Genomic DNA, 45,167 nt, shown 5'->3' on the forward strand with positions numbered 1-45,167 from the left:
CACCACCGAGCAGTTCAGCTCAAAACGCTGACAAAGGTCAGGTTGCAGAAATGCGGCCTGACCTTTTCTCTTCGAGGGCAGCTCATCTATCGGCCGAGCCCGGTGTCTTGGAGACGCGGTGAACGGTGGAGAGTTCGTCGTCCAGATTCTGACCCGGATCGTCGTTTGATGAACTCGACGACGAGGAAGAGTCACCCATCGACACTTCCGACTGTCGACGGCGCGGACTCGAACGGGGAGAGTCCCCTGTGAACAATCGCTGTGCGGGCGATGACTGTGCTGATGTGTGCGGACTCGTGGCGACGGCACGGCGGGTCAATGTCATGTCCCTGACGGTCAAGTCTCGTTGCCGCCAATCTGACGGATTATGTCGGCCCCCATAGCATGGAGTGCCATGGAGGTAACACTGTCGACTGCGGGCATCCCTGACAGGGACCGTGACGAGTACTGGCGGCAGATCATCTGTCGGACGTTTGTCGAGTTGGAAGTCGACCACCAGCGGGGTCCTGCGTTCTGCGGGGCGGTGCGGACCAGGTCCTACGGTGATCTGCGCGCGACCCGAATCAGTTGCGATCCGATGATCGCCACGCGCAGCCGACGCTGCATATCCGACAGCGTCGATGATCGGTACCTCCTGGCTCTGCAGCTGCGAGGTCGTACGGTCGGCATCCAGGATGGCCGAGAGGTGGAACTCCGGCCCGGTGACTTCACCATCTTCGACACCGCGCGTAGCTACTCGGTGGACTTTCAGGGAGGCGGGTTCGACCACCTGGTCTTTCATATCCCGAGGTCGGCGCTGGCCGCCCGCGGCACGCTGGCCCCTGACGCCACTGCGCGTCGCGTCGATGGATCATCCCGGGGGATAGGGTGGGTGGTGTCGGGTTTTCTCGCCAACCTTGAGCGGGTCGGCGAGAACATCTCCGACCTTGAACGCGAGCAGCTGGGCGAGGCGGGTATCGATCTGTTGTCCTCTACTCTGCGGTGGGTCTCCCGGCCAGCTGATTGCCACCCCGTCGGCGCCCAGCCGTCGTCGACGAGTATCAAACAGTACGTGCGTACCCGACTCGACGATCCGGCGCTCGACCCTGGCAGCGTCGCTGCGGCCTTTGCGATTTCTGTACGACACGTGCATCGGCTGTTCTCTGATGAGGCGGAGAGCTTCTCGTCGTGGGTACGCAACGAACGGCTGACCCGATGCTTCGACAGGCTAGGTGATCCAGGGTATCGAGATGTCGGCATCCATGACATCCGTGAGCGCTATGGCTTCACCGACGCGGCCGTCTTCAGTCGAGCATTCAAAAGACGATACGGCATAACGCCCTCGGCACGTCGCGAACAGATTAGTGATCCGCCCTGATCGGTGGCCCGTCGCCTGTCACGCGTCGGCCGAGCACATCCACTCATGCTGTCAGCGGTCACCTAACTCCCCACGTTGATTGGGTTGTCCGTCACGCAGTTCCCCACCCTGGGGTGTCCCTCGGGATGGACGAGTCGGTGACCGTGGCGACCATTGCGCAACGGCTACGAGACGACCACGGTGTAGACGTGTGACAACCTCAAGACCGGAGTCGAGCGCCCGATCTCTACGACCCCACGATCAACCGGGCCTACGCCCGGTTCGCGGCGTTCTACGACGTCGTGATCGACCCGGCACGCGCCCGCAAGCCCAAGGACAAACCCCGGATTGAACGACCCGTGCCTACATCCGGGACTCGTTCTCCGCGGGGCCGCACCTTCACGTCGGTGCCGCAAATGCAAGACGCCGCAGTGGTGTGGTGCACCGAGGTGTACGGGTTCGTTCACATCGTGGAATCGATGGTATGCCTCCCATGGAGCTGTTCACCCAGATCGAACAGTCAACCCTGAAACCGTTGCCGCCACGACGATGTGAGCATGCTGTCTATCACGTCGGGAAGGTCGCTGCGGACTGTCACGTCACAGCGGGCATCGCTCTGTACTCGGTGCCGTGGCGGTTGATCGGGCAGCGCGTCACCGTCCGCATTGCCGGTGACGTCGTGCAAGTCTTCGACGGCGACGAGGTGGCAGCTACCCACGTCCTGCACATGACGGGCCGGTCGACGAACTTCGAGACCACCCACCCCACGAGGTCGCCCACACCCTGCAGACGGTGTCCTGGTGCCGTCGGCAAGCCGACGAGGTCGGCCCCGGCGCGGTAGCCGTCGTCACCGAGTTCTCTGAGCTCAACGCCTACACCGCTTACGGGCGATTCAAGGCATCGTCGGACTACGGAAGAACCATCCCGACCATCGGATCGATGCCACATGCCACCGCCCTGTGCAGGTCGACGATGTGCAGTACCGCACCATCAACGGAATCCTGGTTGCCGGCACCGAAAACTAGGGAGCGCCCGCACCGGCCACAACAGCGACCCCAGCGCTGCTCAGCGGCCCACACGCCTTCGATACCGCATCAGGCCAATGACAGTTTGTTCCCATTTACGGTGATAGACAGCGACTTTCAAATCTTCTCAACCAAGGAACGGCTGCTATGACCATCCATGATCCCAGCCTGCGCACGGCGCTGAACACTCTGAAACTGGGCGGCATGCTCGACACTCTCGATGCTCGGCCGGCGCAAACCCGCGACGGCGAGCTCGGGCACCTGGAGTTCCTCCAAGTGCTCTGCGAAGACGAAATCTCCCGCCGTCGACGGAGGGCTCGCATGGTCAAAGAGTTGTCGCTCGGAGTCAACTAATCATTACTGCCGCAACGGGATTCACCGTAGCGACACAGTATGAAACAGTTCTGAAACTTCTCGGTGTGAGCCTCGAGATCGAGCAAATGCTCAGTCCCCCAGCAACTACAGATGTTGCCTGGCGAAAGGTGTGGGGCGTCTGCCTCACTGTTCGACATAGGAGAAGATCAATGATCACCAGGCATATGCCCGACCTCGGTGCCCTCAACTACATTCCGGCGGAAGCCATGGCAGACCTCGGATTCAGCTCGGTGGTTGTCTCCGATGGTCTGGTTTTTGTCAGCGGTGTTGCACCGATTCAAGGACCCGAGTTCGCGATCGTCGGCGAGTCAGACCTCGGGGCCCAATGTGCGTATGTTCTCGATGTGCTTGCAAAATCACTTGAGTCCGTGGGTAGTTCACCCAAGAGTATCGTGGATCTCACCGTATATCTGACGGGTACGACCGAGATCGGGTCGAAGTACACCGAGATAGCGCCACAGCTTGCCAGGTTCGTCGGCAACGATCGGCCGACGGCAACTGCGGTTGGGGTTACCAGTTTGTTCTTGCCGGCACAGCAGATCGAGGTGCGTGCCGTTGCCAGGGTGTCGCGGTGACTGTTGCGGGATTGTTCGACCCGATCAACCTCGGCGGGCTCCGTCTGCCCAATAGGATTGTCATGTCACCGCTGACCAGAAACCGTGTGGTTCCTGGGATCGATGCGCCGAGAAGCATTGTCGCCGAGTACTACTCACGGCGGGCTGCGGCGGGATTGATCGTCGCGGAGGGGTTGGTGATCTCGCCGACTGCTCGTGGCTATATGTGGACTCCTGGAATCTACAGCGATGCCCAGGTTGATGCGTGGCGCAGCGTGGTCGATCGAGTTCACAACAGCGGTGGCCGCATCATGGCACAGTTGTGGCACGTGGGCAGGATGTCACATCCGGTCTTCCTTCCGGGGTACTCGGCCCCGGTTGGGCCGTCAGGAGTTCGAGCGGACGCAAAGGTCTACCTGCCTCACGGCTCCACCCCTCCGGGTTCGCCGCGCGAGCTTGAAGTCGATGAAATACGGGAAATAGTAAGAGATTTCGCCTCGGCTGCACGACGGGCGCGGATCGCCGGGTTTGATGGTGTGGAGATTCACGGGTCCAATGGCTACCTCGTCGATCAATTCCTCCGAGACGGAAGCAATCGGCGTACCGACGAGTACGGGGGTCCGCCAGAGAACCGAGTGCGGTTCGCGCTCGAAGTGGTGGATGCTGTGATCGGTGAATTCCCTTCGGAGAGAGTTGGAGTGAGGATATCTCCGGTCAGCACCCATAACGATATGTTCGACAGCTGTCCCCAGGAGTTGTTCGGCTTGCTGGCGACGGAGCTGGGACGTCGACAGGTCGGGTTCATTGACGTCATCGAGGGGCAGCTCGGCGGATCGCGTGACTTCGGTGAGTTCGACTATAGGACCCTGCGCTCGGGATTCAGTGGTGCCTACATATCCAGCAACGGACACACCAAGGAAACAGCTGCTGGCGCGTTGGCAGGCGGCGGCGCAGACCTCGTCTCCTTTGGGCGAGCATTCATTGCCAACCCCGATCTGGTTGAGCGGCTGCGGCGGGGCGACCGGATGAACGAACCCGACAGATCGACCTTCTATTTCGGCGGTGCGCGCGGCTACACAGATTATCTGAATGTTGATGACAGTGTTCTCAATAGCGATCAAGGATGACAATGAGAATTGAAGCAGGATCCGCATTTACCAGGGCTGCGGCTCGATTCGGTGACCGCACTGCGGTGATCGATACCTTGGGAAGCAGTCGGACATACCGAGAACTGCGAGAATGTGCGAATGCGCTGGGCTCGGGGTTGATCGCGTCAGGGGCGCATCGTGGTGACCGAGTAGGGGTGTTGTCGCACAATCGGGTCGAAGTGGTCGAGGCATGGTTTGGCCTTGAGCGGTTCGGGCTGGTACGGGTGGTTTTGCATTCCCACTTCGATATCGCCACGCATGTGCGGACGATCGGCGAGGTAGGGGTATCGACGCTGATCTTCCATGAGGCATTCACTGCCCAGTTGGAGTCCGTGCGAGACGAACTCACAGAGGTCGGAACCTTTGTGTGCATTGGTGATTCCTGTCCGGAGTGGGCGGTCTCCTATGAAGCGGTGATCGCACTGGGGAGCCAGGCCGACCCTTGTCTGGATGTCGAGGAGGACGAGCCGTGCTTTCTTCAGTTGACCACTGGGACAACGGGACACCCGAAGCCGTGGATTCACACGCACAGATCGTGGCGGGCGGTGATCGAGAACAACATCGAGCACCTCGACTCATTTGGACGAGGCTCGACTGCGGTCGACGGCGATGATGTCAATCTGCACTTTCATGCACTGCAGTGGGCGACCGGGTTCCAGACGCTGATGCCGTATCTACTCAGAGGTGCGCTGACGGTTGTCGCCGACGACTCGGCATTCGATCCGAACGTGCTGCTGGCGCAGATCATCGATTATCGGGTCACCGGAATGCTCATACCGGCGCCGATGCTTGCCCCGTTGCTCGACATCGTCGAGCGGGACGAGACGACTCTGCCGAACTTGCGTAAACTCGTCATCTTCTTTGCGACTGAAGAACTCTTGCAGCGAGTCTCGCGGATCCTCGGGGACTGCTGGTGCCACGGTTACGGCTCCTCCGAGCAGGGGGCGCCGGTGACGAGGCTGCTCTTCGACGACATCGACTCCGAAGATTCCTGGGCTAGTATCGGTCGGCCGTTGTCGTTCACCGAGATTCGGATCGTCACTGTCGACGGAGAACCCGTGGCACCCGGGGACGTGGGTGAAATCGTGATCCGGACCCCGATGGCCGCAGCCGGGTACTGGGGACTGCCAGAGAAGACCTCCGCGGCGTTCTTTCCGGGCGGATGGTTTCGCGCCGGCGATATTGGATCGATGGACGCAAGCGGGCGGGTGTACTACCTCGACCGTGCCAAAGACCTGATCGAGACCGCCGCCGGTGTCGTCTACCCGCATACGGTGGAAGCACGAATCCTCGCACATCGAACGGTGGCCAACTGCGGGGTGACAGGTGTCAAGACCGCCGCCGAGAGTGCCAAGCAGGTGGTGGCGGCGGTCGTGCTCAAGGACGGAGTCGACGATGCCGACGGGGCGCGAGCGGCAATCCTCGAGCTCGTTGCTGCCGCGCCAGAGCACGAGCGCCCCGTCGAGGTCGTCATCGTGGAGGAGCTACCCACAGTGCTTGGTGGGGCCAAGGTCCAGCGTGAGGTCTTGGCACACCGGCTGGTCGAACTCGGGGTAGGCGTGTCGGTGTGAGGCAACCTAGAGCGTGTCTCCTGGAGTGCTGTAGCCAGTTGACGATGGCGTCGAGGGTCACCCCTGCCCGGTAGGTGAGTTTGTCGTATCGGGTGGCCGGCCTTCGCCATTGCTGTGACCAGGAGAAGGATCGATCCACAACGTCGCGACCTGGGGTTGACCCCATTTGCCGGACATCCTGATGGCCAGTGTGAGGCTGGTCAGGGAGGACGGAGTGATGGGAGCAGAGCGCAGGAGTTACCGAGGTCGCGCGGGAGATCGGTGTGGGTGAGCAGTTGCTGGGCCGGTGGGTCGCGGTCGAGAGGGCCCGGATGGATGACCCCTGGCTGAACCAGGAGTATCCGGGCTCGACCCGCTCGGCTTGTCTGAGCTGTTCGAGCAGGCCGACAGCAGAGCCGGCACGATGAGTGGGGCGGCCAGCGCGTGGGGATACGACGCGTTGAGCAATTGTCATGAAGGTCTCCTGCGGGACAGAAGGTGCTTCACGAGAACGAATTCGACTGTTCGAGAGCGGCAGCGACCTCTCCGGCGGCTCGCTCCCCGGCGTGGATCGCTCCCTCGACGTAGCCGGGGTGCTCGGCGGCGGTCTCGGCGCCTGCCCAATGCAGAATGCCGGCCGGCTCGTGCGGATGGGGCATGATGCCGGCGGTGGTGCCGGGGTCGGGGACGACGACATATCCGCCCTCGACGTGCTCGTCCTGGTGCCACGCCTTCTCGTGCCACTCCACCGGGTCGGCGATGGGCTTGCCGAGGTGCGGGACCAACGGGTCGAGGAGCACCCGCCTGCGCTCATCGGGCTCGAGGTCTGCCAGGTTCCGTGCCTCCGGCCCGGACGCGAGCATGCAGAGGTGTCCGGGGCCACCGGGCGCCGTCGAGTCGGTGATCACGCGGCCGGGCTGGTCGAGTACGAGCAGCTCACCTCGGGCACGGTCTCGCCAGAAGGGCTGCTCGTAGACGGCGACGGCCTTGTAGACCGTCCCCATGTGGGTGTCACGCTCCAGGGTCGCACGCTGGGCCGGGAGCGGCGGATCGTGGTGGATGCGAGCTGCGACGGGCGGCGGGACGGCGACGATCACCCGGCGGGCACGGTAGGAACCGTCCACGGTGCGGACGGTCGCACCGGTTGCGTCCCGCTCGATGGCGGTGACCCGACTGTCGGTGTGGACACGGCTGCCGAGCTCCGCGGCCAGTCGCTCCGCGAGCGTCCAGATCCCCTCGACGAGAAGTGCCTCCTGGGCACCGTTCTTCGTCGCGAGGATGGTCGACATCCCGCCTTGCTCGCGCACCAGTCGGGTCATGGCGTTCACCGAGAAACGGTCCAGGTCCGCGGTCCAGGAGACCAGTGCGAGGACCTCGAGGAAACGGCGGGCGAGCCGCCCCGGAACCTTCTGCAGCCACCGGTCGAGCGTGGTGTCGTTCCAGCGGTCGGTGCGTCCGGTCCGGGCAAGGATGTCGACGGTCAGCAGCGCCGGGATGATCGGCAGAGTGGCCGGCGAGACCAGGGGGCGCCTGCGTCCCCGGTCGATGATGTCCGGCATGCCTTCTGTGTACATGTCGTACTTGGTGAGACCGAGCTCGGCGGCCAGCGCAGTCACGCGGTGGTGGCCCGCACCGATCCACTGCCCGCCGAGGTCCAGGTGTGAGCCGAGCGCCGTGGTCACGCCCATCACCCGGCCGCCGACGCGATCCGCCGATTCGAGGACGATGACGTCGACCCCGCGCCGGCGCAGATCGCGCGCGGCCACCAGTCCGGACATGCCGGCGCCGACGACGATCACGTCGGCCTCCGGCGACCCCGCCTCCGCAGGGCCGTCGAGGCCCTGGGGTTCGTTCTGCATGCTGTCTCCTCAGTAGACGATCTGATGGCGAGGCACTCCGCGGTCACCCAGCACCTCTCGCAGATCACAAAACTCGATCTAAAGTCGACATCGAATTTATGGCGTAGGTCACACCGTGTCAAGCAATCCCGGCGAGGCGATTCTGGGGCTTGAGAACAGCTCCCGGCGGACCGCGACCGACGGAGGGGCAGCAAACAACGCCGCAGGGCGCGCCGAGAAGTCGCCAGGCGTTGTCGGGGCGACAAGGCCCCCGGCGGGCGCGGACAGGCGCCGGTCAGCGCCGGCGGAGGGGAGCTACGTGCGGGCGGCGTAGGTCTCGAGGTAGGCCGTGACGAGCCGCTTCGTCTCGACGATCGTGCCCTCGTCACCCTGAGGGGAGAGTTCGAATGCGGTGTCGAAGAGCCGGTCAGCGGCCTCGCAGGCCACGCCGACGACTCGGGTCGGCATGTCTGCGCGCACGAGCTTCCGGCGGAGCAGGAAGGCAGCCAGTTCCTCGGCTCGCGAAGCGTCGTACGCACGCACGAAGTCCCTCACCGTCTTGGACATCGAGTTGCGCCCGACGTACCAGAGTTGAATGAGGCTGGGATTCTCCCGGAAGTAGGCAACCGACTCGTCGACGACCGTCTCGACGGCCTCGGGCAGCGTCTCGAGCGGGCTGGCATCGAGGGCAGCCTTGACGCGGTCGTCGAACGCTCGCACGTGGCGCTGGATCAGCTCGACGTCGATCTGGTGGCGATCGGCGAAGTAGTGGTAGATAGACGCCACCGGGATGCCGGTTCGCTCCGCGATCGCCTTGAGGGTGGCCGCCTCATATCCGTCGAGGAGCAGCTCGCTCGCCGCATCGAGGATCGCCTGCACGCGTTCGACGCCCCGCCGCTGGACCCCAGCAGAGCGCGCCGACCGAACTGCCGCCCCAGATCGACTCGACGGGACGGAGGTCCTCGCAGAGCGACGAGCCTTCTCGATCACGATTCGAGATCGTATCATTCCAGGACATCTGACCCGGAGCCACCGCGGCTCGTCAGCCGCATCAGCGGAGCAGCCGCCCGGCCCGGGTAACCACCACCTGTCGTCGGCGGCCGACGGTCGTGACAGTCACCAGGCCTCGCCAGCGTCGAGCGGCCCGCGGCCACGGCTTCGAGACCCGTTGCACGCCACGTGGTCAAGGGGATACCCAGTCATGGCCGGTGGACCGCGACCAGATTCGCGTGCCGGATGTCAGCCGGGGCGCTGTCCGGTCAACGCGCTCCGGGCGATGGCGGCTGCAACTGCGCCGAGGGTGACCGGATCGCGGGAAGACCTCGGCTCGGAGACGTTGACCAACAGGTTGTGCACCGGACCGTACAGGTTGTAGCTCCTGACCGGTTCGCCGCCGCCCACACGCCAGTCCAAGGCGGTCAGCAGCTCCGCGATCCGCTCGAGTGGCAGAACCCCGTCCTCGGACGTGGCCGCGAAGAACAGCAGCAGCATCGAGGAGTCGACGTCGAAGCCGGAGGCGTCGGTCGGGACGAGCCGCTCACCGAGATACTCGACGAGCCCGGCGGGATCGTTCATCAACGCGGTGCCGCGTCGGGTCCGAACGAGTCGTCCCTTGTACTTGCGCAGCAACCCCAGCTTCTGCAGCAGTTCCCGGAAGTTCTGCAGCGGAGCGCAATCGGATTCGCGTGTGCGCGCACCGATCCAGCCCTCCATCGAGGGCACCACCGCGCAGGCCGGTCCGACGTCGACGGGTTTGAGGTATCCGCTCGCGGTCAGCACGAAGCCGTCGTCGCCGGCATGGTCCAAGAACCAGAGAATCGGGTGGAGCCCCTCGGCGAGTGCGGCCGCAGCCATCGGTTCCGGCACGGCGAGCAGGCGTTCAGCCCGGGCAACGAGATCATCGGAGTCCGGCTGCGCCTGTAGCCGATAGAGCAGTCGATGCAGCCGTGGATCGATCCCCGCGGTGGCGATCCGGTTGATCGGATCGTCGAACACCGCGTTGACCTCGTCGACATCGAAATGGGCGGGATCGTCGAGCACCTCGGCGAGTTGGTCGGCATCGGTGAGATGCCCACAGTCCTCGGGAGGTGCGGCCCGGCGCCCGTCGACGCAGCGCACGGCCGGTGCGTCGGCGGGCAGCGGCAGCACCTCCTCGAGGCGGAGCGTGAGCTGCCAGTCGTCGCCGTAGTCGTACACATAGTGCAGGGTGTCGCCGGGCTCGTGCAGCGTCTCGTCGAGGCGGACGTCGGTGGCGGGGGTTCCCTCCTCGTCGCCCTCGTCGACGTCGAACGGGCACAGGAACAATTCGGTGTCGCGGCGAAAAGCAGCGCCGCCCAACGAGAACTGGTGTAGGTGGTAGTCGAGCCACGCGAACGACGTCTGGATCGCACGGTGCACGACGTCGAGCCGTACGTCGGATCGGATGTCGAGGCTCCGCCAGATCGCGGGTCGTGCGTCGTCGAGGTCGATACGAACACGAAGCAGCACCGGATGGGGGAGCGGAGGCTTGCGCAGATGCGGTCGCGGTGGACGTAGGGTGCGCGGACCTGGCCTGTCCACCATCGACCTGACGGCATCGGTCGTCGCGTCACGGTCGAGCCCTGCGATCAATGCCTCGAACTGTTGACGGATCTCGTCCTCGGACGGGGTGTCGGCCATGTGGCCAGGGTAGTCGTCCAGGCGAGAAGGAGGCGGTCCGGTTCGCGTGCCCACGGGAGCCGGACATCTCCCCCGAGCGAGATGGACTGGCACACTGGCCAGATGAGTGTGTGCGACGTGCCCGCCGAACCGGTGCTCCACCCGGCGATCCTGGGCCGGTACAGTCCGGTCCGGTTCGACCGTGATGCCGTGGTCGGGGACGCGGCGATCGACACGATCCTCGATGCCGCCAGGCTCGCCCCGTCGGCGGGAAACTCACAGCCGTGGTCGTTCATCGTCGGCCGGCGAGACGATCCGGTGCATGCGCGGATCGTTGCGCATCTGGCGGCGAGCTCATCGAGGTGGGCACCCGACGCCTCGGTCATCGTCGTCAACGTGGTGCGCGTCCTGGTCGAGGGGACAGACTGGGCGTACTCGGAGTTCGCGCACTATGACATGGGGCAGGCGGTTGCCCATATGACATTGCAGGCGATGGCGATCGGTCTCGATGCCCACCAGTTCCGGGCGTTCGATCGCGATGCGGTCGCCGCCGAGTTCGGCGTGCCCCGCGAGTGGGAGGTGACGTCGATGACGGCGTTCGGGGTCGGCGTGCAGGCGGACGGCGAGGGTCCGGGTGTGGCTCGTGGACGTCGGAGTCGGGACGACGTGACATGGGTTCGGGACCGGAGGCTGCCGGCGGGGTCGTGACCAAGCCGGGTACCCGCCGACTCCCCACATGTTCTGGGCCCGGTCTCACCTCACGCGTTCGCCACCTCGGCCACCGGCCTGGCCTTCCGGAGCGCGGCCGTGACGACGCCATGAGCGGGGCTGAACAGGTAGACGATCGCGAACACGATCCCCTGCGTGAGCACCACCATCCCGCCGGGTGAGGTGTCCTGATAGTAGGAGACGTAGAGGCCGATCACGCCGCTGATGATCGCCACCGCCGGCGCGATGAGCAGCATGCGGTGGAACCGGTCGGTGAGCAGGTGTGCGGTGGCCCCCGGGATGATCAGCATCGCGACGACGAGGACGATTCCGACCACCTGCAGGGCGGTCACCGCGGTGAGGGCGAGCAACCCGAGCAGCAGTGCGCCAAGGAGTTTGGGGTTGAGTCCGATGGCGTAGGCATGGGTGGGATCGAAGGCGTAGAGGGTGAGGTCGCGTCGTTTGGCGATGAGCACGAGGGCGACGACGGCGCCGAGTACCGCGATCTGGATCAGATCCGAGCGCGAGACGCCGAGCAGGTTGCCGAAAATGATGTGGTTGAGGTCGGTCTGGCTGGGGGTGACCGAGATCAGGACGAGACCGAGCGCGAACAGCGTGGTGAACACGATGCCGATGGCGGCGTCCTCCTTGATCCTGCCGGGGTTGCGGACGGCACCGATGAGTCCGACGGCGAGAAAGCCGAAGACGATGGCGCCCAACGCGAATGGCATGCCGAAGATGTAGGCGAGGACCACTCCGGGCAACACCGCATGTGAGACGGCGTCACCCATGAGCGACCAGCCGATCAGCACCAGCCAGCACGACAGCAGCGCACACACGGTGGAGGCGATCAGTGTCGCGGCCAGCGCGCGGGTCATGAAGGTGTAGTCGAACGGGTCGAGGAGGAGATCGACGATCGCGGTCATGGGTGTTCCTGGGGGGTGGCAGTGGGGGACGCGTCGAGGGGATCGATACCGAAGGCACGGATGAGGTTGTCGGGGGTGATCACCACATCGGGGGTGCCATGCACCAGGACCCGGCGCATCAGCAGCAAGGCCTGGTCGGCGAGTCGGGGCAGGGCGTGTAGGTCGTGGGTGGAGATGAGGATGGTGGCCCCGCCGTCGGCCAACTCCCGCAGCAGCGTGCTGATGGTGGCCTCGGTGCGTTTGTCGACGCCGGCGAAGGGTTCGTCGAGCAGCAGGATGGACGCCTGTTGGGCGATGCCGCGGGCGACGAAGGCACGCTTGCGTTGCCCGCCGGAGAGTCGGCCGATCTGGCGGTGCTGGTACTCGCCGAGTTCGACCCGTTCCAGCGCCTCGTCGACGGCGGCGTGGTCGGCGCGGCGCAGTCGGCGGGTCGGCCCCAGGTGTCCGTAGCGACCGGTCATCACGACCTCGCGCACCGAGATCGGGAACGACCAGTCGATGTCCTCGGACTGCGGGACGTAGCTGATCGCGCCGTTGCGGCGGGCGGCTGCCGGGGGCCTCCCACCGACGCGGACCGTGCCGGCATCGGGGCTGATCATCCCCATGATGGCCTTGAACAGCGTGGACTTGCCGGAACCGTTCATCCCGATCAGTCCGCAGACGGTGCCCGTCCCGAGGCGCAGGTCGGCGCAGTCGAGGGCCACGGTGTCGCCGTACCGGACGCTGAGGTCACGCACGTCGATCACCGGTTGCTGTGCGGTGGATTCGGTCATGATGCGGGGCTCGTTCCGGTCAGCCCGGCGACGATGGTGTCGACGTCGTGGCGGATCAGGTCGAGGTAGGTGGGGACGGGGCCGTCCGCCTCGGACAGGGAGTCGACGTAGAGGGTGCCGCCGAAGCGGGCATCGGTGGCCGAGACGACCTGCTGCATCGGCTTGTCGGGGACCGTGGACTCGCAGAACACGGCCGGCACCCGGTTGTCGCGGACGAAGTCGATGGCCGCCGCGACCTGCTGGGGGGTGGCCTGCTGCTCGGCGTTGATCGGCCAGATGTAGCGCTCGGTCAGCCCGGCGTCTCGGGCGAGGTAGGAGAACGCGCCCTCGCAGGTGACCAGCGCCCGTTCGTTGGCGGGCAGGGCGTCGAGCGAGGACACGAGGTCCTTCTGTACCGCCGCCAGCTCGTTCTTGTACGCGGCGGCGTTGGCGCGGTAGCCGTCGGCGCCGTCGGGATCGAGTTCGGCGAAGGCCTCGGCGAGGTTGTCGGCGTAGATCCCGACGTTGAGCGGGCTCATCCATGCGTGCGGATTCGGTTTGCCCGCATAGGCATCCGAGGTGATGTCGATCGGTGTGATGCCATCACTGACCACCACGTGCGGGACGTCGAGGTCGTCCATGAACTGGGCGAACCAGGCCTCCAGGTTCAACCCGTTGTCGACGATCAGCGATGCCTGCGCGGCGCGGCGGATGTCGGCCGGGGTGGGCTCGTAGCCGTGGATCTCGGCACCCGGTTTGGTGATCGACTCCACCTGCAGCCGGTCCCCGGCGACGTTGGCGGCGATGTCGGCCAAGACGGTGAACGTCGTCAGCACCACCGGCTTGTCACCGTCGTCCGGCGACGTGGTCGAGCACGCCACCGCGGTCCAGGCGACCAGCAGTGAGGCCATCAGTGTCGCGAGAAACCGAGCCCTGTGTTTTGGCATGCCGATACTATAAGTTCGGCCACCCTGATTTGCGCAAGTGGCAGATCTCGGACAACGGGCGGGTCGGCGGTTCGTGGTCTGGGGGGTTCGTGGTCTGGGAGGGGCGTGGTGCCGACGCGACGCAGTCCCCACCCTCGGCTACAGGTACTGCCCCTGCGCGGGGGGTCGGCGCGATAGCGGCCCGAGCCGATCTCGGCCAGCAACGCCCGGGTCGTCAGAGCTCCGTCACTGCCGCCGAGGACCGCGCGGCGCACGATCTCCCGCAGGTCACTGCCGCTCGTCCGTTCCGGCAGCCGGGCGGCGACCGCTGCGCAGTCCACCTCCCCGGGCATGTTCTCGACCAGTGCGGCGAGGATCCGTGCGGCCGCGGCGGTGTCGGGGTAGCCGACCTCCACGATGCTGTCGAACCGTCCGGTCCGGACCGCAGCGGCGTCGAGCGTGGCGGGGTCGTTCGTCGAGGCGAGGGTCAGGATGCGTGCATCGGAGGCGATGTCCATGGCCTGCAGCAACTCGCCGAGCCCGCCACCTCCTCCGCGGCGGTCCCGCACGAACAGGTCCACATCCTCGAGCACGATCACCACCGGCCCGCCCAGTCGCTGCGCCTCCTCGATCACCTTGGTCAGCAGGTACTTTCCGGCGTTGGCCTCCACATAGATCACAGTGAAGCCGGCCTCGACCGCCTCGGTGGCGACGACCGCAGACACCGCACTCTTGCCGGTCCCCGGCGGACCGGCCAGCAGAATTCCCCGGCGCGACGCGAGGCCGTGCGCGTTGAGGAACGCGTGGCGATCACGCACCGCAGCGATCCCGAGGTCGATGTCCCGCCACACACCGGCGTCGACCACCACCGTCTCGCGGCGCAGTGCCGCAGGCAGGCTCATCGCGGAGAACCTCAAGACCTCGCCCGCACCCGCGCGGACGATCCGCCCGCGGTACGGATGCAGCGCGTAGGCGCGCGCCATCAGCGTGTCCAGTACCTCGCGTGCCTCCACCTGATGCCCGCGCGTCACGAATGCGGTGATCTCGGGCTCGTGGTGGACACCGGTCCGAGCGTCGATACCGATCACCATCGGTGCACCGTGGAGCAGCGTGCCGGCCGGGAAGATAGCCCGCAGGAGCTTCGGGTGGTGGTACGCCGTCTCGCCGACCGTGGTCTGTGTGTAGGAGGGAGGAGTGGTGTAGTCCTCGGGACCGAGCTCGGCGTCATACCGCGAGATCAGCTCGCCGAGTGCGAGGGCGACGGACGTCGCCTGCACGCCGTTGAGATACGTACTCTCGTAGAGGATTCCGGACCAGCCGGCGACGCCGAGTCCACGAACCGTGAACATCTCCTCGGTCTCGTGGTCTGCGAGGTCCCGGGTGGTGCCGACGAGCAGGTCGCCGAGGGCGCGCAGGGCCTGCGCCGAATCGTCGGGCAGCGCATCGATCCATGCCGCGGCGTCGGTGATGGGGGCCTGTGCAGCTCTGGTCGTACCGGTTTCGGTCAGTGTCATGGGTATCCGTCGTGGCGGGCAGCCCCGCATCGCCGACACCATGGGTGGTGAAGGTTTCCGTTCTACACGCTCATCCCGGCGATGTCACGCAGACAAGCGGCCGTACCTGCGGACTGATGGTGTCGGTGCAACGATGCTCACCGAGAACACACGTTGTGACGCAACATGTTACGACATCTCGTTCCCCGTGCCGGCCGAGCGCGGGTCATCCCGGCATGCGGTCCACGCCGAGCGGTATCGACGTACGCGGTGCTTCCGGATGCAGTGCCGCTGCGGCAGCCAGCGCACTCGTGTCGAGGTCGAGGCACTGCATCCACTGCCCGGCCCCGGCGGTCACCGATCTGTGCAGACGTGCGTAGATGCGACGCGCCCCACCGATGTCAGTCATTCCGGAGAACCCGCCAATCCCCATGCACGGGCGAGTAGTTCGTGTGACTGGAGGCGGTGGTCGAAGTCGTGGGTGACGCTCGTGATCACGAGTTCGTCGGCCCCGGTCACGCGGGCAAGGGTCCGTAGCCCGTCGACCACGGTGTCGGGGCCGCCGACGAACTGGGTGCGGATCCGATCGTCGACCAGCGCGCGGGCATCCGCGTCGAGCGGGGATGCGGTGCGGGGATCGGGGTACGGCTGCGCGCCCGCCCCGCTGCGGATGCCGTGCACCCAGTGCCCGTACGTCGAGGCGCGGTGCACCGCGGTCGCATCGTCGGGGGCCACCACCACATCCGCGGAGACCACCACATACGGTTCGGCGAGCACGGCCGACGGCCGGAACGCGCTGCGATAGGCCTCCACCGCCTCCAGCACGGTGGACGGGCTGACGTGATAGTTCGCGACGAACGGCAGTCCACGGGCCCCGGCGGTCTGTGCGCTCTGCCCCTTGCTGCTGCCGAAGATCCACACCGCCACGTCGGCGCCCTCACCCGGGACCGCCGACAACCCGATGTCGCCGTACCGGAATCGTCCGTCCAGCAGCGCCAGCACATCGCCGACGGCGTCGTCGAAATCCGGGGGAGTCGCACCGTCGAACTGGATCGCCTCGAACGCCGCCACGATCCGGGGTGCGCCGAGCAACGCCTCGACGGGGAACGGTGCCGGGATCAGCAGACCGTCGACGACCTGGTCGGGCTGGGGTGTCGATGCCACCACGGGCGGGATCGACCCGGCGAGTTCGGTGCGACGCTGCGCCGACCGCCCGAGTCCCAGATCCAGGCGCCCCGGGTAGAGCGCATCGATCGTGCCGAAGGCCTCGACGATCGACACCGGCGTGTGCAGGCCGCTCTGGATGGCCGCCGAGCCCACCCGGATGGTGTCGGTGGCGGCGGCCACCAGCCCGATCAGCGTCGACGTGGCCGAGCCGGCCACCGCGACCAGGTGATGTTCGGCCAGCCAGTACCGGCGATATCCGAGCTTCTCGACATGCCGGGCCAGCGCCACGGCCCGCCGGACGGCCGTGGCGGCGTCGCTGCCCTCGGTCACCGGGGCGAGGTCGAGCACCGACAGGGCGATGGCGGGCGCGGGGGCCGGGGGCGCACCGACTTCGGACATGTCGCTCCTCAACCGATCCCGACCACCGTGTGTACGGCCTGACCCCACCACCGAAGCGCCATCGCCGCGCGATCGACAGGGTTTGACCCACCCCGATTCGATCCCGCCGACCGCGGAATCCGGCTCGCCGGCCGATGGTTCGAGGCGAGGACGGCAATCTGACGATCCGACCGATGGAGGAAGTGATGGCCGACCACATTCACCTCGTAGTCGCGCTCGAGGGTGCGGGATCGCACCCGGGCGCCTGGCGGGCACCCGATGCCCAACCGCAGGCACTGACCCGCGCGGACTACTGGCAGGGTCTGATCGCCACTGCCGAGACCGGGCTGCTCGACTTCGTCACGATCCCCGATTCCTTTGCGCTGCACCGGGGCCACCCCCGCACCGACCGTGCCGTCGGGGGGCTCGACGCGGTCCTGCTGGCATCGCGGCTGGCCCCGACCACCGCCCGCATCGGGCTGATCCCCACGGCCACCGTCACCCACACCGAGCCGTTCCACGTGTCCAAGGCGATCGCCACCCTCGACCACATCAGCGGCGGACGTGCGGGTGTCGCCCTGCGCACCACCGCCGATCCCGGTGAGGCCGGCCTGTTCGGTCGCCGCAGCTTCCCCGACGACCCCTCCGTTCTTGCCGTTCTCGCCTCCGAGGCAACCGATTTCGCCACCGTCCTGGCCCGGCTGTGGGACTCGTGGGAGGACGACGCGGAGATCCGGGACGTGGCGACCGGACGCTTCGTCGACCGCGACAGACTCCACTACATCGACTTCGTCGGCGAGCACTTCGCCGTCCGCGGCCCCTCGATCACCCCACGGCCGCCGCAAGGCCGGCCGATCATCGCCGCCACCGGAGCCCACGCCACCGACCTGCAGCTCATCGGTGCCTCCGCCGACGTCGGCTTCATCACCCCCGGTGACGTCGACGACGCCGCTCGGGCGGTGGGGGCCATCGCCGCCGCCCGTACCGCCGCAGGCCGCGCCGGGGATGCACCGGTGCGGGTGCTCGTCGACCTGCCGGTGGTCCTCGGATCATCGAAAGACGATGCGGCCCAACGTCTCGAACAACTCGATGCCTGGGCGGGGGAGGGCTCCACCGCCGCCGCCGGACTCGTCGTCGGAACCGCGCAAGGGCTGGCCGACGAGATCGAACGCTGGACGTCGGTGGACGGGGTGGACGGCATCCGTCTGCGCCCGGCGGCATTGCCCCACGATCTGCAGGTCATCGTCGCCGATCTCGTCCCGGAACTGCAGCGCCGCGGCCTGTTTCGCACAGACCAGGCCGATGCCTCGCTTCGGGAACGCCTGGGACTCGCCCGCCCCCACAACCACTTCACCACACGGAAGACCGGTGTCGCATGACCAAACAGGTACATCTGGCCGCACATTTCCCGGGGGTCAACAACACCACGGTGTGGAGTGACCCCGCCTCGGGAAGCCAGATCGACTTCGCCTCCTTCGTCCATCTCGCACAGACCGCCGAGCGCGGCAGGTTCGACTTCTTCTTCCTCGCCGAGGGACTGCGGCTGCGGGAACAGAACGGCCTGATCTACGACCTCGACGTCGTCGGCCGTCCCGACACCTTCACCGTGCTGTCCGCCCTCGCCGCGGTCACCACACATCTCGGGCTCACCGGCACCATCAACTCCACCTTCAACGAACCCGTCGACGTCGCACGGCAATTCGCCACCCTCGACCATCTGTCCGACGGGCGTGCCGCATGGAACGTGGTGACCTCCTGGGACGAGTTCACCGGGGAGAACTTCCGCCGCGGCGGCTATCTCCCCGAGGACCAGCGGTACGCCCGGGCCAAGGAGTTCCTCGACGCCGCAGCCGTGCTGTGGGACTCCTGGCGTGACGACGACATCGTCGCCGACCCGGCCACCGGACGTTTCCTCGCCCGCGACGATGCCGGTGAATTCGAGTTCCACAGTTCACAATTCGACATCAGTGGGTACTTTCCCGCGCCCCGCCCGCCGCAGGGGCGACCGGTGATCTTCCAGGCCGGTGACTCCGACGAGGGCCGGGAGTTCGCCGCGGCCACCGCCGATGCGATCTTCTCCCGGCACGCCACCTATGACGCCGGGCGTGCCTTCCACGCCGACGTCAAAGGTCGCCTGGCGTCATACGGGCGTCGCGCCGAGGACCTGCTGGTGCTGCCGGCGGCGACCTTCGTTGTCGGCGACACCGACGCCCAGGCCGCCGAACTGGCCCACGAGGTGCGGTTGCAGCAGGTCAGCGGCCAGACGGCGATCAAGTTCCTCGAGCAACTGTGGAATCGGGACCTCTCCGATCACGACCCCGACGGCCCGCTGCCGCAAGTCGACCCGATCCCGGGGGAGAACACCGTCGCCAAGGGCCGGGCCGGCGTGCGCATGCACCGCGATCCGATCACGGTGGCCCGGCAGTGGCGGGACCTGGCCGAGGCCAAGAACCTGACCACGCGCGAACTCATCATCGAGGTCACCGGACGGCAGTCGTTCATCGGCTCCCCGGAGACCATCGCGCACACCATCAACCGCTTCGTGCAGGACGACGTCGCCGACGGCTTCATCCTGGTCCCGCACATCGTGCCCGGCGGACTCGACCGGTTCGTCGACGACGTGGTGCCGGTGCTGCAGGATCTCGGCGTCTACCGCAGCGAGTACGAGGGAACCACGCTGCGCGATCACCTCGGCCTGGCACGGCCGGAACTCAGTGCCGCGGATCGTCCGGTCGCGCGAACGCAATCCGGATGAGCTGCCGTAACACCTGCTCGTCGATCTGCTCGAGGCGTTTGACGTAGACGCAGCCGGCACCTTCGGTGTACTCACCGAGACGCGGCAGCAGGGCCGCACCCTCGGGGAGGTCCTTGAGCCCGTACAGCGAGATCGCCGACTTGCGCGGGGAGAACCCCACCTTCGGCCAGTCGCCCTCGGTGCGCGACGTCGTCGACGGCGACACATAGTGATAGGTGCCGTAGCCGACGATGGACGGTCCCCACATCACCGCGTCGACACCGGTCACCTCGCGCATGATCGCATCGAGCCGATGCCCCTCGTCGACGCGCCGCGCCGGGGTCGCGGCGTCCAGGAACTCGGGTACCGACGCATCGGTGGGTCGGGTCTTCGCCATACCGATGAAGGGTAGGCGCGGCAGCCGACAACCCGCGGATGGGGAGAAATACCCAGGTCCGCGGGTGCATCGATGGATGGACAAAACCCTTCCCGCGGGTCGGTGACGGGGTTACGTTTGCCTCGAATCCCCCAAAACCGATCTCCAGCACCCCCTGATCCGAGGCAGCCATGTCCTACTCCGACCCGCAGAACCGCCCGAACAACGCCGTGCCCGGTGGGACACCGCCGTGGCAGCCCCCGGCCCAGGTCGACCCGGCGGCACCGACGCAGGTCCACGGTGCGGCGTCGGCCGGAACCGCACAACCCGGATACGCCCAGCCGGGATATCCCCAGCCCGGGTCCGCCCAGCCCGGATCCGCCCCGCAGGCCCCGCCCCAGTTCGGTCATGGTGGCCCGCCGCCGGTACCCGATTTCGCACAGCCGCAGCACGCCTACGGCCAGCCCCAGCCGGGACAGGCCGTCCCGGGTCAGCCCGGCTACGGGCACCCGGCCGGGGCCACCCCGTACGGTGCGCCACCGGTCACCCCGGCCCCGGCGTCGGGCCCGATCTCCGGTGTGGTGTCCGTCGTCGCCGGTCTGATCGCATTCTCGGGTCTGATCCTGATCATCTCGGCATTCCTGCCGTGGGTCAGCGGCTTCGTCACCGTCAAGGGGCTCGGTGATTCCGACACCGGTGCCACCGACGGCGCCCTGACCCTGGTCATCGGTGTGGTGCTGCTGATCCTCGGCGGCGTCAGCGCGATCATCCGCAAACGGTCGGCGATCCACCTGATCGCCGGCATCGTCGCGGTCCTGGCCGGCGCGCTCACCGCGCTGATCGCGCTCGTCGACATCAGCGATGTGAACGATCTGTCGTTCCTCGACGTCCATGTGGGGATCGGGCTGTGGCTCACCCTGGTCTTCGGGATTCTCGCCGTGATCTTCGGGATCGTCGCGATCGTCAAGCGATCCTGACGCCGATCCCGAGGCGGCTACAGACCGACCTTGCCGGTCGCCCAGAACGGTTGTGTCCGGATCGCCTTGCGGGGAACCGAGTGCACCTCGCGGAGCACGGTGCGTTGCTGCTGGATCGACTGCCCGTGACCGGCGAGGTAGAACACCGACCCGTCGGTGAACGACGCGGCGGCGAGGTGGGTGAGGATCGCGGCACCGGGTGTGTCGCCGACGGCCTGCACGTCGGCACCGGGGACGAGTTCGGCGGTGGCGGCGACGTCGGCCGCCGGCACCTCCAGGATCGCGCGGAACCCGCGACCGGACGCCCCGATCCGATCCCGGAACGCCATGGCCAGCCCGATCACCGTCGCATCACCGATGACGACGATCGGTGCGGGTCCGTCGTCGAACACGAAGTTGCGGCGATTGGCCCACTTCATCATCGGGAGTTCGTCACCGACGGAGAGCCCCAGCACCACGTCCTCGCCGGGACCGTTGCCGTGCAGGCCGACGATCACCGTCAGCCGTCCGGTGCCACGGTCCAGGACGGCAGGGGTGTAGTGGCGGAAATCATTGCGCGAGAACATGATCGCAAAGGAATCACCGGGCGTGGTGGTGGCCGTGGTGAAGTCGGGCGACTCGAGTTCGAGGCGTAGGAGGTTGTCGCCGAGCCGGTCGCGGCCGGTCACCACGGGCGCGTAGCCCGCCGCGATGAATCTGTCGGCGATGAATCCGAGAGTCTTGGCCACGTGCCCACCCTTCCTCGAGTGAGGGCGACCTTACCGAGCCGGTGGTGCCGGTTCAATCACCGACCGACCGCGCGGGATCGCGACGCAGACTGAGACACTATTGTGCTTCTGTCTCAATGGTGAGATCGTCGTCACATGACGACGACCCCGGATCAGGGACGCTCGAAGCCCACACATGCCGATCGAGTCCGGCCTGATGGGTATGGGGCTGATGGATATGGGGCCGATGGATATGGGGCCGGGCGGCTGGGGGAGTCGCCATGGGACTCCCAGCACCACGAGTACGACTACGCGGTCACCGCCATCTCCGGCACCATCCCGGAGGCACTGCGCGGGGTCCTCTATCGGATCGGACCGGGCCGCCTCGACGTCGGCGGACATCCGCTCCACCACATCATCGACGGCGACGGGATGGTCACCTGCCTCGACATCGGCGCCGACGGGGTCCACGTCCGCAACCGCTACGTACGCACTCGTGCCTATGCCCGATCCGCCGAGACGTCGACACCGCCCAGGGGTTTCGGTACGCAACGGCTCGGTGGTGTCTGGGCCAACGCCCTGCGCTTCCCGGAGAACATGTCCAACACCAACGTGCTGGTGCACAACGAGGCGCTCTACACCCTGTGGGAGGGTGGCCGGCCGCATCGCCTGCACCCGGAGACCCTCGAGCCCGTCGGTCCCGAATCCTTCGGCGGCGCACTCAAACGCATCGGCGCGTTCTCCGCACATCCCAAGACCGACCCGGTCACCGGCGACGTCTACAACTTCGGTCTGGACTTCTATCCGCAACCGATGATTCGCTGCTACCGCCTCGACCGGAACGCCCGACTCCATCCGGCGGGCGGGTTCCCCATCCCCAAGCTGGGCTTCGTCCACGATTTCGCGCTCACCGCGCGGTATCTCGTCTTCGTCCTCGGCCCGCTGGTCGTCACCCGGCCGATTCCGGTGGCACTGGGGCTGCGGCCGTTCGACGACGCGCTGGAATACCGGCCCGACCTCTGCACCACCACCGTCCTGGTGCCCCGCGCCGGCGGCACCCCGATCCGGATCGACCATGATCCACTGTTCTACTTCCACGTGACCAACGCCTACGAGACCGACGATCAGGTGGTCGTCGAACTCGTCGCCCACGACCCCGGCCACGGCTGGGCGGAATGGAACGGTCACCTTCACGACTTCCGCACCGACTCGGGCCCCGCATTCGGCGGAACCCTCACCCGCCTGGCCATCACCCCGGCATCACGCACCGCCACCACCGAACCGCTGCACGACGCGGGATGTGAGTTCCCGCAGCTCGACCAGCGCTGCACCACCCGCCGCCACCGCTTCACCTACCTCGCCGAGGCATCGGCCCCTGGCGGCGACCCGGACTCCATCACCACCATCGACCACCGGACCGGTGCCCGCGACACGTTCCGCGCCGAGGGCGCCAACACCATCTGCGAGCCACTGTTCGCCGCGGATCCGGGAGCCGACGCCGAGGGAAAGGGCTGGCTGCTGACCCTGGAACATCAGCCGCAGCAGCGTAGTTCACGGATGATCGTGCTCGACGCGGAGCATCCCGGGGCGGGACCGATCGCGGCCGCCACCCTCGATCACCATGTGCCGATGACCTTCCACGGCACCTTCGTCCCTGCGGGGTGAGCGCCGTCAGCCTGCCTCTGGCAGGGTTGAGGCCATGCGCGCCGAGCACGTGCCCATCGCGGCCCACCCGGTCATCTACGAGATCAACACCTGGCCCTGGCTGGTCGGCCTGAGCTCCTCACTCGGACGTGCGGTGACGCTCGGATCGGTGCCGGAGGAGGTCTGGGACGAGGTCACCGCAACATCGGTCACAGCGACGTCGGGCGGTTCCGGTCCCATCGACGCGGTGTGGCTGATGGGGGTGTGGCAACGCAGCCCCGCCGGCGTCCGCATCGGGCTGGCCGACGGGCCCCTGGTCGACACCTTCGCCGACGCGCTGCCGGACTTCACCGACGCCGACGTGGTCGGCTCGCCGTATTCGATCCACGACTACATCGTCGACCCGCACCTCGGCGGACCAGAGGGCCTGGCCGCGGCCCGGCGCGCGCTCGCCGCGAGGGGCGTCGGCCTGATCCTCGACTTCGTCCCCAATCACGTCGCTACCGACCATCCGTGGGCCACGGCGTCTCCGCAGCGATTCGTCACCGGGACGGTCGCCGATCTCGCCGCCCATCCCACCGAGTTCGTCGAGGTGGCCGGCACGGTGATCGCCAACGGCCGCGACCCGTACTTCGCGCCCTGGCGTGATGTCCTGCAGCTCAACGCCTTCGATCAGGGCCTGCGGGCAGCGGCGCGCGACACCGTGCGCTCGATCGCCGACCAGTGCGACGGCGTGCGCTGCGACATGGCGATGCTGATGTGTAATCGGATCTTCGCCGAGACCTGGTCGGGCCGGGTCGGCCCCGCCCCCGACGTCGATTATTGGGATGCGGTGATCCCGGCGATCCGCGCCGAGCACCCCGAGTTCCTGTTCATCGCCGAAGCCTATTGGGGCACCGAGGGTCTGCTCCGCTCGCAGGGCTTCGACCACTGCTACGACAAGGGATTCACCGACGCCCTCGAACATCATCCGCAGAGCATCGGCAGCCTCATCGCCGACGCGCCCGACCCCGACGGTGCCGTGCACTTCATCGAGAACCACGACGAGCCGCGCGCGCAGAAGGTGTTCGGCGATCACCATCCGACGGCCGCGATCACCGCATTGACCCAGCCGGGTGCCCGGTTGCTCTACGAGGGTCAGTTCGACGGCCGTACCGTGCGGTTGCCCGTGCAGCTGCGTCGCGAGCCCGAACAGCCGGTGGTGGAAGGGCTCCCCGAGTTCTACCGGCGCCTGGTGGCCGTCCTCGGCGACGACGCGCTGCACACCGGCGAGTTCACCGCGCTGACGGTGTCCGGCTGGCCCGACCATCCCGCGGGCCCGGGCTTGGCAGCATGGTCGTGGACGGGTTCGGCACGGCGATGGCTGTTCGTGGTGAACCTCGACGACGCCGACGGGGCCGGGCTGGTGCACACGGCGTGGAACGATCTGGCCGGCCGCCCGACGACATTGGTCGATCCGATCGCCGAGGTCGGCTTCGACCGTCCCGCCGACCCCGAACCGACGATCTTCGTCATGCTCCCGCCGTGGGGTGCCCACGTCCTCGACGTCGACATCGCCGACCCCATCAGTTGACCGAGCTGGGGTCAACCATCAGCGGCCGGTGGTTGATTGGTGAGGTTTCTCTTTGGTGATTGAGCCGGGACCGAGCCGGAATTCTCTTCGCTGATTGAGCCGGGACCGAGCCGGAAGGGCGAGGACCCGTGTCGAAATCCGGTGAGTCGACGATGTCGGTGAGCACCTCGAACGCAGGCCGTCCATCGAGTCGGGACGGTTGCGTCTCGACCGATCCGACGAGCTCGAGCCGGCGGACCGAGGACGACGGCCTGCCTAAGCCCGCCCGACCCTTCGACGCAACCGATAAGCACACGGGCGATAGACGAGAAGCGCGAGGCCCACCACCACGGCGATCCCGGCGGCGGTCACCACCTGCCGGGTGTCGGCGTAGGACTGCCCGACGAGCAGGGGAGTGGCGACCACCGACGCCACCACGGCGAGCACCGAGAACACGCCGATTCCGCGCGGTGCCGCGGTGGCCGCATGCGGATCCGGGAGCAACGCTCCGAGGCCGATCACGATCAGCACCGACATCACCACGTCGCTCGGCCGATGCCAGCCGTCGGCGATCAGCCCGAACGCGATCACCGATGCCCACGTACCACCGAGTGCGATGACGACCGGCCGCAACCACTTGGGCGCGGCGGCGATGAGTACGACGACACACGACATGACGGCGGCGGTGTGTCCACTGGGTGCGGAGTTCGAGGTCTCGACGATCCAGTCGTGCAGTTGCGGTCGCGGAAGGACCACGTCCCGCAGGAACCGCACCACCAGGATCACGACGGGCGGGAAGGCGAGCAGCACGGCCGTGCGGCCCAGCGTCGGACAGATCCGCGACTGTCCGGTGATGCCGGGGATCAGGCTGCCGGCGATGGCCAGGGCGGCCGCGACGAGCCACACCTTGGGATCGGTCACGGCGTCGACAGTGAGCAGATGGGGTACATGTGCCACTGCCGACGAACTGCGCACGGCGTCGAGGACGTACTGGTCGACGAGCTGACCGAACGACGTCCAGATCGCCACGGCGTAGACACCGCCGGCGAGCACCAGTGCGATGACGGCCAGGGCGATCGATCCGCCGACGCCCGGGGTGCCTCGACCGGCACCGCCACCGGCGCTGCGACCACGGTAGGGATCGACACCACCGTTCTGTGGCGCCGTTGCCAGGACACTCATGGATCCGAGGCTAGGGGATGAGCCTGGGAGAACCCTGGGTCCGACCCGTGGATGGCCGGCCACTTCTCATGTTGCGGGTGATTAAACACACGCGACATTCAGTGGAAACATCCGCTGCGTCTAATAACAGGCAACAAGTTTCCTACGGTGATCCAAACGGATCACTTCGCCCATCCGAGAAGAGCTTCCCCGTCCGACATCGCCCACGACCCCCGAGATCGGCACAACAAGAAGGAGAACACACCCATGACCGTTGAGACCGGCAGCGCCGTCGAGTTCCTCGTCACCCCCGACGCCTGGAAGAGCCTGCCCAAGATGCCGGAGGCGGAATACCCCGGCACCGAGGGCTTCATCGGCGACGTCTACGAGAACCCGGGCGGCAGCGTGATGTGCTCGGGCTACTTCGAGCTCCGCCACACCGACGCACCTCTGTACTACGAGTACGAGTACGACGAGATGAAGGTCGTCCTCGAGGGTGAGTTCCTGTTGGAGAACAAGGAGACCGGCCAGAAGACCGTCGCCAAGAAGCACGACGCGATCTTCTTCCCGAAGGGTTCCAAGATCTACTTCACCACTCCCGACTACGCACTGGCCTTCTACGCGGGCCACCGCGACTCGACCCTGCTCTGAGTCTCGTGTCGACCGCCGAACTGTCCGCCGACATCTCGGCGGGTACCCGCACGCAGCTCCCGTTCACCAGCATTCCCGAATGGGCTCGTCCGACAACCGATTCCGACGGGAACACCGAGATCCCGGCACCGCAGTGCACCGGATCGTCGTATCTTCTCGTCGGGATCGGTCCGGCGGCGGCCGCGGTGACGTCGGCGTGGGCACCGGCCCTCGCCGGCGTTCCGGGCCGCCTGATCGAGGCGGCCGACGCCGACACCGCGGTCGACGCCCTCGCCGCCGCACTGGCCGAGGCCACCGTCGGGGTCCGGGTCTTGCTGACCGGCCCCATCGGGGCATGCCTGTCGGCCCGGGCCACGGCTGTTGCGGCCGGTGTCGAGGACGACGAGATCCAGGTCGTCCCAGTCGGTTCCGGCCCGATCGACGTGTTCTGTTCGCACTGCCGCACCATCACCACCGCCGACGCCGGGCTGGACGCGATCGTCGACTGTGCCGGGTGTGACCGCGGATTGCTCGTCTACTACCACGTGTCCCGGCGCTCGGGCAGCTTCCTCGGCTTCATGGCCGACGCCGAGACCACACCTGCCGCGACCGCACCCCCCGACAACCCTTCCCAGGAGTCACCGGCATGACCCTTGTGACCGACGCCGGCGCCACCCCCGACACCGCGCCCGCACCGGACGGAACCCTGCAGCTCGTCGTCACCGCCATCACCCGGCCCGGCGCCGACATCGCGACCTTCACCCTCGCCGACCCGGCGGGCAGGCCGCTGCCCGCATTCCCCCCGGGCAGTCACCTGGTGGTGCAGGCGGGCACCAAGACCAACGCCTACAGCCTCACCTCCGACGGCACGCACCCCGGTCACTACTCGATCTCGGTGTTGCGTGTGGATGACGGTGACGGTGGTTCGCGCTGGCTGCACGAGCATCTGAACCCGGGTGACTCGCTGTCGGTTCGGTTGCCGCGCAGTGCTTTCGCACCGCTGGCCCGCGCCCGCAAACACCTGCTGATCGCCGCCGGGATCGGTGTCACCCCCGTCGTCTCGCACCTGCGTGCGGCCCGACGCTGGGGCCGTCGGACCCAGGTGCTCTACACCTACCGCCCCGACAACGCCGCGCATGTCGACGACGTCGTCGAACTCACCGACGGCGCCGCCGAACTGTTCACCGGCCGTGCACAATTCCTGCCCCGCCTCGACGCCGCACTGCGCGAGCAGCCGATCGGAACCCACCTCTACGTGTGCGGTCCGGGCACGCTGATCGACCACGTGGTGTCCGCGGCCACCGCAGCGGGCTGGCCCGCATCACGAATCCACTTCGAGCGCTTCGGAATCGACGCCCTGGACGCCGGTGATCCGTTCACCGTGCGCCTGAGCGCCACCGACCGTATCCTCGACGTACCGTCGGGCACCAGCATGCTCGAGGCCATGGAGGCCGCGGGCGTCAGCGTGCCCAATCTGTGCCGACAGGGAGTGTGCGGCGAATGTCGTATACCGGTGTCGGCGGGCACACCCATCCACCGAGACCTGTACCTGACCGACGACGAGAAGACCGCCTGCGACGCCGTCATGCCGTGCGTGTCGCGGGCCGCCGACGGAGCCACCCTGGAGGTACCGCTGTGACCCTCATCGACACCCCCGCCCTCGCACCCACCGCCGAGCTGGTGGGCGGCTTCCCCTTCCCGTTCCCGGAGGACCGCTACCGCTACAGCACCAACGTGGAGCCGGCCGGCGAGCCGCGCGCCACCCCGGTCGGCACCTGGGGTGATGCGATCGTCGACATCGACGCCGACTATCGCCACGAACTCGACTCTCGCGCATCTATTCTCGCTACCGACCCCAGCCGTCATGCCGTGCTGCCACACATGGTGCCGGCCACGTGGGATGCGATGCTCACCCTGATGCGGGAGCTGTCGACGTCGTACCCGGAGACCATGCACCTGGAGTCGCTGGGCCCCGACACCTGGCGCTGGCGCAACGACCTGCTCGGCATCACCCAGGAGTTCCGCTACGGCGACGCCGCCACCCTGCCCGAAGAACCGTTGCGCTACATCACCGGTCAGGTGCAAGAAGATATCGCTCTGCTCGATCAGCGGTCGGATCAGCTGTTCGTCGACGCCGGGGTGGTGACCTTCGCGGCCGACTGGAGCTTCGGCTTCGACGTCGGCATGAGCTTCCTGGAGATCCACGGCCCGGTCCCGCGGGTGCGCCAGATGGGGGTGATCACCCGCGCCCACGAGTTCCTCAAGCGACTGCAACCCCACGAGCCGTACCGGCGTACCAACTGGACCCTCACCATCGACCGCCGGCTGGACGTGTCCACCGAGATCTACCCCGAGTGGGGTCCCGACCGCGAGACCATCCAGACCGTCGACGACGCCGAGTTCGGGCGCCGCGTCCACCTGCGGGTGGAGGTGCAGCACCTCATCCGTCTCGCCGACTCCGGCGCCCTGATGTTCCTGATCCGCACCTACATGCTCTCCCTGGAACAGCTCGCCACCGTGGAACCGTGGCGGGCCCGTGCCGCCGAGGTGCTCGCCGAACTGCCCGACGACATGGCCGATTACAAGGGCATCATCAAGTATCGGGATCGCGCTGCCGCGTGGCTTCGTGCCGCGGCCCCCGCCCCGACTCCGCCCCCGCTCGGTCTGCCCGCCTGGCCCACCTCGCCGCCGGAGGTCGACGTCACCGGTGCCTCCTTTCTCGTCCTCGCGATCGGCACCGACGACGACGCCGTGCTCGCCGGGAACATCGCCCGCAGCTGGGTGAACACCGCAACCAATGCGGGCCCCACCCGACTGCTGGTCCTCGATTCCCTCACCGAGCCAGACGATCTCGGTGCACTACGGCAGTCGCTCGCCGAGGCCCGCACCGGCACCAGGATCCTCGTCGCCGGCGGCCAGTACGACGTGATGACCGCACTGGCCATCGCCCGCGCGGCCGGTGCCATCGCCGCCGAGCTCGCCGCCTTCGTCACCCACACCCGCGACCTACCGTTGTACTGCGCACACTGCGCCGGGACGAATCGGGTGGCCGGTGCCCCGGGCGAGGTGGTCGTCTGCCCGGGTTGCGGTGTCGCCGTGGAGATCCACGCGCATCACTCGGCGGCGTTGGGCAGCTTCCTGGGTAGCGCCGCAGAACCTGCGGCATCGGCAGCGGCGGGGGAGGACGCATGACCGTCACCGACCCGAGAGCCGCCGAATCCTCCTCGACCCATCTGCATCCCGGATACTCGACGGGCCCGCGTGCCATGCGGGTGGTGGAGCTGCGACCGCTCACCGAGACCATCACGCACTTCCGGTTCGTCCCGCTCGATGCCCCCGGCTCCATGCTCACCCCCTTTCAGCCGGGCAGTCATGTGATCGTGTCGGCCGGGGAGCATCGCAACGCCTACTCCCTGGTCGACGACGGGCTGTTCCCCACCTCGTACGGCATCTCGGTGCTGCGCCGCGGCGCGGGTGGGGGCTCGGACTGGTTGCACGACACCGTGACCGTGGGAACCGTCCTCGAGATCGAGGGCCCGCGTTCGATGTTCGCGCCGATCGCCAACCAGCACCATGCGCTGCTGGTGGCCGGCGGGATCGGGATCACCCCGATCCTCTCGCACGCCCGCGCCATCGTCCGCGACGGCGGCACCGCCGACATCGTCTACTCCTATCGGCCGGGGCATGCCGCCCACCTCGACGAGGTGCGTGCCCTCTCGGCCCGCGACGGCATCACGCTGCACGAGGCGACCTCCGTCGACGAGACCGTGGCGGCACTGCGGGCCCGGTTCGCCTTGCAACCGTTGGGAACCCACGCCTATGCGTGTGGTCCCGGCCCGTTGCTCGACTCCTACGCCGAGCTGGCCGCCGCGGCCGGCTGGCCGGGTGCCCGCGTGCATTCCGAACGATTCACCGCCCCCGAGCAGGATCCGGGCGAACCGTTCTCGGTGCGCATCGCGGCCACCGGAGAGACCATCGACGTCCCGGCGGGCGTCTCGCTGCTACAGCGCCTGCTCGACAACGGGATCGCCGTGCCCAATCTGTGTCGCCAGGGTGTGTGCGGGGAATGCCGTATCCCGGTGTCCTCCGGTGAGGTGTTGCACCGTGACTTCGTCCTGTCCGACGAGGAGAAGGCCGCCGGAGATTCCATGCTGTGCTGCGTGTCCCGCGCGCACGAGGCCACCACCGAACTCGAGGTGAACCCATGACGCTCGCCCGATCAGAACCGCAGATCCTCGACGGGACGCAACCTCTCTCGGCGGCCGCGCAGGCCTACCTGGGGCAGCCGGTCGACCATCTGTCCAACATCCCGTGGCCGTTCCCGGACGAGCTGGAGGAGTTCGCCTACTCGGTCAACGTCGAACCCGCCCGCATCCCGCGCCGTACCCGGGGCGGCGAATGGGGCCGGTATCTGGTCGATCTCGGCGGCGCCGAGTACGTCGACTACATGCGGGAGCGGCGCCGGATCCTCGACACCGACCCCACCCGGGTGCGGATCCGGCCGGGGATGGACGTCGCCTGCTGGGATCTGCTGCTGTACTACCTGCGCGATCTCGCGCTCTCCTATCCCGACGTGATGCATCTCACCGAAGGCGCCGACCGGCGCTTTCACTGGGTCAACGAGCTGCTCGGAACCGATCAGGAATTCGTTCTCGGTGAGCTCGACACCCTGCCGTCGCACCCGCTGGACTTCCTCGCCCGCGAGGTTCCCGACGACCTGCTGCTGGTGATCGAACGCGACGGGCGCCTCTACTTCGACGCCGGTGTGGTCACCTTCGCCGCGGCCTGGTCGGTGGGCTTCGACGTGGGGATGGACATGTACGAAATCCATGCTCCGGTACCGGGTTTGACGCGTTCGGGGATCGTCGACCGGGCCGAGCAGTTCCTCCGCAGGCTGCCCGCCGACCAGGTCTACCGCCGGGTCAACTGGACGCTGTCGGCGTCGGATTCACACCTGCTCGACGTGAGCCTGGAGCAGTTGCCGGCGTGGCGCGATCACGTGCCGGCGATGGTCGCCGACGCCGACTTCGGCCGGGCCCGTCTGCGTATCGAATTGGAGCATTTTGTCCGGTTGCCGACCTCCGGTGCCGTGACGTTCAATATTCGCACGTTCATGGCCTCCCTCGAGGAGGTGCGACGGATCCCCGAGTGGGCCGGTCAACTGGCGACCGTCATCGAGACGCTCGACCCGGATATCGCCGCCTACAAGGGATTTCTGGACTATCGCGACGACGTGGTCGCCTATCTCCGCGGGCAATGACGCCCGTTTCCTGACCGATCCACGAGATCCCCGATCAGAAAGACCCGAGGACACCCCTATGGAACCGGTACTCGCCGCCAACGCCGATCTGGCGTGGATGCTCGCGGCCTTCGTCTTCGTCCTGCTCATGTTCCCCGGCCTCGCGTTCTACTACGGCGGCATGGTGGGCGCCCGCAACGTCCTCAACATCATGACGATGGTCATGTCGACGCTGGGCATCACCGCAGTGCTCTACGTGCTCTTCGGTTACGGCCTGGTGCACGGTGAGACGGCAGGCGGACTGGGCATCATCGGTAACCCGACCGGCTACTTCGGTCTCACCGACTTCATGGCCGACGACGAATCCGGCAGCGTGCAGACCCTGTACTTCGCCGCCTGGTTCATCCTGTTCGCCGCCATCACCATCGCGATCGTGGCATCGGGTGCGGCCGGCCGGATGAAGTTCAGCGCCTGGCTGATCTTCGCCCCGATCTGGCTGATCCTGGTGTATTTCCCGGTGGCGCACTGGGTGTTCGCCCCGGACGGTTTCCTGCTGAACACCATCAAGATCCACGACTACGCCGGTGGTACGGCGGTGCACATGAACTCCGGTGTCGCCGCACTGGCCCTGGCGGTGGTCCTGGGTACCCGGCGTCGCCGTGGCGAGCGTCCGCACAACGTCCCGATGGCCATTCTCGGCGGCGGCATCCTGTGGTTCGGCTGGTTCGGCTTCAACGGCAGTTGCGCACTGGGTGCGAGCTTCCTGACCCAGGTCGTCGTGCTGAACACCCTGCTCTCGGGCTGCGCCGGCATGATCGGCTACTGCATCGTGGAACGGTGGCGTGAAGGCCACGTCACCTCGCTGGGCATGATCACCGGTGCGGTCGCCGGTCTGGTCGGCATCACCCCGTCGGCCAACACCATGAACCCGCTGGGTGCGCTGATGGTGGGCCTGCTGGCTTCGGCGGTGGTCGCCTTCCTGATGAGCTTCAAGTCGCGCATCCCGGTCGACGACAGCCTCGACGCCTTTGCCGTCCACGGTGTCGGCGGCATCGTCGGCACCCTGTGCATCGTGCTGTTCGCCGCCGAGTCGGCCCCCGCCGGCGTCAAGGGCATCCTGTTCGGCGGCCCGATCGACATCCTGTGGCGTGAGCTGGCCGGCATCGTGATCACCTGCGGGTACTCCTTTGTCGTCACCTGGCTGATCGCCAAGGCCCTGGACAAGACCATCGGCCTGCGCGTCGACACCGAGACCGAGATCGAGGGCCTCGACCCCACCCTGCACGCCGAGTCGGCCTACGAGATCCCGTCCGCGGGTGTCGGCCACGGTGGGCTGTCGGGGATGTCGCCGGCCAGGGCCGCCGAGGCCGTGGAGGGCGCGCTGCCGAGCCCCTCACCGACCGCCGCGACCACCTGATCGCTGTCGCGACCCCGAGACGGGGACCCACCGGATTCCGGTGGGTCCCCGTTTTCTGTTGTGTGGCGCAGACTTTCAAGCCATTCCGGCTGGATACGTCGTCCTGACAGTTCGGAAACACAACCGCAACACTCCGAGGGTGTACTAGTCCCAGGTTCACTACAAGTGGACAACGGATCACCCGAGTAGACATACTGAGCTCGCACACCACCCCCGGAGAACGCCATGACTGACACATCGCACGATCTCGCCGAGCTGTGCGCCAAGACCGGTACCAAGTTCATCCTCGCCATGTTCGTCGACCTGCGCGGCAAGCCCTGCGCCAAGCTCGTCCCCGTCGAGGCCGTCGACGAACTCTCCACCGACGGTGTGGGTTTCGCGGGCTATGCGGTGGGTGCGATCGGTCAGGAGCCCAAGGATCCCGACCTGATGGCCATCCCGGATCCGTCGTCGTTCCTGCCGGTGCCCTTCATCAAGGAAGGCCTGGCGATCGTCCACTGCGATCCGCACGTCGAGGGCAAGCCGTGGCCGTTCGCCCCGCGCAACATCCTCAAGGCCCTGATCGCACAGGCCGACAGTGCCGGCTTCGAGCCGTGGGTGGGTGCCGAGGTCGAGTACTTCCTGCTCAAGCGGGAGGCCGACGGGTCGCTGATCACCGCCGATGCCAACGACGACTCCGATCGTCCCTGTTACGACGTACGCGGCCTGACCCGGATGTATGACCACCTGACGTCGGTGTCGACGGCGATGAACCAGCTCGGCTGGTCCAACTACGCCAACGATCACGAGGACGGCAACGGCCAGTTCGAGCAGAACTTCGCCTACTCCGACGCCCTGACCACCGCCGACCGGGTCGTCACCCTGCGCTACCTGCTGTCCACCTTCGCCGCCGAGCGCGGCATGATCGCCACGTTCATGCCCAAGCCGTTCGCCGAGCGCACCGGGTCCGGTCTGCACCTGCACCTGTCGCTGACCTCCAACGGCCAGCCGGTCTTCCCCACCGCATTCGACGACACCCGCGGCCTCGGCCTGTCCGACGTGGCCTACGGCTTCGTCGCAGGTGTTCTCGAACACGCCCCCGCACTGCAGTCGGTGATGGCCCCGACGGTCAACTCCTACAAGCGAACCGGCGCCACCGCCACCAGGTCGGGGGCGTCGTGGGCGCCGCGTGTGCCCACCTACGGCGGCAACGACCGCACCCACTACGTGCGCATCCCCGACGACCAGCGGGTGGAGTTGCGCGGCGGTGACGGCTCGGCCAACCCCTATCTCGCGATCGCCGCGGCACTCGGCGCCGGCCTCGACGGCATCAAGCGCAGCCTCGACCCCGGTGCGCTGGGTAGCTGCCCCGAGCACATCTCGGCGCTGCCGCTGACGCTGCTGCACGCGGTGGACGCCCTCGACGCCGACCCGGTGATCACCGCGACGCTCGACGCGGCCCTGCCCGCCGACTGGGATGCCGAGAAGGAGACGGTCTCGGCGTACTTCGCCAAGCTCAAGCGCGAGGAGTTCTTCTCCTGGCACTCCGCGGTCTCCTCCTGGGAGGTCGACCAGTACCTGACCGCCTTCTGACCACTCCCTGACCACCTTTCGACCGCCGGCCTCCGGGTCGGCGAGAACCAACAACTTTCACGAGAAAGGGCCACACCATGTGCGGAATCGTCGGGTTGCACCTGCGCAACCCCGATCTGTATCCCCGGCTCGGGGAACTGCTCTCCGGGATGCTCGGTGAGATGCAGGACCGCGGAGCCGATTCGGCGGGTATCGCCGTGTACGGCAACCCCACCTGGGCGCCCGCGGGCCATGCCTGCGTCAGCCTGCTCGAACTCGACGTCGACCCCGCCGCCGCGGCCACCGCACTCGGTGCCGTCGTGGGTGCGCCGGTCGCCGCGCAGTACGTCGACAACACCCTGGTGGTATCGGCCGATGTCGCCACCGACGACCTGCTGGCCGCCGCCCGCACCACCTACCCGACGGCCCTGGTCGCCGGTTTCGGCAACGACCTCACCGTCCTGAAAGGTGTTGGCGCACCGCGTGATCTGGCCGCGTCCTGGGATCTGGCGTCGGCATCTGGCTGGCAGGGTGTGGGCCACACCCGCATGGCCACCGAGTCTGCGGTCACCCCGGCCGGTGCGCATCCCTACGCGGTCGGCCCCGAGCAGTGCCTGGTGCACAACGGGTCGTTCTCCAACCACGCCACCATCCGCCGCGAACTGCGTGCGCAGGGAGTGGAATTCGACTCCGAGAACGACACCGAGGTGGGTGCCCGATTCGTCGCCCATCAGCTCGCCCAGGGCCGTGACGTCGAGACCGCACTCAAAGAGGTGTGCGCCACCTTCGACGGCTTCTACACCCTCGTCGTCTCCAACCGCGACTCCTTCGCGGTGGTCCGCGACGCCATCGCCTGCAAGCCGGCCGTGATCGCCGGGACCGCCGACTGGGTCGCGATGGCCAGTGAATACCGTGCCCTGGCACATCTGCCGGGCGTCGAGAATGCCCGTATCTGGGAACCGGAACCCGAGGTGGTCTACGCATGGACACGCTGAACAACACCGTCACGCCGAACAACACCGACACGTTGAGCACCGATACGCTGAGCACGACCTTCGATCTGGCGACCATGTCGTTGCGGGAGGTGAATTCGGCTCTGCACTCCGACATCTCGGGTGAGGTCGAGATCGTCAACCCGGCCGGTGCGCACAGTGTGGCCGCCGGCGTCAACGCCCCGGTCAAGATCACCATCGAGGGCCACGTCGGCTACTACGCCGCCGGCATGAACCAGCAGGCCGAGGTCACCATCAACGGCAACGCCGGCACCGGTGTCGCGGAGAACATGATGAGCGGCACCGTGGTGGTCAAGGGCAATGCCTCGCAGTCCGCCGGCGCCACCGCACACGGCGGTCTGCTGGTCATCGAGGGTGATGCGGCTGCGCGCTGCGGCATCTCGATGAAGGGCGTCGACATCGTCGTCGGCGGCAACGTCGGACACAACAGTGCGTTCATGGCGCAGGCCGGGCGCATGGTGATCCGTGGGGATGCCGGTCAGGGCCTGGGTGATTCGATCTACGAGACCCGCCTCTACGTCCGCGGTGAGGTCGGCTCCCTCGGTGCCGACTGCATCGCCAAGCCGATGAAGCCCGAGCATCTCGAGGAGCTCGCCGGTCTGCTCAAGGCCGCCGGCTTCAAGGACGACGATCCCGCCTCCTACACCCGTTACGGTTCGGCGCGCACGCTGTACCACTTCCACAGCGACAACTCGTCGGCGTACTGACCCGGCCGACAACCGCTGCGCTGCAACCACACACCACCCCGATCCCGGAGAGAACCATGACCGACAACCGCTCCCTCGAGCAGCGCGGACTGCGTGAGTCCGCGACCTTCGACCGCACCACCATCGCGGCCATCCAGCGGGCCGCCGAGACCGGCATCTACGACATCCGGGGTTGGGGTGCCAAGCGCAAGCTCCCACATTTCGACGACCTGCTGTTCCTGGGTGCCTCGATGTCGCGGTACCCGCTCGAGGGCTACCGCGAGCGCTGCGACACCGACGTCGTCCTCGGTGGCCGGAATGCCAAGTACCCGTTGCATCTCGAGTCCCCGGTGACCATCGCCGGGATGAGCTTCGGTGCGCTCTCGGCCGGTGCCAAGGAGGCCCTGGGTCGCGGCGCGTCGGAGGTGGGCACCTCCACCACCACCGGCGACGGCGGTATGACGCCGGAGGAGCGTGGCCAGTCCAAGCACCTCGTCTACCAGTACCTGCCGTCCCGCTACGGCATGAACCCCGACGACCTGCGCAAGGCCGACGCCATCGAGGTGGTCCTCGGTCAGGGTGCCAAGCCCGGTGGCGGTGGAATGCTGTTGGGCCAGAAGATCTCCGAGCGCGTCGCGGGTATGCGTACCCTGCCGGAGGGCATCGACCAGCGGTCGGCCTGCCGTCACCCCGACTGGACCGGTCCGGACGATCTCGCCATCAAGATCAACGAGCTGCGCGAGATCACCGACTGGGAGAAGCCGATCTATGTCAAGGTCGGTGCCTCACGTACCTACTACGACGTGAAGCTGGCCGTGCATTCCGGCGCCGACGTCGTGGTGGTGGACGGCATGCAGGGTGGCACCGCGGCCACCCAGGAGGTCTTCATCGAGCACGTCGGTATCCCGACGCTGGCCGCCATCCCGCAGGCCGTGCAGGCCCTCGAGGAACTCGGTGTGCACCGCAAGGGTGGCCGTGACGGTGTGCAGCTGATCGTGTCCGGCGGCATCCGCAACGGTGCCGATGTCGCCAAGGCCATGGCGCTGGGCGCCGATGCCGTCGCGATCGGTACGGCTGCGCTGATCGCCTTGGGCGACAACGATCCTCGCTACGCCGCCGACTACGAGAAGCTCGGTTCGGCCGCAGGCTACTACGACGATTTCCAGGACGGTCGCGATCCGGCGGGTATCTCCACCCAGGATCCCGAGCTGTCGGCGCGATTCGACCCGGTCGAGGGCGGTCGGCGGCTGGCCAACTTCCTGCGGGTCACCACCATGGAGGCCCAGACCATCGCCCGGGCCTGTGGCAAGGCCCACCTGCAGCACCTCGAGCCGGAGGACCTCGTCGCCATCTCGATGGAGGCCGCCGCGATGGCTCGTGTCCCGCTCGCCGGCACCGGGTGGATTCCGGGTACCGGAACCGGTTTCTGAGATAACCGACACGCTTGCGAATCCGCCACTCCGGCAAGCGGAGTGGCGGATTCGCGATACCCCGGGAGGGGGTGGGTACACCATGTGTGCACTACACGGTGGGCAACGGGTGGACGGTGCCGTCGGAGCACTGCCCCGGTTCCCGACAGTGGACGATGTTTCCCGTTATGCTGGCTCGATGGAGGACACGCCGGTCTCACACGCGACCACGGGACACGTGAACGACGATGCGCTGATCCGCAATCAGTCGGGTATCGCCCGGGATCGTCCGTCCGATCAGTCCGTCGAAGAACTCGAACTCGAGACCGCGATCGCCACCAATGTCCGCCGGCTGCGCCTCCAGGAGGGGCTCACCGTGGGTGACATGGCCGCCCGCGTCGGCATCTCCAAGGCGATGCTGTCGAAGATCGAGAACGCCCAGACCTCGTGCAGTCTCAGCACTCTCGCCCGTCTGGCGACCGCCTTCGACGTCTCGGTGACCTCACTGTTCCGGGGTGCCGACGTCGAACGCTCGGCGGTCTACGTCAAGTCGGGGGAGGGCGCGCGGATCGTGCGTGCCGGATCCAAGGAGGGACACGACTACGAGCTGCTCGGATCGCTGCGCGGCGAGCACAAACGGCTCGAGTGCCTGTTGGTCACCCTCACCGAGGACTCGGTCACCCAGCCGCTGTTCCAGCATCCGGGCACCGAGTTCATCTACATGCTCTCCGGCGTAATGGAGTACGCGCACAGCCGCACCGTGTATCGGCTCGCCCCGGGCGACGCCATGCAGCTCGACGGTGAGGGGCCGCACGGACCGGTGGCCCTACTGGAGATGCCGTGCCGGTTCCTCTCGGTGATCGCCTTCCCGGATTCGGCGGTCTGAACCGCTCTTTCGCGCCGACCGAGCGGGTCGTCACCGCGCCGGCGGCAGTCCTTCCGGATTGTGGTCGGTCCGGATGTCCGTCGCTCAGGCGGCGGCCAGCAACGGCAGCAGGATGACCAGCAGCATCAGGACGACGACCACGGCGGTGATACCGATCATCGCGCCGAGGCCCTTGTACGGCTGCGGTCCCGGGCCGAGCGATCCACCGCTGAATGCCCATAGGGGAGCGCGGTACTGGAGCTCGACGGGCTGATTCGGCTGCACCAGGATCGGCAGATCGGCCTTACCGATCTTCGGCGGCAGGAAGTACGGCACGTACACGTGCAGATGGTGCTGCCCCGGGGTGAGCGGGATCTGGTTGCGGCCCCACACCGCCGAGGGCAACTCGTGACCGTCGACGACGATCTTGGGTTTGATGAAGAACAGGATCCACATCAGCGGGAAGAACTGGGTCGTGATCGCCACTCCCTGTCCCTGCGCGCCGGGCTGTGCCTGCCCGTACTGGGGCTGACCGTACTGGGGTTGCGCGTACTGGGGTTGCGCGTACTGGGGTTGCCCATAGGGAGGCTGTGCCGGCTGAGGCTGTCCGGGGTGGGGCTGGGGCTGTTGAGGTTGCGGCTGCCCGTATTGCGGTTGTTGCCCGAATTGCGGTGCGGCATGGGGATTCTGGCCCTGCGGATACGGCGAGTTCATGGTCTCCCCCGGGAGGTCGATGACGACGTGATCGCCTCAATGTAGCCCGTGACCGGTGTCACCGTCGTTCGGCCGACAGATACGCAGTCAGCACCTCGGCCGGAATCCGGCCACGGTCGGACATGGTGTAGCCGGCCTCCCGGGCCCATGCCCGGACCACCGCCGGTGCGGGCGGATCGTGATCGGTCAGCGCAGTGGGGGCGGCATCGGCCGCCGTGGTCAGCCGATGCTCGTCCAGACATGCCCCGAACCAGCGGTACAACCACTCCTGCGCGAGGGGCCGCGTCTCGCAGAACACGATCGGTACCGCGGGGAAGCGGGCCTGCGCCTCGGCGACGGCGTCGGCCACCGCCGACGCCGACACGTGCTCCAACTTGAACAGTGCGGAATACCCGGAGTCCACCACGACCGCCGCCCGCGGCTGCCGGGCGAGGTCGGCGAGCAGATAGGTGAGCTTCCCCGACAACAGGCTGCTCGAGAGGTCCTCGATGCTCTTGCGCTCGGCCGTCGCGATCAGGGTCTCGTCGTCGAAGACCGCATAGTCACCCACCGGCAGGGCCCGTGTGGTCACCGACGCCTGCTGTGCGGAGAACTTGTAGGCGTAGCGCTCCCGGGTGTCGACGACTATCTCCACCACGTGACCGTGCGCCCGGGCCTTGGGGGTCACCACATTCGGCCGGGCCTGCTTGGCGGTGCGCCGCGACTGCCAGAACACCATCTCCCGGCCCCGCGCCTGGGTCAGGACGAACTGCGACCGGTTCTCCCGCGCACGGTCGAGGACCAGGTCGATCGCCGCCCCGCGTCGGCTGATCGATCGCACCGGCACGCGTTCGATGATCTCCGCGTCGGCGGGCCACTGCTGTACCCGGTGGCAGTAGACCTTGGCCGTTCGCGGCCAGGTGTCGCGGGTCTTGAGCACGATTCCGTCCGCACCCAGCGGCAGCCGGATGAGATAGGGAAGCGACGAATCCGCCTCCGGATTGCGTGCGATCAGCAGCTCATCGGACATGATCCTCCAAGAGTGCCGTATCGGCAGGACGGTGACCACCTTCCGGCGCGACCGAAAGAATCGTTTAGGCTAGCCTAAATCGCGAGTGTTGTTCGGTTGATCGAAGGGAGTGCGATCTTCGTGCGTGCATTAATGAGGACTGTGGCGATCACGGTCGTGCTCGGGGTCGTCGCCCTGGTGACCGGGGTCTTCCTCGGGACACCTCCGGCATCCGCAGCGCCGCGGCTGACGTCGCAGCAGGGAGCCGGCAGCGTCGTCGAGTCCAAGGACATCACGAACGAACCGAACACGCGCATCGCCGGTGCCGGTCGCGTCATCGCGGTGACCTATCTGTCCGAGGACTCCCAGGGCGAGCTGGTCCCGGTGCGCGCCACCATCTCGGTCCCCGAGCGCAACACGCGCGGCGGTCCCCTGCGGATCCACGCCTGGGGTCACGGCACCTCCGGGCTCGGTGACGAGTGCACCGTCACCGACCGCATGGGCACCAAGATCGACGGCAAGGGCCGCTGGGACGACTGGTTCGGTCCGTGGCTGAAGGACGGCTACGTCCTCGTCGCCACCGAGTACGCCGGCATCGGTGGGCCCGGCGTGCACGCCTACGCCGACGGTGAGATGCAGGGCAAGAACATGATCGACGCGGTTCGCGCCGCCCGCACCGTGATCCCGCAGTACACCGATCAGACCGCGGGTACCGAGTACCTGACCTCGGGCGGATCTCAGGGCGGCCAGACCGCCGTGTGGGCCGGACACCTCGCCCCGACCTACGCCCCGGAACTCACCAACGTCGGCATCGCCGCGCAGTCGCTGCCGGTCGACACCTCACGCCTGCTGTCCGCGGTCGCCCCCGGCATGCCGCCGGTGGAGGTGCCCGACTACGTCACCTACGTCTCCTACATCCTGGCCGGTACCAAGGTCGCCCGCCCCGACATCGACGTCGACTCCTACCTGACGCCGCTGGGCAAGAAGGTCGTCAACGACGCACAGACGCTGTGCTACCCGAATCAGGGTCGCGCCACCAAGGGTCTGACCGTCGGTCAGCTGGTCAACAAGCCGCTGTCGGAGGGCCCGCTGCTCGACGCCGTGCAGGGTGTCGTGAAGGTGCCCGATTCCGGATACCGCGCCCCGATGCTGATCCAGCAGGGACTGTTCGACCTGGTCGCACCCGCTCCGCTGACCACCGCATGGGTCGACAGTGTGCGTGCCTCCGGTGGTCGCGTCGACTACCGCGAGTACCAGGCGTCGCACGGTCTCGGGGCCTACGCCGAGGAGGCAGCCCGGGCATGGGCGAACGATCTGAAGTGGTCGCACTGACCTGAATCGGTTCCGACCGAAGCGACGATGCCGGTGATTCCCGTAGGGGAGTCACCGGCATCGTCGTGTGAGAGGGTCAGGTGGTTGTGGGGCCCGATGTCACCGGGTGGTCCGCATCGGCACCCTCGGGCCGGCCGGTCACGGCTTGCGGTGTGGAGGGAGCGGCTTCGGTGAGCGTGGCGGCAGGGTCTCGGTGAGCTCGGCCAGGATCTCGGGCCGGACGTCGGCGACGAACTGCAGCCACTGTCCGAGACCCACGGCCATGTTGTGCCGGGAGAAGGCGGTCACCTCGACGGTCAGCACCGCCACCACGCACGTGCCGTGGACCAGCAGTTTGATCCCGGTGTACTCGACGGATCGGGTGGCGACGAACTCGTAGGCCGCCCCGACGTCGCGGACCTCGGGCACGATGGTGCCGAAGAACTCCAGGGTCGGACGGTCGGGCATCACCCGCAACCACGAGCGGACCTCGCCGGTCGGCAGGGGGATGTCGCCGTCGTCGTCCACCACCAGGGGTTCCCCGGCCATCGACTCGAGCGAATCGATCACCAGTGTCCGCAGCTCCCGATGGTCGTGCGGCAGCCTCGTCCATTCGAGGACGGGTTCGCGCGGGCCCGGATCGGGGCCGTCGAGGAACACCGGATGCACCACACCCCAGATCTCGCGGAAGGTCGCCACCGCACGGGAGGCGAGATCGTCGATGCGCCGCCGCCCCACCTCGCTGATGAGGCTGCCGTCGCGCAGACGCCGCCAGCCGAGCAGGCGTAGTCCGCGGGCCAGGGTTGCCGGGGCGCCGGGGGTGTCGGTCAGGTCGGCCGCACTGATCGTGGCGCGCACGCGGTGGGCGCCGGTGACGGTGAACCCGATCCGCACGTGCCTGACCTCGGGGATCTCCGAGGTGTGCGCGACGACGTAGTGATCGCCGATCGCCAGGACGCTCAGCAGACCGCCGAGATGATGTCGGTAGTCGCCCCAGGCATCGGCCAGGGCCGTGTCGATGTCGAAGTCGCCCATGGTCACTCCCTCCCCGGGTGTAGCAACTGTCTGTGGGCAGACATTACGTCCGGGCGGATCCAGATGCGATGGCGCTCGCGGTAAACCCCCCGTTCATAGGACGGTCGAATCGCCGACGATCCTGCTGGTCGCAGGCCCGCCTGTCCGGTTCACCCGTCGATCGGGCCCTCGTTCTCGTTGACTGGGCCCTTGTTCTCGTTGATCGGGCGCTCGATCTCGTTGACTGGGCGCTCGTTGTCGTTGACTGGGCGCTCGATCTCGTTGATCGGGCGCTCGATCTCGTTGACTGGGCGCTCGATCTCGTTGACTGGGCGCTCGTTGTCGTTGACTGGGCGCTCGATCTCGTTGACTGGGCGGTTGTTCTCGTTGATCGGGTTCGCGCCGTCGATGTCGGTGCGCAGATGGCCGGTGATCTCGTCGATCCGCGCTCCCGTCGTCGGCGCGAAATGGGAGTCGTCGAAGCGTGGTTTCCCGTCGACGGTCAGCCGGTACCGGGCCAGTTGATCGCGGACCGGCCCCTTCATCTCGGCGAACAGCAGCTCGATGTCATGGGCGCGCAACCAGTCGTCGAGCTCCACCAGCTCGTCGACGGCGGTCGCATCGATCTCGGTGATCGGCTCGGCGGCCACCACCACGGTCTCCACCGCTCGTCCGTCGGAGATCGCGGCGCGCACGGTCGAGCGGACGAAGTCGTCGAACATGCCGCCGTTGGCGAAGAACAGTGGTGCATCGAACCGCACGATCACCACCCCGGGTATGCGTTCGGCAGCCGGGTAGCGACTCAGGTCGTGGTAGCCCCGTACACCCGGCACCAGCCCGAGCTCGGTCCGGTAGGGGCGCCACGCGAGGTTGACGAACGCCACCAGCGACAGTGCGATCGCGACGACGATGCCCTGCAGCACACCGATCAGCGCCACCCCGAGGAAAGCCGCGACGCTCAGTGCCCCCTCCACCGGGTTGATCTGGAACAGGGCGACGACGCCTCGCACATCCACCAACGCCATCGCCGCCGAGATGACCACCGCGGCCAGCGCCGACGACGGCAGATACGCCGTCACCCCCGGCGCCACCAGGATGAACACGACGATGAGGACCGCCCCGACCAGCGGTGCGAGCTGAGTCCGCGCCCCGGCCTGCTCTGCGACAGGTGTGCGCGACGACGACGCCGAGATCGGGAAGCCGCCCAACACCCCGCCGGCGACGTTGGCCACACCCACAGCGCCCATCTCCTGGCTGCCGTCGACGGAGGTCCCGGACCGCGCGGCAAAGGTCCGGGACAGCACGCTGGTGTCGGTGAAGGCGATCAGCGCGATACCGACCGCGGGCCCGATCAGTGACACCGCGTCGTGCCAGGTCACGCCGCTGAGCTGTGGAGAAGGCAGGCCGCGGGGCATCGCGCCGACCACCGGCAGCCGGTCGGCCCAGCCGAACGCCGCGACCGCCACGATCGACCCCACCACCGCAACCAGCACTCCCGGGATCGCCCGGTACCAGCGCTTGAACCCGAAGATCACCGCCAGGCATGCCAGGCCGATCGTCGTCGGCAACCAGTCCACTTCCCCGTGGGCGATGCCGCGGACGATCTCCGCGGCCTCCTCGATCACCGACTCCCCACTGGTGCTGAAGCCCAGCAGCTTCGGCAGCTGGCCGAGCAACACCACCAATGCGATGCCGTTGAGATAGCCGATCCGGATCGGTTTGGACAGCAGGTCGGTCACGAATCCGAGCCGCAGCAGCGCGCCGAGGAGCAGTACCGCGCCCACCTCGATCGCCAGGATCCCGGCGAGTGCGACGCGGTCACCCGACACCGCGGCGAGGGGGATGATCGCGGCGGCGATGATCGGTGCCAGCGAGGAGTCGGGACCCAGCACCAGGATGCGCGACGGCCCGACGATGGCATAGGCGATCAACGGCACCACCGTCGCGTACAGGCCGTTGACCGGTGGCAGCCCGGCGACCTCCGCATAGCCCATGCCCGCCGGGATGAGCAGCGCGGTCAGTACCACCCCGGCCACCAGATCTCCGCGCAACCATGTGCGGTCATAGCGGCGGACGACGTCGAGTCCGGGCAGCAATCGGGCGAGATTGGCCGGTGTGCTCATGAGGCGATTATTCGCCTTCCCGCCCCGCCTCGACTTCGGATGCGCCGATTGCGGGTCGAGCCGAATGCTGGTTGAGCCGATGGGGAGCGGAGCGACGTGGCGTGTCGAAACCTCGGTTGGTCGGGGCTGGTGGGTGAGGATTGCGAGGGTGGTTGCGGGCGTTTTGGGGCTTGCTGGGTCTCGACTCGGGTCCTCGCCCTGTGGGGCTCGGTCCTGGCTCGACCATCGGGTGGTTGTTGCTGG

At 67.3% G+C, this 45,167-nt stretch carries 40 protein-coding genes and 1 pseudogene; 25 read left to right on the forward strand and 16 right to left on the reverse strand.

Features of this window, described 5'->3' with window-relative positions:
* The first annotated feature begins 394 nt into the window (after positions 1-394).
* The 6 genes and pseudogenes from GD1_RS13855 to GD1_RS13880 all read left to right on the forward strand — a co-directional run bounded on the left by GD1_RS13855 (position 395) and on the right by GD1_RS13880 (position 6,009).
* The gene (locus GD1_RS13855; protein ID WP_053777630.1) at positions 395-1,357 is read left to right on the forward strand and encodes an AraC-like ligand-binding domain-containing protein; all 963 of its coding nucleotides are present in this window, start codon (positions 395-397) and stop codon (positions 1,355-1,357) included.
* Positions 1,358-1,829: 472 nt separating this feature from the next.
* Positions 1,830-2,177 (forward strand): Mu transposase domain-containing protein, encoded by a 348-nt coding sequence (locus GD1_RS25770; protein ID WP_020794486.1) that lies wholly within the window; start codon positions 1,830-1,832, stop codon positions 2,175-2,177.
* A 331-nt stretch (positions 2,178-2,508) separates the two neighbouring features.
* Positions 2,509-2,679 (forward strand): annotated as a pseudogene (locus GD1_RS13865) (ATP-binding protein); the annotation flags it as partial.
* A gap of 101 nt (positions 2,680-2,780) precedes the next feature.
* A complete protein-coding gene (locus tag GD1_RS13870) occupies positions 2,781-3,311 on the forward strand; it encodes a RidA family protein (protein ID WP_020794488.1) in 531 nt (176 codons plus the stop codon).
* Positions 3,308-4,417 (forward strand): alkene reductase, encoded by a 1,110-nt coding sequence (locus tag GD1_RS13875; RefSeq protein ID WP_053777628.1) that lies wholly within the window; start codon positions 3,308-3,310, stop codon positions 4,415-4,417. Before GD1_RS13870 ends, GD1_RS13875 begins: the two co-directional genes overlap by 4 nt.
* 2 nt (positions 4,418-4,419) lie before the next feature.
* Positions 4,420-6,009 (forward strand): class I adenylate-forming enzyme family protein, encoded by a 1,590-nt coding sequence (locus GD1_RS13880; RefSeq protein WP_160319609.1) that lies wholly within the window; start codon positions 4,420-4,422, stop codon positions 6,007-6,009.
* A 482-nt stretch (positions 6,010-6,491) separates the two neighbouring features.
* On the opposite strand, the gene GD1_RS13885 is transcribed toward GD1_RS13880, so the two are convergent.
* The 3 genes from GD1_RS13885 to GD1_RS13895 form a co-directional block, all read right to left on the reverse strand.
* Positions 6,492-7,847: a flavin monoamine oxidase family protein gene (locus GD1_RS13885; protein WP_053777626.1), complete on the reverse strand. Its 1,356-nt coding sequence runs from the start codon at positions 7,845-7,847 to the stop codon at positions 6,492-6,494.
* Positions 7,848-8,141: 294 nt separating this feature from the next.
* Positions 8,142-8,816: a TetR/AcrR family transcriptional regulator gene (locus tag GD1_RS13890; protein WP_244882710.1), complete on the reverse strand. Its 675-nt coding sequence runs from the start codon at positions 8,814-8,816 to the stop codon at positions 8,142-8,144.
* Positions 8,817-9,065: 249 nt separating this feature from the next.
* Positions 9,066-10,484: a plasmid pRiA4b ORF-3 family protein gene (locus GD1_RS13895; protein WP_020791803.1), complete on the reverse strand. Its 1,419-nt coding sequence runs from the start codon at positions 10,482-10,484 to the stop codon at positions 9,066-9,068.
* Positions 10,485-10,586: 102 nt separating this feature from the next.
* On the opposite strand from GD1_RS13895, the gene GD1_RS13900 reads away from it, so the two are divergent.
* On the forward strand, positions 10,587-11,171 hold the full coding sequence (locus tag GD1_RS13900; RefSeq protein ID WP_053777625.1) for a nitroreductase family protein: 585 nt from the start codon (positions 10,587-10,589) through the stop codon (positions 11,169-11,171).
* A gap of 50 nt (positions 11,172-11,221) precedes the next feature.
* Here the strand turns inward: GD1_RS13900 and GD1_RS13905 are convergent, their stop codons facing one another.
* The 6 genes from GD1_RS13905 to GD1_RS13930 form a co-directional block, all read right to left on the reverse strand.
* Positions 11,222-12,097, reverse strand: a complete 876-nt coding sequence (locus tag GD1_RS13905; protein ID WP_059037616.1) for a metal ABC transporter permease — start codon at positions 12,095-12,097, stop codon at positions 11,222-11,224.
* Positions 12,094-12,870, reverse strand: a complete 777-nt coding sequence (locus GD1_RS13910) for a metal ABC transporter ATP-binding protein (RefSeq protein WP_059037619.1) — start codon at positions 12,868-12,870, stop codon at positions 12,094-12,096. Before GD1_RS13910 ends, GD1_RS13905 begins: the two co-directional genes overlap by 4 nt.
* Positions 12,867-13,796, reverse strand: a complete 930-nt coding sequence (locus GD1_RS13915) for a metal ABC transporter substrate-binding protein (RefSeq protein ID WP_053777624.1) — start codon at positions 13,794-13,796, stop codon at positions 12,867-12,869. The genes GD1_RS13910 and GD1_RS13915 overlap by 4 nt, the downstream gene beginning before the upstream one ends.
* Complete coding sequence (locus tag GD1_RS13920) at positions 13,760-15,289, reverse strand: AAA family ATPase (protein ID WP_238403808.1); 1,530 nt, start codon at positions 15,287-15,289, stop codon at positions 13,760-13,762. The genes GD1_RS13915 and GD1_RS13920 overlap by 37 nt, the downstream gene beginning before the upstream one ends.
* A gap of 205 nt (positions 15,290-15,494) precedes the next feature.
* On the reverse strand, positions 15,495-15,677 hold the full coding sequence (locus GD1_RS13925) for a hypothetical protein (RefSeq protein WP_059037621.1): 183 nt from the start codon (positions 15,675-15,677) through the stop codon (positions 15,495-15,497).
* Entirely contained in the window at positions 15,674-16,834 is a 1,161-nt protein-coding gene (locus GD1_RS13930; protein WP_059037623.1) for an LLM class flavin-dependent oxidoreductase, read from the reverse strand. The genes GD1_RS13925 and GD1_RS13930 overlap by 4 nt, the downstream gene beginning before the upstream one ends.
* A gap of 185 nt (positions 16,835-17,019) precedes the next feature.
* Here GD1_RS13930 and GD1_RS13935 point away from each other — a divergent pair, with 185 nt between their 5' ends.
* Positions 17,020-18,192: an LLM class flavin-dependent oxidoreductase gene (locus GD1_RS13935; protein ID WP_059037651.1), complete on the forward strand. Its 1,173-nt coding sequence runs from the start codon at positions 17,020-17,022 to the stop codon at positions 18,190-18,192.
* Complete coding sequence (locus tag GD1_RS13940) at positions 18,189-19,568, forward strand: NtaA/DmoA family FMN-dependent monooxygenase (protein WP_059037625.1); 1,380 nt, start codon at positions 18,189-18,191, stop codon at positions 19,566-19,568. Before GD1_RS13935 ends, GD1_RS13940 begins: the two co-directional genes overlap by 4 nt.
* Here the strand turns inward: GD1_RS13940 and GD1_RS13945 are convergent.
* Entirely contained in the window at positions 19,525-19,944 is a 420-nt protein-coding gene (locus GD1_RS13945; RefSeq protein ID WP_059037626.1) for a DUF1801 domain-containing protein, read from the reverse strand. The two genes, GD1_RS13940 and GD1_RS13945, sit on opposite strands and share 44 nt — an antisense overlap.
* Positions 19,945-20,114: 170 nt before the next feature.
* Here GD1_RS13945 and GD1_RS13950 point away from each other — a divergent pair, with 170 nt between their 5' ends.
* Positions 20,115-20,900: a DUF308 domain-containing protein gene (locus GD1_RS13950; protein WP_059037628.1), complete on the forward strand. Its 786-nt coding sequence runs from the start codon at positions 20,115-20,117 to the stop codon at positions 20,898-20,900.
* Positions 20,901-20,917: 17 nt separating this feature from the next.
* Here the strand turns inward: GD1_RS13950 and GD1_RS13955 are convergent, their stop codons facing one another.
* Positions 20,918-21,628, reverse strand: a complete 711-nt coding sequence (locus tag GD1_RS13955; protein ID WP_059037630.1) for a siderophore-interacting protein — start codon at positions 21,626-21,628, stop codon at positions 20,918-20,920.
* Between the two features lie 135 nt (positions 21,629-21,763).
* On the opposite strand from GD1_RS13955, the gene GD1_RS13960 reads away from it, so the two are divergent.
* Both GD1_RS13960 and GD1_RS13965 read left to right on the forward strand, forming a co-directional pair.
* Positions 21,764-23,272 carry a carotenoid oxygenase family protein gene (locus GD1_RS13960; RefSeq protein WP_083534195.1) on the forward strand — a complete coding sequence of 503 codons (1,509 nt, stop codon included), beginning with the start codon at positions 21,764-21,766 and terminating at the stop codon, positions 23,270-23,272.
* A gap of 34 nt (positions 23,273-23,306) precedes the next feature.
* Complete coding sequence (locus GD1_RS13965) at positions 23,307-24,824, forward strand: alpha-amylase family protein (RefSeq protein WP_059037632.1); 1,518 nt, start codon at positions 23,307-23,309, stop codon at positions 24,822-24,824.
* Positions 24,825-25,079: 255 nt separating this feature from the next.
* Here the strand turns inward: GD1_RS13965 and GD1_RS13970 are convergent, their stop codons facing one another.
* Positions 25,080-25,985 carry a phosphatase PAP2 family protein gene (locus GD1_RS13970; protein ID WP_059037634.1) on the reverse strand — a complete coding sequence of 302 codons (906 nt, stop codon included), beginning with the start codon at positions 25,983-25,985 and terminating at the stop codon, positions 25,080-25,082.
* Positions 25,986-26,231: 246 nt separating this feature from the next.
* Between GD1_RS13970 and GD1_RS13975 the strand changes: the two genes are divergently transcribed.
* From GD1_RS13975 to GD1_RS14030, 12 genes are all read left to right on the forward strand, one after another.
* On the forward strand, positions 26,232-26,615 hold the full coding sequence (locus GD1_RS13975) for a cupin domain-containing protein (protein ID WP_020793717.1): 384 nt from the start codon (positions 26,232-26,234) through the stop codon (positions 26,613-26,615).
* A 5-nt stretch (positions 26,616-26,620) separates the two neighbouring features.
* Entirely contained in the window at positions 26,621-27,244 is a 624-nt protein-coding gene (locus GD1_RS13980; RefSeq protein ID WP_244882713.1) for a dimethylamine monooxygenase subunit DmmA family protein, read from the forward strand.
* A complete protein-coding gene (locus GD1_RS13985; RefSeq protein ID WP_059037636.1) occupies positions 27,241-28,233 on the forward strand; it encodes a PDR/VanB family oxidoreductase in 993 nt (330 codons plus the stop codon). The genes GD1_RS13980 and GD1_RS13985 overlap by 4 nt, the downstream gene beginning before the upstream one ends.
* Positions 28,230-29,786: a heme-dependent oxidative N-demethylase family protein gene (locus GD1_RS13990; protein WP_059037638.1), complete on the forward strand. Its 1,557-nt coding sequence runs from the start codon at positions 28,230-28,232 to the stop codon at positions 29,784-29,786. The genes GD1_RS13985 and GD1_RS13990 overlap by 4 nt, the downstream gene beginning before the upstream one ends.
* Entirely contained in the window at positions 29,783-30,802 is a 1,020-nt protein-coding gene (locus GD1_RS13995) for a PDR/VanB family oxidoreductase (RefSeq protein ID WP_059037640.1), read from the forward strand. Before GD1_RS13990 ends, GD1_RS13995 begins: the two co-directional genes overlap by 4 nt.
* On the forward strand, positions 30,799-31,854 hold the full coding sequence (locus tag GD1_RS14000; protein WP_059037641.1) for a heme-dependent oxidative N-demethylase family protein: 1,056 nt from the start codon (positions 30,799-30,801) through the stop codon (positions 31,852-31,854). Before GD1_RS13995 ends, GD1_RS14000 begins: the two co-directional genes overlap by 4 nt.
* Positions 31,855-31,912: 58 nt before the next feature.
* A complete protein-coding gene (locus GD1_RS14005; RefSeq protein WP_059037643.1) occupies positions 31,913-33,250 on the forward strand; it encodes an ammonium transporter in 1,338 nt (445 codons plus the stop codon).
* Between the two features lie 225 nt (positions 33,251-33,475).
* Entirely contained in the window at positions 33,476-34,822 is a 1,347-nt protein-coding gene (gene glnT, locus GD1_RS14010) for a type III glutamate--ammonia ligase (protein ID WP_020790103.1), read from the forward strand.
* 77 nt (positions 34,823-34,899) lie between these two features.
* On the forward strand, positions 34,900-35,796 hold the full coding sequence (locus tag GD1_RS14015) for a class II glutamine amidotransferase domain-containing protein (protein ID WP_059037646.1): 897 nt from the start codon (positions 34,900-34,902) through the stop codon (positions 35,794-35,796).
* Complete coding sequence (locus GD1_RS14020) at positions 35,784-36,521, forward strand: GltB/FmdC/FwdC-like GXGXG domain-containing protein (protein ID WP_020790105.1); 738 nt, start codon at positions 35,784-35,786, stop codon at positions 36,519-36,521. The genes GD1_RS14015 and GD1_RS14020 overlap by 13 nt, the downstream gene beginning before the upstream one ends.
* 56 nt (positions 36,522-36,577) lie before the next feature.
* Positions 36,578-37,930 (forward strand): FMN-binding glutamate synthase family protein, encoded by a 1,353-nt coding sequence (locus GD1_RS14025; protein WP_020790101.1) that lies wholly within the window; start codon positions 36,578-36,580, stop codon positions 37,928-37,930.
* Between the two features lie 178 nt (positions 37,931-38,108).
* Positions 38,109-38,795, forward strand: a complete 687-nt coding sequence (locus tag GD1_RS14030; protein WP_053776158.1) for a helix-turn-helix domain-containing protein — start codon at positions 38,109-38,111, stop codon at positions 38,793-38,795.
* Positions 38,796-38,879: 84 nt separating this feature from the next.
* On the opposite strand, the gene GD1_RS25445 is transcribed toward GD1_RS14030, so the two are convergent.
* The gene (locus GD1_RS25445; RefSeq protein WP_238403809.1) at positions 38,880-39,488 is read right to left on the reverse strand and encodes a hypothetical protein; all 609 of its coding nucleotides are present in this window, start codon (positions 39,486-39,488) and stop codon (positions 38,880-38,882) included.
* Between the two features lie 58 nt (positions 39,489-39,546).
* A complete protein-coding gene (locus GD1_RS14040; protein WP_053776156.1) occupies positions 39,547-40,497 on the reverse strand; it encodes an ERCC4 domain-containing protein in 951 nt (316 codons plus the stop codon).
* Between the two features lie 132 nt (positions 40,498-40,629).
* Here GD1_RS14040 and GD1_RS14045 point away from each other — a divergent pair, with 132 nt between their 5' ends.
* Positions 40,630-41,808 carry a lipase family protein gene (locus GD1_RS14045; protein ID WP_059037647.1) on the forward strand — a complete coding sequence of 393 codons (1,179 nt, stop codon included), beginning with the start codon at positions 40,630-40,632 and terminating at the stop codon, positions 41,806-41,808.
* A 138-nt stretch (positions 41,809-41,946) separates the two neighbouring features.
* Here GD1_RS14045 and GD1_RS14050 read toward each other — a convergent pair whose 3' ends face one another.
* Together GD1_RS14050 and GD1_RS14055 are read right to left on the reverse strand one after the other, a co-directional pair.
* A complete protein-coding gene (locus GD1_RS14050) occupies positions 41,947-42,822 on the reverse strand; it encodes a TY-Chap domain-containing protein (RefSeq protein WP_059037649.1) in 876 nt (291 codons plus the stop codon).
* A 149-nt stretch (positions 42,823-42,971) separates the two neighbouring features.
* A complete protein-coding gene (locus GD1_RS14055) occupies positions 42,972-44,924 on the reverse strand; it encodes a SulP family inorganic anion transporter (RefSeq protein ID WP_083534198.1) in 1,953 nt (650 codons plus the stop codon).
* Positions 44,925-45,167 lie beyond the last annotated feature (243 nt).

The organism is Gordonia desulfuricans NBRC 100010, from assembly GCF_001485495.1.
Taxonomy (GTDB): domain Bacteria; phylum Actinomycetota; class Actinomycetes; order Mycobacteriales; family Mycobacteriaceae; genus Gordonia; species Gordonia desulfuricans.

Coding starts and splice junctions, on each gene's coding strand:
- GD1_RS13925 (WP_059037621.1), bottom strand. CDS start 15,677: ATGACTGACATCGGTGGGGCGCGTCGCATCTACGCACGTCTGCACAGA.
- GD1_RS14020 (WP_020790105.1), top strand. CDS start 35,784: ATGGACACGCTGAACAACACCGTCACGCCGAACAACACCGACACGTTG.
- GD1_RS13885 (WP_053777626.1), bottom strand. CDS start 7,847: ATGCAGAACGAACCCCAGGGCCTCGACGGCCCTGCGGAGGCGGGGTCG.
- GD1_RS14045 (WP_059037647.1), top strand. CDS start 40,630: ATGAGGACTGTGGCGATCACGGTCGTGCTCGGGGTCGTCGCCCTGGTG.
- GD1_RS13930 (WP_059037623.1), bottom strand. CDS start 16,834: ATGTCCGAAGTCGGTGCGCCCCCGGCCCCCGCGCCCGCCATCGCCCTG.
- glnT (WP_020790103.1), top strand. CDS start 33,476: ATGACTGACACATCGCACGATCTCGCCGAGCTGTGCGCCAAGACCGGT.
- GD1_RS13950 (WP_059037628.1), top strand. CDS start 20,115: ATGTCCTACTCCGACCCGCAGAACCGCCCGAACAACGCCGTGCCCGGT.
- GD1_RS14040 (WP_053776156.1), bottom strand. CDS start 40,497: ATGTCCGATGAGCTGCTGATCGCACGCAATCCGGAGGCGGATTCGTCG.
- GD1_RS13945 (WP_059037626.1), bottom strand. CDS start 19,944: ATGGCGAAGACCCGACCCACCGATGCGTCGGTACCCGAGTTCCTGGAC.
- GD1_RS14050 (WP_059037649.1), bottom strand. CDS start 42,822: ATGGGCGACTTCGACATCGACACGGCCCTGGCCGATGCCTGGGGCGAC.
- GD1_RS14025 (WP_020790101.1), top strand. CDS start 36,578: ATGACCGACAACCGCTCCCTCGAGCAGCGCGGACTGCGTGAGTCCGCG.
- GD1_RS13940 (WP_059037625.1), top strand. CDS start 18,189: ATGACCAAACAGGTACATCTGGCCGCACATTTCCCGGGGGTCAACAAC.
- GD1_RS14000 (WP_059037641.1), top strand. CDS start 30,799: ATGACGCTCGCCCGATCAGAACCGCAGATCCTCGACGGGACGCAACCT.
- GD1_RS14015 (WP_059037646.1), top strand. CDS start 34,900: ATGTGCGGAATCGTCGGGTTGCACCTGCGCAACCCCGATCTGTATCCC.
- GD1_RS25770 (WP_020794486.1), top strand. CDS start 1,830: ATGGAGCTGTTCACCCAGATCGAACAGTCAACCCTGAAACCGTTGCCG.
- GD1_RS13905 (WP_059037616.1), bottom strand. CDS start 12,097: ATGACCGCGATCGTCGATCTCCTCCTCGACCCGTTCGACTACACCTTC.
- GD1_RS14005 (WP_059037643.1), top strand. CDS start 31,913: ATGGAACCGGTACTCGCCGCCAACGCCGATCTGGCGTGGATGCTCGCG.
- GD1_RS13855 (WP_053777630.1), top strand. CDS start 395: ATGGAGGTAACACTGTCGACTGCGGGCATCCCTGACAGGGACCGTGAC.
- GD1_RS13995 (WP_059037640.1), top strand. CDS start 29,783: ATGACCGTCACCGACCCGAGAGCCGCCGAATCCTCCTCGACCCATCTG.
- GD1_RS13965 (WP_059037632.1), top strand. CDS start 23,307: ATGCGCGCCGAGCACGTGCCCATCGCGGCCCACCCGGTCATCTACGAG.
- GD1_RS13975 (WP_020793717.1), top strand. CDS start 26,232: ATGACCGTTGAGACCGGCAGCGCCGTCGAGTTCCTCGTCACCCCCGAC.
- GD1_RS14030 (WP_053776158.1), top strand. CDS start 38,109: ATGGAGGACACGCCGGTCTCACACGCGACCACGGGACACGTGAACGAC.
- GD1_RS13910 (WP_059037619.1), bottom strand. CDS start 12,870: ATGACCGAATCCACCGCACAGCAACCGGTGATCGACGTGCGTGACCTC.
- GD1_RS13900 (WP_053777625.1), top strand. CDS start 10,587: ATGAGTGTGTGCGACGTGCCCGCCGAACCGGTGCTCCACCCGGCGATC.
- GD1_RS13970 (WP_059037634.1), bottom strand. CDS start 25,985: ATGAGTGTCCTGGCAACGGCGCCACAGAACGGTGGTGTCGATCCCTAC.
- GD1_RS13915 (WP_053777624.1), bottom strand. CDS start 13,796: ATGCCAAAACACAGGGCTCGGTTTCTCGCGACACTGATGGCCTCACTG.
- GD1_RS13935 (WP_059037651.1), top strand. CDS start 17,020: ATGGCCGACCACATTCACCTCGTAGTCGCGCTCGAGGGTGCGGGATCG.
- GD1_RS25445 (WP_238403809.1), bottom strand. CDS start 39,488: ATGAACTCGCCGTATCCGCAGGGCCAGAATCCCCATGCCGCACCGCAA.
- GD1_RS14055 (WP_083534198.1), bottom strand. CDS start 44,924: ATGAGCACACCGGCCAATCTCGCCCGATTGCTGCCCGGACTCGACGTC.
- GD1_RS13880 (WP_160319609.1), top strand. CDS start 4,420: ATGAGAATTGAAGCAGGATCCGCATTTACCAGGGCTGCGGCTCGATTC.
- GD1_RS13985 (WP_059037636.1), top strand. CDS start 27,241: ATGACCCTTGTGACCGACGCCGGCGCCACCCCCGACACCGCGCCCGCA.
- GD1_RS13895 (WP_020791803.1), bottom strand. CDS start 10,484: ATGGCCGACACCCCGTCCGAGGACGAGATCCGTCAACAGTTCGAGGCA.
- GD1_RS13960 (WP_083534195.1), top strand. CDS start 21,764: ATGACGACGACCCCGGATCAGGGACGCTCGAAGCCCACACATGCCGAT.
- GD1_RS13920 (WP_238403808.1), bottom strand. CDS start 15,289: ATGACACTGACCGAAACCGGTACGACCAGAGCTGCACAGGCCCCCATC.